Below are 57,671 nucleotides of genomic sequence, written 5' to 3' on the forward strand. Positions count from 1 at the left end.
TTTTTATTGTTATCAACGACATCGTCAAAATCTTCATTACGCACATACACATTTAAGGTGATGCGGTTACCCGAAGTCGGGAAACTAATACTGTCTAAGCTGTCATAACCAACCCTCAAGTAAGCACCGTAGGAGTTAAAATCAAAATCCTTCAGCAACCAGGCATCATTGACGATAACGCCTTTCTCCCCCACTAAACCAAATTCAATAAACCCTTGCAAGACATAGTTATAACCAATTCCTAATTCAATAGTGTGGGTTTTCTTGTCAAAGACAAAAACACGGTTATTGTTATCGTATAAATCCCAGTTGTGGACATCGTATTGATAACGGGCACGACTATAAAAATCCTGATCCCTATCCAAGGGTTGATAAAACTCGGTCGCAAACAGTTTTTCAAAGCCTAATTTGACTTCGTTACGCCACTCGCCGCCGTTAAAGGTTAAGTCGGTCATGGTATAGGCCATATCGAAACTGATGGCCGATTCGGTGCTAAAGTCGTCTTCCCAGTTAAATCCGAGTTGGAAGTAATTCGGTCCCCAAGATTTAGCTCGGGTGGTCACCGTCAGCACTCGGCCTTCTTCAGACTCGACAAACTCGGCATCCACGCGCTCAAACTTATTCAGGGAATAGATGCGTTTTAAGGCATCGTTCAATTCATCCTTAGTCACGGCTTGGCCGGCTTTGAGATCTAAGGTTTCCTTCAATAAGTTAAGGCTCACCTTCGACTGATTATCGAACACAATTTCTTGGATTGGATGCGCCACATCCGCCATCAGCTGCTTACCTTTGGCCTTCTTGGCCTCAACATAGGCCGCATATTCCTCGGCGCTGACGCTCATGCCTTGTAATTTATCCAGCTGACCATTGGCGGCTTCTTTGCCCAAGGTCAACGCCAGAGGCATGATGGTAAAGTCCGTGGTGCTTAAGGCGTCGATGGCAGGACGGATCAATACGTCTTTCTCGCTAAGCAGCTGTTTTTGTTTTTCGGTACTGGCATTGGTCAAGAAGTTAGATAACTGATCGAGCACCGCAATCGTGCTGTCGAGCTTGTCTTTGGTCACCAGTGGCGAACCGATATCCACGGCAATCACTATATCGGCGCCCATAGCCTTAACTACGTCCACGGGCATATTGTTGGCAATCCCGCCGTCGACTAACAACTTGCCATCAATCTGTGTCGGCTGCAGCGCCCCAGGTACAGTTGCAGATGCCTGCATGGCTTTGACTAAGCTGCCGTGGTCGATGACGACGGGTAAACTGGTTTCTAAATCCGTTGCCACCGCTCGATAGGGAATGGCCAACGCATCAAAATCACCAAATTGCTGCACCAGATCCGTGGACTGGCGTAATAGCTGCGACATGGTTTGCCCGCGCAGCAAGCCACTCGGCGCCCGGACTTCGCCCTCGGTATAACCGATATTAAGCGGAATATTGTAACGATCGCGTAACTGTTTATCGCGGTAACTCAAGACGTTACGCGGAATGGTATCCGAATAACCACTATCCCAGTCGACACCCATCATAATGGCTTCGACTTCACTGGCGCTGTAACCCAAAGAATACATGCCGGCGACATAGGCCCCGATACTGGTGCCGGCGATATAGTCCACGGGGATATGATGTTCTTCTAGGATTTTAAGCACGCCAACATGGGCAGCACCTTTAGCGCCACCACCACTGAGCACCAGTCCGACCTTAGGCCGTTCTGCCGCATACAAGGGCGTTAACAGTAAACATAAAAAGACAGAGGCGAATATTCGACGCATCATAGTGGGCTACTTTTTATTGGATAAAAAATTCAACTTATCTTAACAAATTTATTGATTTAACCGTCAGCGATATTTTATCTGAACCGATGAGTGATTAAGGGATACAAAATAAACCGCATCATCTAATCCTTGAGTGAAACCACAGGCTAAATACGGCAAACGCAGCTCAAAATAACAACAAAGGGCCCGCAAGTAAAAATACCCACGGGCCCGATGAAATACACAATCTCTTAAGAGCCAAGCACACTCTTTTTCAGTAAATAGCGCTCGAACTCGACCACAGACATAGGTTTGGCAAAGTAATAGCCCTGCACAATGTAACAACCGCGGCTAAAGACCTGCTCCAATTGCTCAACGGTTTCGACCCCTTCGGCCACCACGGTTAATTTCAAGTTGCGGGCCAACTCAATAATACTGCTGACAATGGCCTGATCCGCTGAGTTGGTGGCGATATCAATTAAGAAAGAGCGATCAATCTTCAAGGTATTCACATCAAAATGACGTAAGTAAGCCAACGAAGAATACCCAGTACCGAAGTCATCGATGGCCACTTCAATTCCCAACTCTTTAAGCTGAGTCAGATGGGTTTTCGCCGCTTGCACTTCCTTCATCAACACTCCTTCAGTGATTTCTAACCCGAGGGATGAGGTCGGCATTTGTGTATCGGCCAAAATTTTCTTTAACCCATCAATAAAGTCGGGTTGACGGAAATGCACCGCCGAAATATTCACCGACAATTTGAACGGAGTGTTGCAATGTTTCACCCATTTAGCACCATCCGAACAGGCTCGGCGGAATACCCAGCGGTCGATTTCAACCACTAAACCACAGGCTTCGGCTACCTTAATAAAAATATCGGGACGGATATAACCTTCCTTCGGATGACGCCAACGAATTAAGGCTTCCATCCCAATAAATTTATCGCCCCGCAAAATATCAATCTGCGGCTGATAATAGAGTTCAAACTCTTCCCGCTCGATGGCCTTACGTAAATCTGCTTCCAAGCGTAAATGGTATAAGGCTTGGGCATTACGCTCCGATGAATAATATTTAAAGTTGCCACGCCCCTCTTCCTTGGCGTGGTACATGGCAAGGTCAGCATTTTTAATAAAGGCTTCGGGCTGCACCGCATCATCGGGCCAAATACTGATACCGATACTGGTGGAGATATAAAACTCGCGACCAAACAATTTAAATGGCGCCACAATTTGCGCGAGTAACCGCTCGGCAATGTGGTTTATCTCGTTTAAGTTATTGGCATTTCTCAGCAGGATCACAAACTCATCGCCGCCAAAACGACACAGCAAATGCTCACTGCCGATGCAAGACTGCAAGCGGTTGGAGGCTTCGACTAGCAAGGCATCGCCCATGCTATGGCCGTAGGAGTCGTTTACATGTTTAAAGCGATCGAGATCGAGGAATAAAAGCGCCAGCTTTTCACCAGTCTGCTGCGCGGTCTGAATCGATTGCAATAACCTGCTCGAAAACAGTGAGCGGTTTGGCAGCCCAGTTAACACATCATAATTCGCCAATCGCCTCAGATCAGCCTCGGTACGTTTTCGTTCGGTAATATCTGAAAAGACAATCACATAGTGTACTGAGCTATCACTCGTCGACTGCATCACCGAGACGTTAAGCCATACGGGGCAAATCAGCCCATTCTGCCCCACTAACTCACGCTCACCCGTCCACGAACTGTCTTGGCCGAGTAACTGATGCACTTCGGTCGAGAGACCATCCTTCATTTGCACGAATTGAGAAAAAGATTGTCCAACGAGATCATGCTGCTCAGAACCAATGATTTGTTGCGCCGCATGGTTTGCCACTCGAATATTTTCATCCACGTCTAAGATCAACACCCCTTCTGAAGTGTTTTCAAAGGCTTGGGCGAGGAGATTGATTTCATCCTCTAGCTGACGCTGCAGGGTAATGTCGCTATAAATCCCCGCTACCCGTTCAATCTCATGGGTCGTGCGATTGCGCGACACAGGGCGGCCCCTCACTCTTAACCAGCCCCAATTACCACTGCGGCGTTGATAACGATATTCCGCCTCAAAGCGGTCAACTTCACCCGCTAACATACTGTTCCATTGACCTAAGGCTTTATCCCTATCCTCTGGGTGGACGGGGAGAGTCTCGAGGGTAACCACAATCTCATTGGCATGGTTACCTAGCACGGCGCCACGGTTATCGAGGTAAAAGCTCTGGGTATCTCTATGCCATTCCCAGAGATCGGAATCGCTCCCGCGCAGGGACTGACGCAAACGGTCGTCACTCTCGGTCAACGCTTGGTTCATCGTCATAAAGGTCCGAACTTGGCGCTGACGATACCAGGCTAAACTCAATGCGATGATCGAAAAGATCAGTAGCAAGATGCCCTTAAAGCCTTGAGTCAACCACCAATGCTGCTCAACATAGAAGGGATAAGCGAAGGGTTTATCCGACCAGATCCCATTCACCTGACTTAAAATCTCCAGCCCATACTCACCCGCCGCCAGTCCAGCGAGGTTTATCTGCGACTCGCCTTGCAGCAGTACATAGTTATCTTCTTCCCCTTGGTAGCGCAGTCGATATTTAAATTGAATTGGCGAATCATCGAGATAATCGAGGTTAGTGATCTGTAAACTCACCATGTTGGCATCGGGTTTAATTACCATCATGGGCTGGGGTAATAGGGAAACTTCGGTGCTGTTATCGTAATAGACAGACACAGACTCGAGCATCACATGGTCATCGGTGATCCGGTTGACCAGCTTATCTACATCCAAGTGCATAACCCCTTCCGGGGTGCCAAGATATAGACCAAACTCGGGCGAATAGAAGTAAGCTCCTTCATTCATTTCATCGGAAATCAGCCCATCGAGTTGGTTAAACATGGCGATATGGCCGGTTGCTACATCTTGGCGGATCAGTGAATCAGCGCAGGCCACCAGATTAGCTTTAGGCGTCTTTTGGATAAAAAACACTGAGCTGCAGTTCACTTGCCACAGCGCAGTCAGCGAAACCAGTTCACTGCTGTTGAGGTGATACTCGAATAAGCCCTTTTCGTAGGAACCAAACCACATCACCCCAGGTGACATTTCCTCGATATGACTAACGGTGGGCATGGCGCTCAAGCCATTGAATAGGCTTCGCTGATCGTGGAACTCATTCGCCTCATCCAAATAGCCAAAAACTCGCTTACCGCCGATCCACAGCTTTCCGTCGGAGGCGCGATACAAGGTTCTAATCGCCGGACGCTTGGGTTCCACCGCATCTTTAGCAGGCTTGTCGATATTGAAGGCCTGCGGAGCTTTTAAATCGGCCTCCCAAAAATACAGGCCGGTGGAACTGGCGATCCACACCCGCCCTTTTAGCTGCGGGTCGACATAAGTGCGATAAACCAGCTTGTTTTTAAATTCATCTTGCCCATTGATCCACTTTGCAAAGCTCTCGCCCTTAAAGCTTGTTCTATCAACCACAAACAGGCCACCCGTGCTTGAGACCAACAAGTAATGCTCGGCAAATGCCCTGATATCGTAAATGCTCTCGTGGGGCAGTAAACCTTCAATCGGGATATCTATGGTTTGCTGTGTATCCTTGGCAATAAACATCACATTAGATGAGCCAAGCCAGAGCCCTTCAGGTGCCGCAAACACCGACCAAATCATGGCATCGCCCAGTGCGTAGGGTTTATCGGCGGTATAGGTCTCTAAGATAAAATCGGGCCGCGATGCCAGCAGCGCCAAGCCATCGCCAGAACCACCCACCCACATCAAACCCGAATCATCGAACAGCATGGCCTTGAGGATTTCCATATTGGCCTGCTTTTTCAGCTCCTCCTGATAATTCTCAATCTGGTGAGTCTCTGGCGACCATTTCAATAGGCCAAAACGACTGGTAAACCATAGCGAGCCTTTAGGGTCTTCAACAATCACAGTGCTCCAATCGGGTAATTCAGGCACGGGCTCAAGTTGTTGTGTGCTTGGCTCGAAACGATACACGCCACGGCTCGTCGCCAACCATACGCGGTGTTTCGTATCCTCAAGCATATCGAGAATGCTTCCCATAGACTCAGTCCATGGGTATTTGCTGAGGGTTTTACCTGACTTATCCAGCAGCAATAAATCAAATTGCCCAGCCAGCAGGATTTGCTCATTGGGGAGCACCAATAACTTGCGCCAAGGCAGATCGCGATTAACCGCCAGTTGAGTCACCAGAGTGAGTTCAGAAGTCGCAGGGGAATATTGATAAATCTGACCATTATCAATCAGCAATAGCCAACGCTGGGCATCCATCCGCGCCGCTGACAGCATGGCGCCACCGGGAAAGTGCGGGAACAAATCGGGTGAGCCAAACAGCGTAAATTGATTGCCACGGATATCGTAGAGATACAGCGCTGCGTTGGTGCTGACCAGCAGCTTGTCTTGCCCGACGTTAACCACTGAGTTGAGGAAATCATCCGCAAGGCGGGACTCGCTGCCCGTTTTGTCTATGCGTCTGACCTTAGAATTACTAACGCGATATAAGCCTTGCTCGGTCGCCGCCCAGACAAAACCATGGTCATCTAAGGTCAAGCCACGGATACTGGTGGCGGCTAATCCATCTCGGTCGGTGAAAATACGTTGCACAAATCCACCAGCCCAAACCATGTTCAGACCAGAGACAAAAAGGATGAAACATGCCAGAAGTGTTTTAGTTATTCTTGTTTGCATTTGATGGCTTACTTCATACATATACCCAAACCACCTCAAAATGCAGAATTCAGCGGGAATTTAACGCACTTTAAGCAAGGCGGCTATTTGTAGGCCTAGTGGGCTAAGTCAAAAATAGCCAACACGGCATAAAGTGCGTTAAACCCCGCCGGGACGGAGCGCCTAGGGCACTCCACTTCCGTGTTGCATCAATTCAAAAGGTGGCCGACATTTTTTCCTTGATGCGCCTTGAATCGAAGCCCCCTAGGCGCTCTGAAACTCGTATTTTGAGGTCGCTTGGGTATAAATGTACTGTAGCAGTTCAAAAGCCTCAATTCACCCGCTTATTCACATTAGCGTTACAATTTTCGCAAGACAATAAAAAAGCGCCCTTAAGGCGCTTTTTGTAGCTAGGCTAAATTACTTTTTCTTTGCCTTTGGATTTGGCAAGTCAGTAATAGAACCTTCGTAGATTTCAGCCGCTAGACCCACTGACTCGTGCAGCGTTGGGTGAGCGTGGATGGTTAATGCTAAATCTTCAGCATCACAACCCATTTCGATTGCCAGACCGATTTCACCTAACAGTTCGCCACCGTTCACACCCACGATAGCACCACCGATAACGCGGTGAGTGTCTTTATCGAAAATCAGCTTAGTCATACCTTCGCTGCAATCTGAAGCGATTGCACGGCCAGAGGCTGCCCATGGGAAAGTCGCTGTTTCGTAAGCAATACCTTGCTCTTTAGCTTCTTTCTCAGTCAGACCAACCCAGGCCACTTCAGGGTCTGTGTAAGCGATTGATGGGATGACTTTTGGATCGAAGTAGTGCTTCATACCCGCGATCACTTCAGCCGCTACGTGGCCTTCGTGCACGCCTTTGTGGGCCAACATTGGTTGACCAACGATGTCACCGATTGCGTAGATGTGCGGTACGTTTGTACGTAATTGCTTGTCTACGTTGATGAAACCACGCTCATCAATCTTAACGCCCGCTTTTTCAGCGTCGATCAACTTGCCATTTGGCGTACGACCGATAGCAACTAACACTGCATCGTAACGTACTGGCTCAGTTGGCGCGCTCTTACCTTCCATCGAAACATAGATACCGTCTTCACGGGCTTCAACTGCAGTCACTTTAGTTTCGAGGATCAGGTTGAATTTCTTCTTGATTTGCTTAGTGAATACGCGAACGACGTCTTTGTCAGCCGCAGGGATCACTTGGTCGAACATTTCAACCACATCGATTTCACTGCCCAGAGAAGAGTAAACAGTACCCATTTCTAAACCAATGATACCGCCGCCCATTACCAGCAGTTTGCCAGGCACTTCTTTCAGTTCTAATGCGTCGGTCGAATCCCAAATACGTGGGTCTTCATGGGGAATGAATGGCAGTTTGATTGGGCGAGAACCCGCAGCGATGATCGCTTGGTCAAACTTAACGACAGTCACAGTACCGTCCTGCGCGGTCACTTCTAAGCTGTTAGGGCCAGTAAATTTACCGAAGCCATTAACAACGTTTACTTTACGCATTTTAGACATGCCGCCTAAGCCACCAGTCAACTGGCTGATCACTTTTTGCTTGAAGCTGCGTAACTTGTCTAAGTCGATTGTTGGCTCGCCGAACACAACACCGTGTGCAGCAACGGCTTTGGCTTCTTCGATAACTTTAGCAACGTGTAACAGGGCTTTAGATGGGATACAACCCACGTTCAGACACACGCCACCTAAAGTGCTAAAACGTTCAACGATAACGGTTTCCAGACCTAAGTCAGCCGCACGGAAGGCAGCAGAATATCCCGCAGGACCTGCACCTAATACCACTACCTGAGTTTTGATTTCGTTACTCATGTTTTCCTCTAATTCTCATTCAATCCGTTGGAGGAGAGTAATCCTGCCAACCGAAAATGCGCCAGCGCGTAAGGTGGGCGCATTTTAACCTGTGTTTGATACTGATCACAATAAACAAAAGGCCACTCAAGATGAGCAGCCTTATTTGTTTACAGAATCAAAGTACGAATATCGGACAGAATTCCTGACAGGGTCACGCTAAAGCGTGCAGCCATAGCACCATCGATCACACGGTGATCGTATGATAGCGACAGTGGCAACATCAATTTAGGCTCGAACTCTTTACCATTCCACTTAGGCTTAATTTCAGATTTAGACACACCTAAAATCGCCACGTCTGGGTAGTTAACGATTGGGGTAAACGCAGTACCACCAATGCCACCTAGGCTTGAAATAGTGAAGCAGCTGCCCTGCATATCGGCAGATTTGAGCTTACCGTCACGGGCACGGACAGAAATATCGGCCAGCTCACGAGATAACTCGATGATGCCTTTCTTATCCACGTCACGTACCACAGGTACCACTAGACCGTTTGGCGTATCAACCGCCACACCGATGTGGTAGTACTTCTTCTGGATCAGTGATTCACCGTCGCTGCTTAAGCTTGAGTTGAACACTGGGAACTGTTGCAGCGTTTTCGCCACGGCTTTCATCATAAAGACCAGCGGAGTGATCTTATAATCGGCTTTTTTCTTCGCCGCCGCGTCGTTCTGCTGCTTACGGAACTCTTCCATTTCGGTGATATCAGCTTCATCGAACTGAGTCACGTGAGGAATGGTTACCCAGTTGCGGTGCAGGTTTGGACCAGAGATCTTCTGGATACGGCTTAATGGAATCTCTTCCACTTCACCAAACTTGCTGAAATCCACTTTCGGTGCAGCAATCACTTGCAGACCACCACCGTTACCCGCTGCAACTGAAGTTGCTGCTGTCGCCTTAGGACGAGACAGTTCGTACTTCACATACGCCTGTACGTCTTCCTTCATGATGCGACCTTTACGGCCAGAACCCGTCACTTGAGTGAGGTCCACACCGAATTCTCGGGCCAAACGACGAACCGCTGGAGACGCATGAACCACACCGGTTGCCACTGGCGCACCCGCACTTGGGTGATGTGGAACTGGTGGACGGCTAGGAGCGGCTGCAACAGGCGCCGGTGCAGCTTCTTGGGCAACTGGTGCAGGTGCTGCGGCTTGAGCTACTGGCGCTGGCGCACTGCCTGCACTTGCTGTTGCAACAGAAGTAGTTTCAATCGTCGCAATCACGCTACCTTGAGAAACCTTGTCACCCACTTTAACGGTTAACGACAACAGCTTACCGGCGAATGGCGCAGGAACTTCCATGGTCGCTTTGTCGGTTTCAAGGGTAATTAAACCTTGGTCAACTGTGATGTCATCGCCAACAGACACGAGCACTTCGATCACATCGACATTGCTTGCATCGCCAATATCAGGCACTTGGATTTCTTTAACCGCAACCACTGGTGCTGCAGCGGCTACTGGAGCAACAGGCGCAGCAGGAGCCGCTTGAGCGACAGGTGCAGAGGCTGCTGGCGCGCTCGCTTGTGGCGCTGCAGCAGGTGCCGCGCCGCCCACTTCGAGCATGATCACTAATGAGCCTTGAGAAACCTTGTCACCCACTGCCACTTTCACTTCTTTTACCACACCCGCGAATGGCGATGGTACGTCCATGGTCGCTTTGTCGGTTTCAAGCGTGATAAGGCCAGCGTCAACCTCAATCTTATCGCCAGCGGCAACTAAGACTTCGATAACTGACACATCGGTGTCACCACCAATATCCGGCACAGTGACTTCAACCACTTGGGTTGCGCCCGTCGCTGGCGCGGCAGCCACAGGGGCTGGAGCCGCTTGTACTGGAGCAGGTGCTGCTGGGGCTGGCGCAGGAGCGGCAGCTTGAGCAACAGGCGCAGCTTGAACATTAGCCGTGCCCGCTGCTTGCATCATCGCAATTAAGGTACCTTCGCTGACTTTGTCACCGACGGCCACTTTCAATTCGGCTAACACACCCGCGAAAGGCGCAGGAATGTCCATGGTCGCCTTGTCGCTTTCAACGGTCAGAATCGACTCTTCCGCTGCTAAGGTATCGCCCACAGAAGCACAGATTTCGATAACCTGTACTTCATCGCCGCCGATATCAGGAACAAAAACTTCTTTTAATTCAGCCATTTTTATTGCCTCTTACGCGTACTGTGGATTGATCTTGTCAGCGTCGATGCCGTATTCCTTGATGGCATTCGCTAACACATCAACAGGCAGCTCTTTACGATCAACCAGTGACTTCAGTGCCGCGATAACGATGAACTTAGCGTCCACTTCGAAGTGGTGACGCAGGTTGTCACGGCTGTCTGAACGACCGAAACCGTCAGTACCTAACACTTTGTAATCGGTTGGCATGTATGCACGTAACTGCTCGCCATAGATCTTCATGTAGTCAGTCGCTGCGATTGCAGGCGCATCACTGGAGATCACTTGGCTGATATACGCTTGTTTTGGCGTTTCAGTTGGGTGCAGCATGTTCCAACGCTCAACCGCTTGACCATCGCGAGTCAGTTCGTTGAAGCTGGTTACGCTGAATACGTCGGCAGTGATACCGAAGTCTTTTGCCAGTGCTTGAGCCGCTTTGCGGGTTTGCTCAAGAATGGTGCCACAGCTCATTAACTGAACCTTGCCTTTACCCGAGCCGGCAACGGTTTCTAACTTGTAGATACCTTTAACGATGCCAACTTCTGCGCCTTCTGGCATGGCTGGTTGCTCGTAGTTTTCGTTCATTGTGGTCAGGTAGTAGAAGATATCTTCTTGATTCTCGCCGTACATACGACGAATACCATCTTGTACCACAACAGCAATTTCATAACCGTAAGTTGGATCGTAGGTAATACAGTTAGGAATGGTGTTAGCCAGTACGTGGCTGTGACCGTCCTGATGCTGCAGACCTTCACCGTTTAAGGTTGTACGGCCAGACGTACCACCGACTAAGAAGCCGCGTGCACGCATATCACCCGCTGCCCAAGCCATGTCTCCAATACGTTGGAAACCGAACATTGAGTAGTAGATGTAGAATGGGATCATTGGCACATCGTTCACTGAGTAGCTGGTCGCTGCCGATACCCAAGATGACATAGCACCTAATTCGTTAATACCTTCCTGCAGTACTTGGCCTGACTTATCTTCACGGTAGTAAGCCACTTGGTCAGAGTCTTGCGGAACGTATTTTTGGCCTTCGTGAGCATAAATACCCACTTGACGGAACAGACCTTCCATACCGAAGGTACGCGCTTCGTCAGGAATAATTGGCACGATGTTTTTGCCAATTTTCTTGTCTTTTAACAGTGCGGTCAGTACGCGAACAAACGCCATCGTTGACGAAATTTCACGGCCGTTAGAACCCTGCAGAATCGAGTCGAAAATCTTCAGTGATGGAATTTCCAGCTCTTCGCTGAACTTCTCACGACGTTGTGGCACGCTGCCATGCAGCTCGGCACGACGGCTCATCATGTACTTCACTTCTTCCGAATCTGGACCAGGGTGGTAGAACGGCAGATCTTCTAATTGATCGTCTGGAATGGGGATATTGAAACGATCGCGGAAGTAACGGATAGACTCGATACCCATTTTCTTCACGTTGTGCGCGATGTTCTTACCTTCACCCGCATCACCTAGGCCGTAACCTTTAACGGTTTTCGCTAGGATCACAGTTGGACGACCTTTAGTCTTACGCGCATGGTCTAATGCCGCGTACACTTTAACTGGGTCATGACCACCACGGTTTAAGCGCCAAATGTCATCATCTGACATGTTCGCGACCATTTCGGCGGTTTCTGGGTATTTGCCGAAGAAGTGTTCGCGAGTATAAGCGCCACCTTTGGCTTTACAGTTTTGGTATTCACCGTCAACGGTTTCTTCCATTAACTGCAGCAACTTACCGCTGGTATCGCGGGCCAATAATGGATCCCAGTAACGACCCCAAATCACTTTCACCACTTCCCAGCCAGCGCCGCGGAATTCGCCTTCCAGTTCTTGGATGATCTTACCGTTACCACGTACTGGGCCGTCCAGACGTTGCAGGTTACAGTTGATGATGAAGACTAAGTTGTCTAATTCTTCACGAGCAGCTAAACCGATAGCACCTAAGGCTTCTGGCTCGTCACACTCACCGTCACCTAAGAAACAGTAAACGGTTTGATCAGAACAATCTTTCAGACCACGGTCAGTCAGGTATTTTAAGAAGCGAGCTTGGTAAATCGCTTGGATTGGACCTAAGCCCATAGAAACCGTTGGGAATTGCCAGTAGTCAGGCATCAACTTAGGGTGCGGATAAGAAGATAAACCTTTGCCATCCACTTCTTGACGGAAGTTAGCCAGTTGATCTTCCGTTAAACGACCTTCCAAGAATGAACGCGCGTAGATACCTGGGGCGATATGGCCTTGGAAATACACTAAGTCGCCGCCGTCTTTCTCGTTTGGCGCGCGGAAGAAGTGGTTGAAGCACACGTCATAAATGGTTGCGCTCGACGCGAAACTCGAAATATGGCCGCCTAACTCTAAATCTTTCTTAGAACCACGCAGAACCATAGCTAAGGCGTTCCAACGGATGATGGCGCGAATGCGACGTTCCATCTCTTGGTTGCCTGGCATGTGCGGCTCTTGACCCGCTGGAATGGTGTTCAAATAGGCCGTGGTCGCAGTGTAAGGCAAGTGCGTGCCATTGCGACGGGCTTTATCGATCAGTTTCTCTAATAAGAAATGGGCGCGTTCAGGGCCTTCCTGTTCTAATACAGCTTGCAGGGCGTCAACCCATTCCTGAGTCTCTAACGGATCTAAGTCTTGTAGCATATCTTCAGACATGACACTGTCCTTCTCTATATACATGATGATGAATGGTGTTTGCGGCATATTCCGCTTTAGCGAGTGCTAAAGTCGAGAACTTAAGCGCCACTCTTTAAACGGCGCAAACTTCGCTGCAACCGGCTATCTTCTTCCCGCACAGATAACATCACCTCTTCGATGTAACTTAAGTGTTCATTCGAGGCTTCTCTGGCGGCTTCAGGATCACGACGAACGATAGCAGCGAGCAGAGCACGTCTGTGATCGTTGGCCATAGTGGAGGCTTCTTCGCGGCGGCTTAAAAGCTCCAAGTTTTGCGCCACATTCTTATGCAGCACAGGGGTTAAACTGAGTACGAGATGCAACATAGCCACATTGTGTGACGCTTCGGCGACGGCGCGATAGAAACGCACAATCGCGGCGGCTTGTTGTTCGATATTGGTGGCGGCTTCCACCTCAAGGATCATACGCTTGATATTTTGCATATCGGCGTCAGTGCCACGCAATGCGGCAAAATAGGCCATCATGCCTTCGGTCGCATGACGGAATTCCAGCAAGTCGTATTGGCTTTCTGGATCGGCAGTCATTAATTCAACGATAGGATCGGCAAGGCTCTGCCAGAGTTGTTCTTTGACATAAGTACCGCCGCCTTGACGGCGCATTAATAGCCCTTTCGCCTCAAGCTTTTGAATGGCTTCACGCAGTGAAGGGCGAGACACTTCAAACTGGATGGCCAGTTCGCGCTCCGGCGGTAATTTCTGACCCGGCTGTAAACTGCCTTCGAGGATCATCTGCTCGAGTTGCGCCATGATCACATCAGAAATTTTTGGCTGATTAATTTTACTATAGGCCATTAGGCGCTCAGCTCCGTTGTAAATTGGTCTTACCAATTTTTATGAGTGAGCGCACTTTATCAAATCACACTTTTGATGTCTAGATTGAAAATCGACCTTAAAAGGTGATCCCATTCAAAACCGCTCACGATGTGAGAGCATAGCCTAAAAATGTCACTATGGGGTCAGACCATTTGACATAAGTAAATGAATGCCAAATAAGCCTCTGAGTAAAAGGCATTTTCACCGAAAATCATTCCAAAAGACAGTGGCGAAATAGCATTCTGTGACGTAGCAGATATGTCGGTTTAAACGCCCTAAAAACAAAAAGGAATTGGCGAATCACCTTCACCCATTCCTTCTATAAAATGTCACGTGGCGACGACGGCTTAAGTCACTAGGCCAAAAATGGTCAATAGCGACAGCACAGCAACCATCAGCGTAAAGTTGCGTTTACTTAAGACTAATAATGCTAAGGTCGATTGTACACAAACTGGTGCACTCGACTCCTCTGGCAGCGGCTGAGAGGCTAACGCCGTTTCTGTCACCACTTGTCTCGCACTCGCATGAATATTTAAAGCATGATCACGCCACGCCGATAGCCCTTCACTAAACTGACCGCTGAGCGCATAGCCAAAGGAAAATACCCGGCTTGGGATCCAATCCAGCACAAACATAATATCTTCGATAAGCGGTAGGTTAAGGGATTTACGTACATTCTCTTCGGCATAAAAACGCGCGGTGCAATATAAAACTGCGCCAACCGGGCCTAGGAAGATAAAGCACAATGCCACTGCCCCATAATAACGATAGTTAATCCAAGCAACACTCTGCCCAACCTTGGCGCCTAAGTCTTTTTCAGACACCGCATCTAAACACTCGCTGCAATCTAATTCGGCGGCATAATGGTAACAGGCTTGCACGTCGGAGCGACACGCCGCCTGCATATACTTTTTAAAGCTATCGCGCTGTTTTTGATGATTAAAGCAAATAATTGCCACCACCACCCACAGGGCAAGGGTTAATAACCCCCAAAACATGCCAGACGCAACCCAACCCAAAACATGCACGACCAAGGCTGGCAACACTAAGGCGAGCAACATACTGGTATTGGTTAACGAGGCTTTGTCACCAAAGAAAGTGGATTGATAGGATTGCAGTACGCGATCGCTCTGCCACGAAGCGGGAAGGAACTTCAATCGTTCCACAAGAATGGCGACCAGTAATGAAAATAATGCCATCGGTAATACTCCTTGTAAAAAAGCCGGAAACGCTCAGGGTTATCAGAAATCCTCCCCTTCGCTTGCTCCTCTTTGCTTCTAGCCTAACGCGGTTAAATACCTTTCCCAGTCGAAGCTTGGGCCTGGATCCGTCTTGCGCATCGGTGCAATGTCACAATGCCCCACAATCCGCTGTGCTGTTAATGCGGAATACTGCGCTAATAAGGCCCGAGTCAACTCTGTGAGCTGCTGATATTGGGCCGCAGTATAGGGCTCAGTATCTGTGCCTTCAAGCTCGATACCGATAGAGAAATCATTACAATTTTCCCTTTCGCCATAACGAGATACGCCTGCGTGCCAGGCTCTATCTTCGCAACTGACATACTGCACACATTCACCATCGCGGCGAATTAAAAAATGTGCTGACACTTGTAGCCCCGCTAAATCGGCGAAACTTTCATCTGCTTTGGTATCTAAACACCCTTGAAATAATTGATCAATATAGGGAAGTCCAAAGCATCCCGCTGGCAGGCTGATATTGTGGATCACCAGCAAGCTAATTTCCCCAAATGGGCGACGGTTAAAATGCGGTGACTCACAGCGTCGAGCCAAGGAAAACCATCCGGCATCAAAGCGCATAAGCTCTTCCTATATTACAGGCATAATGCCACTACTCTAACAGCATTAAGTGACTGAATATATGCAATTCAATGACAAAGGTGAAATAACCAGCCACGCCCCAAACCATCATCAGTTAGCAGGATAATCTCAATCGGCACACTTCCTGTGACTTTTTATCACTCGCACTAGGTGGTAATCTTAGCCCTAAATGCAAGCAAGCAATTTCAAGCACGCCATCTGTGGCATGCAAGAATGCAAGGACCCAATCATGCTAGAGAACGATATTCGCCACGCCGTAAAAACCGCCCTCAATGAAGACCTTGGTGGCACCGAGATCAACGAGCACAGCAAAACCATTGCCTACGGCGATATTACCGCCCAACTTATTCCTGCTGATAAATATGCCGAAGCGACCTTAATCACCCGCGAAGAAGGTGTTTTTTGCGGAAAAGCTTGGGCCGAACAAGTCTTCAATCAATTAGGTGGCGAAGTCGCACTGCACTGGCATGTTGATGATGGCGATCTGGTGCTACCAAACCAAGTGTTATGTGAACTATCAGGCCCAGCCCGCACTATCCTTACGGGCGAGCGCACTGCAATGAACTTTATTCAGACCTTGTCAGGAGTAGCGACACTGACAAAACATTATGTGGATAAGTTAGCGGGCACTCACACACGCTTACTCGATACTCGCAAAACCATCCCAGGGCTACGCACGGCTCAAAAATACGCGGTGACCTGTGGCGGTGGTAAAAACCATCGAATCGGTTTGTTTGACGCCTTCTTAATTAAAGAAAACCACATTATGGCCTGCGGTGGCATACGCCAAGCGGTGGATGCTGCACGCAGCTTGCACCCGAATAAACCCGTAGAAGTTGAAGTCGAATCCTTAGAAGAGCTCGCATTAGCGCTAGATTCAGGCACAGATATCATCATGTTAGATAACTTTGACATCACCATGATGGTTGAGGCTGTTGAGTTGAATAATCAATACAAAGCGAAAGGTAGCGGCGCCAAGCTGGAAGTCTCAGGCAATGTCACCTTAGATACCTTGGCAGAATTTGCCAAAACTGGGGTTGACTATATCTCCGTCGGCGCACTAACAAAGCACGTTCGCGCCCTCGACCTCTCACTCAGACTCAAGTCATAGTCTTATTAGATCCAAGCTTGGGCTATCAATAGCACTCTGATCCACTAGATGCCCACCTTCAAGCAACCTAACCCAAAGCGGCTTAACACTAAGCCGCTTTTATCTATCAGTTTTGCCTGCGTTTTTTATCTGTTCTTTCCTAATTTTGTTCAAAGCCCTCTCGCCATTTGTTGTGTTATTTTCTCAATATGTAAAATGGCATATTGCTATAACATTTTCGTTTTACGCATTTTTTAAATCACAAAAACGCCTGCCTTGGTAGTTATGAATCGCTCACTGAGGACAGCTTTCGCTATTAATTCATAAATACTGGCTAAAATAGCTTCGATATTACGCTAAATTATAAACAATAAAGACAAAGCGTTAGTCTTAGACTGTCCACAATCAGACATTGGATACAATGCAAAAAACAATAACTAGCTGATTTAAAATACTTTAAAGCATTTTCATTCCTTTTTATTAATCAAAGACTACTAAAACTAATGCGTCTATCGCCAAACTTTACCTAACTCAATTATCATCAAAATTACGTCGCAGTTTTGACACAAAGTTAAATAACGCCAACATTTGTATCACTGTCATTTTTTTGTTAGAACGCAATACGTTTTAATGTCAACTTTTTAGACAAAATAATCATTTTATTAGTGTTTTTCACCCAAAAGCAGTTCCCTTTTTTTTAACTTTGTACTAACTTTTACTGGAGTGGAAATAGCGGCATGCTAGACACACTAAAGACATGGAGTTTTTGTATCTCACTCACTGTATGAAGGGATACAGAAAGGCAGCAAAGGATTGGCGCAAGGGATATGTGAAGTGCTTATTCATGACACATAGCTTCTTGCCAAAAGAGTTAAGTATAGCGAGTTAGGTTTAGCGTCTGTTACGGGTGAGATGATTTTAGGATAATTTACCCCTAACTATGCGAAACCAGTGCAATTTGGTATGGCTTGCGACCTCAATAGCATGTTAGCCACATTTAAAGAGCACATTGATAGATGCAAAATGTTTGACGATACATCAAACGATGACCTATACAAGATGATATGTTGGTAAATTGTTACAGTTTAAATCGATTTATCAGCCAACATAGTATAGGCTTAACGGTTGTAAGCACTGTACACAGTGACTAAAGCTAAAAAGTAAAACAGATAAGCGAAAGTGATTGTAAAATAAACATTTTTACTTATCATTGGGTGACTACAAGTTAACTTGTTAATTAATACTGCGTAAGCTGGAGAAAGAAATGAAAGCAATGAATAAAGGTTTAAACAAGCAAGCTCAAGGTTTCACCTTGATCGAGTTAATGATTGTAGTTGCCATTATCGGTATTTTGGCTGCAATCGCACTACCTGCATACCAAGATTACACTAAGAAATCTCGATTCTCTGAAGTGGTAAATGCTGTTGGCGCAGCTCGAACACAAGTAACTATTTGTTTTCAAGAAACCAACGATCTAACTCTATGTGACTCAGGTACTAATGGGCTTTCCGCTGCAATAACTACAGGTACTTTTGATAACTTGGATACTTTAAGTGTTGCTGATGGCGTTGTGACCGCAGCAGGAACAGGTGCTGTTGATAGCGCTAATTTAATTGCAACTCCAAATGCAACAGTGACGTCTTGGACTATTACATCAACCACCACTCCCAGTTGTCTAACTAAAGGCTGGTGTAAAGATCAGTAAAAACTGTAAAAACAATGCCAACAACGGCCCTCCACTTGGGCTTATCAACTCTATTTATCCGAAAAGGTCTGCTTGATGAAAGCAGGATGACGGAGGCCGTTGTTTTAGCTAGAAAAAATAGAACTTCATTGGTAGCCACCTTGGTTACCAATAAGTTTTTATCTGCACGTGCTATTGCCGAGCTTTGCTATGAAGAGTATGGCACTCCACTACTCGATTTAGCTGAATTTGATATTAGTGCCATTCCCGAAGAATTTATTAATAAAAAGCTGATTGAAAAACATCGCTGTCTACCGCTGTTTAAACGCGGTAATCGTCTCTATATAGCCACCTCAGATCCAACTAATATTGCCGCCCTCGAAGAGTTTCAATTCAGTGCAGGGCTGCATGCCGAAGCCATTCTAGTTGAAGAAGATAAGCTGGCTAAAGCCCTTGAAAAGGTATTAGAAGAAGATATCACCGGCCTAGATCTAGACGGTATGGACGAGGCCGCTTTAGCGGGTATTGAGATTACCGATACTGATAAGCGCCAAGAGGAAAACGCTGGTGATGGCAGCGACGATGCACCAATTGTTATTTATATCAATAAAATCCTCACCGACGCCATTCGCAGGGGAGCATCCGACCTTCACTTTGAGCCCTATGAAAAACGTTATCGCATTCGTTTTCGTATCGACGGTATTTTGCATGAAGTCTCCGAACCGCCAATTAGCCTAGCGGGACGCCTATCTGCTCGATTAAAGGTAATGTCAAAACTCGATATTGCCGAGCGCCGCGTCCCTCAGGATGGGCGGATTAAGATGAAGCTTTCCCGCACTAAGTCAATTGACTTTCGGGTGAGCACGCTGCCGACGCTCTGGGGTGAAAAAATTGTAATGCGGATATTAGACTCCTCCTCCGCACAGCTCGGCATTGAAAAACTAGGATATGAGCCTGACCAAGAAAAGCTCTACCTTGAGATGCTTGCCAAACCCCAAGGAATGATTCTAGTCACAGGCCCAACAGGTTCGGGTAAAACGGTTTCACTCTATACAGGCTTAAATATCCTCAATACCGCCGAGCGCAATATCTCTACCGCCGAAGATCCGGTAGAAATTAACCTTGAAGGTGTAAACCAAGTTCATATTAATTTAAAAGCAGGTTTAACCTTTGCCTCGGCGCTACGCTCCTTTTTGCGTCAAGACCCCGATGTGGTCATGGTGGGGGAAATCCGTGACCTTGAGACCGCCGAAATCGCCATTAAAGCCGCGCAAACTGGCCACTTAGTATTATCAACGCTGCATACCAACTCGGCAGCGGAAACCTTAACCCGTTTAATCAATATGGGTGTACCCGGCTATAATATCGCCAGCTCTGTTAATCTTATTATTGCTCAACGACTGGCACGACGACTTTGCACTGAATGCAAGCAACCCGAACAGATCCCTGAACATGAATTACAACGTTTAGGCTTTACCGATGAGCAAATCGCTCAAGGATTTACCACCTATAAACCTGTAGGTTGTGAGCATTGTTCTGGCGGATATAAAGGACGGGTCGGTATTTACGAAGTGATGAAAATGTCCGATGAAATCGCCCGCACTATTATGGAAGGCGGCAATTCATTACAAATTGCCGAGCAAGCCAAAGCACAGGGGATGCGTGACCTTCGTCAATCAGGCCTACTTAAAGTTATTCAAGGGGTTACCAGTATTGCCGAAGTAAACCGAGTCACAAGTTTTTAAAACACATAGTTTTAGGCTACGCGACATAGCTCGCTTAACGGTTTTATATAACCACTTTTTGTTTCGCTATATATACTAATCTAGTGATAATAAACTTATAGCTAATTAATGCCTAATAGGGACTATCTATGGCGACGGCAACGACAGTAAAAAAGCCTCGTGCCAAAAAGAACGAGCAAAAAAGCCAACCTAAGATCTATACCTTTGAATGGAAAGGCTTAAACCGCGACGGCAAAAAAACCGGTGGCGAATTAAAAGGCGCCAGTGTCGCCGAGGTTAAAAGCCAACTAAAACTCCAAGGGGTTAATCCTAAAGTTGTCCGCAAAAAGGCATCTCCTCTTTTCGCTCGAAATCCCGATATCAAACCTATGGATATCGCCATGGTGACCCGCCAAATTGCAACTATGCTGGCAGCAGGTGTCCCCTTAGTGACCACTATAGAAATGCTCGGTCGTGGCCATGAAAAGCAAAAAATGCGCGAACTGCTAGGTACTATATTGGCAGAAGTACAATCGGGCATACCATTATCAGACTCACTACGCCCCCATAGACGCTATTTCGATGATCTCTATGTCGATTTAGTCGCTGCTGGTGAGCATTCAGGTTCCCTCGATGCAGTGTTCGATCGAATCGCAACCTATAGAGAGAAAGCCGAAGCCTTAAAATCCAAAATTAAAAAGGCAATGTTTTATCCTGCTGCCGTTGTAGTGGTGGCAATATTAGTGACAACACTATTACTACTATTCGTTGTCCCTCAATTCGAAGATATTTTTAAAAGCTTTGGTGCCGAACTCCCCGCTTTTACCCAATTCATTATTGGTATTTCACGCTTTTTACAGAGCTCTTGGTATATTTTCTTCGCAGCAATAGTTATAGGTATTTGGTTGTTTGTCCGCGCCCACCGCAATTCGCAAATGTTTAGGGACCGAATAGACGAGCTTGTGCTTAAAATTCCCGTTATCGGCGAGATATTGCATAAAGCAGCGATGGCACGATTTTCCCGTACTTTAGCCACTACCTTTGCCGCAGGGGTGCCTTTAATTGACGGTATGGAGTCAGCTGCTGGAGCCTCTGGTAATGCGGTTTATCGGGCGGCATTGCTAAAAGTGCGTCAAGAAGTGATGGCGGGGATGCAGATGAACGTCGCCATGCGCACCACAGGGCTTTTCCCCGATATGCTGATCCAAATGGTGATGATCGGTGAAGAATCTGGCTCACTCGATAATATGCTCAATAAAGTAGCCAATATTTATGAGATGCAGGTCGATGATGCGGTTGATGGCTTATCAAGCCTTATCGAGCCCATTATGATGGTAGTCATTGGCACCTTGGTCGGCGGTTTAATTGTCGGTATGTATCTGCCGATTTTCCAAATGGGTAATGTCGTGGGTTAAGCTTCACATAGTGAACCCAACTAACTGATTGAATAATTAAGAATAAGAACTACCAATGTCAGACTTTATATCTCTTTTAAGCCACTCTCTAGCTCAGAGTCCTTGGCTATTTATTGCATTAAGTTTTGTGTTTGCCGCCACTATTGGCAGCTTCTTAAATGTCGTCATTCACCGCTTTCCGGTAATGATGAAGCGCGAGTGGCAACAGGAGTGCAATCAATATCTACAGGAATATCATGCAGATGTAGTAGAGCAGGTTGGGATTGAAAAGCTCAATAAGCCGATAGATACTTACCCTGAAAAATACAATCTCGTGGTGCCAGGTTCCGCCTGTCCTAAATGTAAGACCGCAATCAAGCCTTGGCATAATTTGCCGATTGTGGGCTGGTTAATGCTCAGGGGAAAATGCGCCGCCTGCAATACATCGATCTCCTCTCGCTATCCGATTATTGAGTTTGTAACAGGATTACTCGTAGCAACGCTCGCCTGGCATTTTGGTCCTAGCTGGCAATTTGTGTTTGCTGCAGTATTAACCTTTGTATTGATTGCATTAACGGGTATCGATCTGGATGAGATGCTACTGCCAGACCAAATGACCCTTCCACTCCTATGGCTAGGATTACTCATTAACCTCAACCAGACCTTTACCACTCCAACCGATGCCGTTATAGGTGCTGCAGCGGGCTATTTGAGCCTCTGGTCGGTGTTTTGGCTGTTTAAACTGCTCACAGGTAAAGAAGGCATGGGCTATGGCGACTTTAAACTGCTCGCCGTATTTGGTGCATGGCTAGGTTGGCAAATGCTCCCCCTAGTCATTTTACTGTCCTCTTTAGTTGGCGCCCTTGTTGGCATCACGCTCATCGTACTCAAACGCAATCAGTTAGCCAATCCAATCCCCTTTGGGCCTTATATTGCCGCAGCTGGTTGGATAGCTCTGATCTGGGGACAACCTATAGTCGATTGGTATCTAAGTACGCTATAAAAACACTGTCAGTATCTTTCTTCAGTGTTTAGCATTCAATATCGTGCAGAATAGTCCAAATCGATTAAGTGCCTTATCTAGATGGGAATCTTATGTCCAAGTTTGTCGTAGGTCTAACGGGTGGCATTGGTAGCGGTAAAACTACCGTTGCCAACTTATTTGCCGAAGAAGGTGTCGATTTAGTCGATGCCGATATAGTGGCTCGCGAAGTGGTAGCAAAAGGCTCAAAAGGGCTCGAAGCCATTATCACTCACTTCGGCACTGAAATAGTAACCGAGGCTGGTGAGCTTGACCGAGCAAAGCTACGACAACGAGTATTTAGCGATGAACAAGCGCGCCAATGGTTGAATCAGTTACTCCACCCTATGATCCGCCAAGAAATGTTGTCACAAGTCGAAAATGCAACCTCTGACTATGTAATTATGGTCGTACCCTTGCTATTTGAGAACGGGTTAGATAGGTTAGTCAATCGGACTTTAGTGGTGGATATTTCGCCGGAGTTGCAAATCAGCCGTACCGTAAAACGGGACAATGTGGACGCCACTCAGGTAAATAACATCATTAATAGCCAATGTAGTCGCAGTGACAAGCTCGCCAGAGCCGACGACATTATTGATAATCAGGGAGAGATATCAACACTAAAACAAGAGGTGCAAGCATTGCACCAGCGCTATTTACAATTATCCGGTAATCACGACGCCCATGACTGACTTAGTTTATGAACAGCCTTTAAATGAGAAAATCCGTAGCTACTTGCGGCTCGAATATCTCAATAAACAGCTCAGTAATAACCTAAATCACGACCACCAGCATAGATGTTTCTACCCTCTTTTCTCCCTGTGCGAATTATCGGAGCGTTGCGACTATCGCAACGAAGTCCTTAAAGATATCGAACGTAATCTGCTACAACTGAGTAAATGGCAAGAGCTCGACCATGTCGATAGCGAACAGATTGAGTTTTACATTCAAGCATTAATGCAAGCCAGAGAGCCACTACAGCGTCCCGAGCGCTGCGGCAGCCAACTCAAACAAGACCGATTTTTATCGGCTCTGCGACAGCGTTTTGGTATGCCAGGTGCCTGCTGCAACTTCGACCTTCCCCAGCTGCATTTTTGGCTCGCCAAACCTTGGGAAGAAAGACAGCAAGATTACCAAGCTTGGATCAGCCATTTTGATCCCCTTCTCACTCCCATCACGCTTTTGCTTCAGTTAACTCGTAGTACCGCCCATTTCGATAACGCCACCGCCCATGCCGGTTTTTACCAAGGTGATAGTGCTCAAGCGCTCTCATTAGTGCGAGTCAAAGTCGATGCCGCCCACGGCTGCTACCCCACCATCAGTGGTCATCGCAATCGCTACGCCATCCACTTTGTGCAATTCGACCAACAGCGCCACTCAGACCGCAGCATCGAATTCCTACTAGCGACCTGTGCCTGAAGCCTTTACACTAACGACCTCTAAGCTGCTGCCGAGTTAAAGCCAATTTTGCCTACAGGGCATATTTGCGATTCTCAGCGATTCCCTTGTTATTTCAGTCGACTGCTAAGGAGAAGTCTATTATGCCGTTAACCGTCAACTGTCCAATTTGCAAAACCCCAGTAGAATGGGTTCCACAATCGGAATTCAAACCTTTTTGTAGCGAGCGCTGCAAGATGATTGACCTCGGCGATTGGGCCTCCGAAAAACATGCTATTCCGGTCAAATCTGAGTTTGACCTCGACGCATTAGATGAACTCGGTTACGACGAAGAAAGCTTTTTCAAAGAGTAATACTCAATAATCAGCCCTTTATAAGCAGAATTTTATGACAAAACGCATTCATGTTGCCGTCGGCATTATCCTCAACCCTAACGGGCAAATCTTACTCGCTAAGCGCCCTGAGCATTTACATCAAGGCGGTAAGTGGGAATTCCCAGGAGGCAAAGTCGAACAGGGCGAAACTGTCACCCAAGCCTTAATTCGTGAGCTAAAAGAGGAAGTCGCGCTAATCGTCAGTGCAAGCGAGCCTTTTATGTCGCTAAGCTACGATTATCCCGATAAACAAGTGCTACTCGATATTCACACTGTGTGTGAATTTACGGGAGAACCGCAAGGGCTTGAAGGGCAACAGATTGCTTGGGTCAATAAACATGAGCTAAGTCGTTACGACTTCCCAGAAGCCAATAAACCCATTCTCAGTAAATTGTTGGCACAAACCGAGTAACAAAACCGCTATTTTGCAGGCAAGATTTAGGTTTTACATTAGCGTTACGTGATCTGGGTTGCAGCAAATTCATCCGCAACTTTTAGAAAGCGCAAATTAGTGTTTGAATGCAATCTCATTATTCTTCTTCGATTTCGAGGGCATATCATGCACAATAACGTCAAAGCATTACTCGCCACGACCGCGTTATTTTTTAGTTGCCAAGTACTAGCAAATGGCGGCTGTGGCTTTGAAGAGCAACAACAGGGCTTGATTGCCACCTGCAGCGAGGAGAAACAAGAAGTGATTTTAACTGGTGTAGTTGAAGCGCAACATTTAGTAAAAGATCTCAATGAGTTTGCTGAGGGCTACAAGAGCTATCAGGTGGATACCGCATCCTTAGCCCCTCTTAAAAATATCGCTGAGCCAACCGAAATCGTGGTCATCATCGGCACTTGGTGCCCAGACTGCCATCGCGAAACCCCACGCTTTATTCGCATTATGGAAGAAGTGGCTAACCCCAATATCAAAGTGACATATATTGGCGTTGATCGCAGCAAGCAAGATCCCGAAGGACTGGCGGCAAAATACGAATTCAAACGTATTCCCACTTTTATCGTGCTACAACAGGGTAAAGAAATTGGCCGCATCGTTGAACGTCCAACCGTTTCACTCGAAAAAGATTTAGTCGAGATTTTAAAGTAATCTCGAGTCGCTAAATAATAAAGGCCGCTAAGTGTACACTTGGCGGCCTTTATCTTTTTAAAATGGAGCTGAGGTTAAATCGCTTCTTCTAAAATTCGCTGTGCCAGCATCACTAACACGCCCTCACGCAGTGCGCCGCCCGATAGTGACAAATGTTCAATGCCCAAGAATTCAAAGAGCGCGAGTAAAATCGCCACTCCAGCGGCAAATGTCGGTGCGCGTTCGGCACTTAGGCCGATAATCCCCATAAGGCTGGCATGTTCTTCAGCAAGGATTTCCGCTTTAAGCTGATTCAGCACAGCTAAGGTAATGATTTCAGACTGCTTACGGTGCATTAAGACTTCGACCACAGATTGCACCGCGCCAGAAGCCCCCACCACACAGTGCCATCCTAAGTCTTTTAACCTTTGCCTATGTTCACCTAATACTTCCAACACTTCCTGCTTGGCATCGTCAAAATCGAGCTCTTGCAACGGGGCATTGTTAAAGAAGCGACGGTTAAAGGTCACGCTACCCATGGGTAAGCTGGTCTTAAACTGAACTTGGTGGCCATCACCAATAATAAACTCGGTACTGGCGCCACCAATATCGATCACTAAACGTCGACCTTGGCCGCAAGTAGTCGCCACCATACCTTGATAAATCAGCTCAGCTTCACGCATACCTGAGATAATCTCAATCGGATGACCCAAAAGCGGAATCGCCTTCTGATTAAACTCATCGGCATTATGGATACAGCGCAGTGTCGCGGTGGCAATCACAGCGACATGATTAGGATGGATTTTATGCAGCGCTAACATCTGGGCAAACATCGCTAGACAATCTAGGCCACGCTGCATCACTTCTGCGGTTAAATGACCATCTTCGCCAATGCCTTCGGCTAACCTTACTTTACGTTTGTATTTAGCAATAATCTGTGGCTGACCGCCTTTTGTCTTAGCGATCAGCATATTAAAGCTATTAGAGCCTAAAGTAATGGCGGCATAAGCGGGTGTTGGCATTTAAGGCTGTCTACGCGTCCTGTCATGGCGAGGTGGACGTCCACCACTACGATGGGCACCTTGTGGTCGCCCTGCACCTGAGCGTTCGCGTAAATTACGTGCTCCCGCAGGGTGCTTGCGATGAATTTTGACTGGCGGCGGAATATCTTCCAGCAAGGCATCACGGTCATAATTACTCACAGGAATAGAGTGATTGATGTAGGTTTCAATCGCAGGCAAATTCAGAGCGTATTCTTCACAGGCAAAACTGACCGATACACCTTTGTTACCCGCACGCCCAGTACGACCAATACGATGAACGTAATCTTCACAATCATCAGGTAAATCATAATTGTAGACGTGGGAAACATCGGAGATATGCAGTCCGCGCGCCGCAACGTCGGTCGCGACCAGAATATCCAATTGGCCTTGAGTGAATTGCTCGAGAATGCGAATACGCTTCTTCTGCGGCACATCACCTGTCAGCAAACCTACACGGTGGCCATCCCCTTCAAGCCAAGACCATAGGTTTTCACAGCTGTGTTTAGTGTTTGAAAAAACAATGGCTTTCTCTGGCCAATCCTCTTCAATCAGCGTCAGCAGCAAACGCATTTTATCTTCTTGGGAAGGATAGAAAATTTCTTCTTTGATGTTCTTGGAGGTTTTTTCTTCGGGGGCGATTTCGACTTTCACAGGATCATTCATATGATCGTAGGCGAGTTCTTGCACTTTCATCGAAAGTGTCGCCGAAAACAGCATATTCAGACGCTGATCGGCACTGGGCATACGTCGGAATAGGAAACGAATATCCTTGATAAAACCGAGATCGAACATGCGATCGGCTTCATCTAACACGACAGCTTGAATACCGCCGAGATTGATAATGCCTTGACGAACATAATCAATGATGCGCCCGGTCGTACCAATCAGAATATCTACACCTTGGTCGAGCGTCTTGCGCTGTACATCATAGCTTTCACCGCCATAGACAATGCCGACTTTTAAGTGGCTGTGTTTGGCTAGGAGAATTGCGTCTTTGGCGATTTGAATCGCCAGCTCACGGGTAGGAGCCATAATGATGGCGCGCGGCTGATTTAGCTGACGGTTCTCAGGGACTGGTGTCGATAATAAATGGTTAAATGTGGCAACCAAAAACGCCATTGTCTTACCCGTACCCGTTTGGGCTTGGCCGGCGATATCTTTTGATTGAAGTAATACGGGTAATGATAACGCCTGGATCGGCGTACAAAATTCAAAGCCGTTTTCGGCAAGTGCCTGTTTAACCTCTGGATGTAGAGGAAGGTCGGCAAATTTTTGATTAGATAAATGTGTTTGGCTCATAGCGCAAGCATACCATTTGGGGTTGCAATAAGATACTCGATCGTTTGAAATAGCCACATTGTAAAAAGGTAACTTGAAAAGCTATTTTTCAGCCCCAATATACATGGTAAGCCATTAACAAACCAGCAATGGCAACCAAACTGGAGAACATCATGAGCGATAAAATTATATACCTGAGCGACGACAGCTTCGAAAACGACGTATTAAAGGCCGATTTACCAGTATTGGTAGACTTCTGGGCTGAATGGTGTGGTCCATGTAAAATGATCGCTCCAATTCTTGACGACGTTGCCGAAGAGTACGCAGGTCGTGTGACTATCGCTAAATTAAACGTTGACCAAAACAACGTTTCTCCAGCGAAATATGGCGTTCGTGGTATCCCAACTTTACTGTTATTCAAGAACGGTGAATTAGCGGCGACTAAAGTTGGCGCACTGTCTAAAACTCAATTAAAAGAGTTCATCGACGCACAAATCTAATTTGTTGTCGCTATGAGTGACCTCCGGCACAAGCTTTAATTAATTGTGCCGGAATCCCCCTAAATTTCTGGACGCCCCGCTTTGTTAGTGCTACTTTAATAACCAGATTCTTTCTAACTAAACCACTTCTCGCTCGTCAATCACTATCCTGAATCACAAACTTTACTGATTGATTGCGGTAAGCTTTGTCGCGTAACACAAGATCCCCAACATGAACTTAACTGAATTAAAAGACACGCCGATATCCGACCTAGTCTCGCTAGCCGAAAACATGAAACTCGAAAATATGGCCCGCGCTCGCAAGCAGGACATTATTTTCTCTATTCTTAAAGCCCACGCCAAAAGCGGCGAAGACATTTTCGGTGGCGGTGTATTAGAAATCCTCCAAGACGGATTCGGTTTCTTACGTAGTGCAGATGGATCTTACTTAGCTGGCCCGGATGATATTTATGTATCACCAAGCCAAATTCGCCGCTTTAACATGCGAACGGGCGACACCATTTTTGGCAAAATTCGCCCACCAAAAGAAGGTGAACGTTATTTTGCCCTGCTAAAAGTTAACGAAGTTAACTTCGATAAACCTGAAAACTCTCGCAACAAAATCCTCTTTGAAAACTTAACCCCACTCCACGCAGAAGAACGTATGCGTATGGAGCGTGGTAATGGCTCTACTGAAGACATCACAGCCCGTATTCTGGATTTATGCTCTCCTATCGGTAAGGGTCAACGCGGTCTGATCGTCGCGCCACCAAAAGCGGGTAAAACCTTATTACTGCAAAATATTGCTCAGTCAATCACCTACAACAACCCTGAAGTGGTGTTGATGGTACTGCTGATCGATGAACGTCCTGAAGAAGTGACCGAGATGCAACGCCTAGTTCAAGGCGAAGTGATTGCATCAACCTTCGACGAACCAGCCAGCCGTCACGTGCAAGTGGCTGAAATGGTCATTGAAAAAGCCAAGCGTTTAGTTGAGCACAAGAAAGACGTTGTGATCCTACTCGACTCTATTACCCGCTTGGCTCGCGCCTATAACACCGTTATCCCATCATCGGGCAAAGTGTTAACCGGTGGTGTGGACGCAAACGCCCTACACCGTCCTAAGCGCTTCTTCGGTGCGGCTCGTAACATCGAAAACGGCGGCAGCTTAACCATTATTGCTACCGCTCTGGTTGATACCGGCTCGAAAATGGACGAAGTGATTTACGAAGAGTTCAAAGGTACAGGTAACCAAGAATTGCATCTGTCACGCAAGGCCGCTGAAAAACGCGTCTTCCCTGCGATTGACTTCAACCGCAGTGGTACTCGTCGCGAAGAAAAACTGACTACGCCTGATGAGCTGCAAAAGATGTGGATCCTGCGTAAGATCTTAAATCCAATGGATGAAGTCAGCGCAATGGAATTCCTGATCGACAAACTGGCGATGACTAAGACCAACGAAGAATTCTTCACCGCGATGAAACGCGCTAAGTCTTAATCCTAGATTAGGGTCAATCTTCCAAAAAAGCCGCTTAATGCGGCTTTTTATTGCGCCTAAGTTAGGCATTTCACCCTATTGAATCGCAGAACGATGGATCATCTTCCGCGAGGAGCGAGGAATAGCACACACAGTCGACTCACCAAGACTAAGCGAGTTATCCTAGATTACCGCATTCAATGGTTATTAAAACTGCGTTTCAGTTTTGAGGTACGTCGCCAAGGCGCGGCTTAAGGTTTGAGTCTGTTGCCTAAGCATTTCACGAAGCAGCAGCACCACGGGAGTGACATGCTCGCGCCCAGGACAGACTAAGTATAAATTAACCGGCTCGCCCCGATATTCGGGCAGCAAGGGCACAAGAAGCCCTGCCATAATATCCTCCGCCAGATCTAAGCTCGACTTAAACACTAAGCCCTTACCAGCCACCGCCCAGCGGCGCGCAATTTCCGCATCGTTAGCGCTGCGATTGCCCGTCACGCGGATTTTATATTCCTGACCATCACGCTCAAATTGCCATTGGTCGTGCGTTCTCTCATCTAATTTATAAAACAAGCAATTATGTTGCGTGAGTTGCTCTAAGGTTTCAGGCTTGCCAAATTTGGCAAGATATTCAGGCGAGGCACATAACACTCTGTCCGCAGTACAAATCGGGAAGGCGACCTGATTAGAATCCTGCGGCTTGCCGTAACGCACCGCCACATCAATTTTGTCGTGGTAAAAGCTGCTGATATTGTCGCCCAAATGCAGCCGTACCTGCAGCTGTGGAAAATCAAGGAGGAAGTCATCGAGCCAAGGGACGAATAAGTTGCGCCCAAAATCGGATGAAACCGACAGGCTTAAGGTGCCAGAGACCTTGCCTTTATCGCTGGCGATCGCCTGCTCTCCGAGGGCGAGATCACTTAAGGCACGCCGGCAATGGATAAGATAGCGCTCACCTTGAGCGGTTAATCTCAGACTTCGAGTCGTACGCACAAACAAACTAGTATCAAGTTGTTTTTCAAGGCGTTTAATCGCAGCACTCGCCGATGCTGCTGAGAGTTCCATCTCGGCTGCCGCCGCAGAAATACTGCCGCAATCGGCAACGCGAACAAATAATGCGAGATCATTCAGCAGCATGATTATCAAATTTCCTTTGAAAAAATTACAAACTTTACCCCGTTTATCTAGGAATTAATATTTCACACAATGGCATTCAATGACAAGTGACAGACACGAGTCGCCAGTGAGGAATAAATATGAGAGCCATAGGTTATCAAGCCGCAGGGGCAATCGACGCTCCAAATGCATTAAAAAACATTACACTAGCCGAACCCACACCACAGGGTTTTGACCTGTTGGTCGAGGTGAAAGCCATATCCGTTAATCCTGTTGATACCAAAATCCGCGCATCCAGCTCTGCAACCGCAGGGGAATATAAAATCCTCGGCTGGGACGCGGTCGGAGTCGTTAAAGCCGTGGGGGACAAGGTGAGCCTGTTTAAAGTAGGTGATGAGGTCTGGTACGCCGGCGATATTAGCCGCAGCGGCAGCTATGCCGAATATCAGTTAGTCGATGAGCGTATCGTGGGCCGTAAACCTCAAACCCTAAGCAATGCACAAGCAGCAGCGCTCCCCTTAACCAGTATCACGGCTTGGGAATTGCTGTTTGACCGTTTAGGTCTACCGCAGGACGGCTCAGCCACGGATGCACGTATTCTGATTATCGGTGCCGCTGGCGGCGTAGGTTCTATCATCACTCAACTTGCGGTCAAGCTAACTGGCGCCGAGGTGATTGGCACTGCATCACGTCCTGAATCCGCAACTTGGGTTAAAAACTTGGGTGCCGATGCGGTCATAAATCACAACAAGCCGCTCTCGGAGGAGCTAACGCAGTTGGGTATTGCCGACGTTACCCATGTGATTAGCCTAACCCAAACCGATAAGCACTTTGACGAAATCGTAAAAGTGCTTAGACCCCAAGGAAAACTGGCGCTAATTGATGATCCAGTCGGTCCACTGGATGTGATGAAGCTTAAACGTAAAAGCCTGTCGCTACATTGGGAACTTATGTTTACCCGCAGCCTGTATCAAACTGAAGATATGATTGCCCAGCACCATTTGCTCAACCGTATCGCCGAGCTGATTGATGCAGGCACAGTGCAAAGTACTTTTGGTGAGCATTACGGCACTATCAATGCACAAAACTTGCTTAAAGCGCATGCACAAATTGAGTCGGGTAAGGCCATAGGTAAAATTGTGTTGGAAGGATTTAGCCAATGAAAGTGACGGTTTTTGCGCAAATCCAAGCACATCCTGGCCAAACAGATTCGCTGTTTAACTTGCTCAAACAGTTAGTGAGGGACACCCACACAGAGGCTGGCTGCATTGAATATACGCTTCACAATGCCTTAGATGATGCTAATCAGTTTTGGATGTATGAAGTGTGGCAATCTCAAGCAGCCCTGGAGGCACATATGGCAAGTCCACACTTTAGTGCTTTTGTAACAGCATCAGAAGAACTCGTTAAGCAGGTTGATATTCATAAGACCTATGCCTGTTAACGACCAAAAGTAAAGCGCCTAAAAAGGCGCTTTACTTTTTTAATCAAACAGCTCACAGAATTACACTAAGGTCATCGCCATTTTGCGGCGCAGATAGGCAATCTGCTGCATATGGGGCAAATCCTTCGGACAATTGTCTTGGCAGCCGAGCAAGGTCATACAACCAAATACGCCGTCCTGATTACCAATCACATGGTAAAAATCTTCAGCCGTGCGCGCATCGCGACTATCGAGTTCAAAGCGGGCGATTTTCATCATCCCCACAGCGCCGACAAAGGTTTCACGCATTTGTTTAGTGGCACAGGCAGACACACAAACCCCACACTCGACGCAGCGCTCTAACTCATAGAGCCGCGCTGCTTCCTCCGGCGCCATCGGCTCCTCAAGGCGATGGATACTAATATCATTCGCTTTAGGGTGTAACCACAGCTTTAAACGCTCGGCGAGTTCGCGCATAAACTTACCCGTGTTAACCGATAAATCACCAATCAATTCAAAGCCCGGTAATGGCATCAGAGTGATTTCACCTTTGGGATATTTGGCGGTGAGCGTTCGGCATGCCAAAGTCGGGAAGCCGTTGATCACCATGGCGCAACTGCCGCAAATCCCCGCCCGACAGACAAAGTCAAACTGCAACGACGTATCTTGCTCTTCCCTTAGCTTATTGAGGGCGATGAATACCGTCATGCCCGGCGTTTCGGTGAGATGATAACGCACCATCTTCGGCTTATCGTTTGGCTCCTGCGGATCATAACGAAAAATATTAAAGGTTAGCTGGCGACCTTGGCTCATTATGATTTTTCTCCTAGCGCATTGGCGGATGGTCTTTGTAAGGTATCGCTTAAACGTTCATTTTTAGCTTGCAGGCTCTGCGGCAGTTCAAAGGGCATCAGCGCCGCCTGGCGTTGATAACGATCGGCATCGTCGCCCAGCCCTGCCAAAATCTCGGCAATTTGCTGCTCGCGTTTGGCGGTATCGGGGTGAGCAATGGCATTGTCGATACCGTAACCCCGATATCCCGGCGGCAGCTCCATCTTCATCACATCCAGCGGCTCGTAGCTTAAAACGGGGGCCAACGCCTCGGCATCGGGCCAACTGGCGAGAGTACGGTTAAGCCAATCTCTGTCATTACGCTGCGGATAATCTTCACGGGCGTGGGCACCACGGCTTTCGGTACGCGCCGCCGCGCCACAGGCCACTGTTAGCGCCACCTTCAGCATGCGCTTCACCCTTAGAGCTTCTACTAGCTCTGGGTTTGCGTGGCGTTTCTTGCACTTAATCCCGAGCTTGCGTGAGCGCTCAAGCAGGGCTTTTAGCTCAGTTACCGCTTTATCAAGCTCTGGGCCATTACGGAAAATCCCCACGTAGTCCATCATAATTCGCTGCATTTCGCGCTTAAGTTCGAAGGGGCTTTCGTGGCCTTCGCCATCGACTAAGGTGTCGATTTCAGTCTGTACCTGTTGCATAAACTTTTCGGCAAGCTGAGTGTCGATTTCAAGGCTATTATTTTCACAAAAATCAGCGACATATTTGCCAATAATCATGCCACCAACTACGGTTTCGGCGAGCGAGTTGCCGCCCAAGCGGTTAAAGCCATGCATATCCCAACAGGCCGCTTCACCCACGCTGAATAAGCCCTTAAGCTGCGGACTCTCGCCCGTTGCCTTAGTGCGGATCCCGCCCATGGAGTAATGCTGAGTCGGGCGCACGGGGATCCAATCCTTCGCTGGGTCGATCCCGAGGAAATTCTCGCAAATCTCCTGCACTTCACGCAGGTTGGTTTCGATATGTTTGCGCCCAAGCAAGGTGATATCGAGCCATAAATGTGGGCCATAGGGGCTATCGACGCCCTTACCTTTACGCATATGCTCGGTCATGCGGCGAGACACCACGTCCCGCGACGCCAACTCTTTCTTCTCAGGCTCATAGTCCGGCATAAAACGATAACCGTCTTTATCCCGCAGCAAGCCACCATCACCGCGGCAACCTTCTGTGGTTAAAATCCCCACGGGCACAATTGCCGTTGGGTGGAACTGTACCGCTTCCATGTTGCCAAGGGTCGCGACCCCCGTTTCGAGCGCCAGCGCCTGACCTATCCCCTCGCAGATAATCGCGTTGGTTGAGACTTCATAAATGCGGCCATAGCCACCGGTGGCGATAGTGGTCGATTTCGCGACATAGGCACGCAACTCGCCCGTGATTAAACAGCGGGCAATTACCCCGTGGCAACGTTGACCGTCGTGGATAATAGAGAGCGCTTCGACGCGTTCGTGGACAGGAATATCCATCGAAATCGCTTTGTTATCCATGGCATAGAGCAAGGAGTGACCGGTACCATCGGCGGTGTAGCAGGTGCGCCACTTTTTGGTACCCCCAAAGTCGCGGGCATTGATCAGACCGTGAGCCTCTTCGGCTTCCTGCAAGGTGACTTTTTGTGCGTTAACAATGACGTCCCTCGGGCCTGCGGTTACACGTGTCCAAGGCACGCCCCAGTTGGCTAATTCACGCACCGCCTTAGGCGCACAATGGGCAAACATTCTGGCGACTTCTTGATCGCAGCCCCAGTCCGATCCTTTCACCGTATCTTGAAAGTGCACGTCTTCATCATCGCCCATGCCTTTGACTGCATTACCAAGGCTTGCCTGCATTCCGCCCTGCGCCGCCGCAGAGTGAGAACGTTTAGCGGGGATAAGTGATAGCACTAAGGTATCTAACCCGCGCTCTTTAGAGGCAATGGCCACCCTCAGGCCAGCCAATCCGGCACCAACCACTAATGAATCGGTATAAATCAGTTTCACGCCTGCTCCTTAACGGGTACTGCTGTTATTGTTTTAGGACAACACTCTTTTGTTATATTCGCTAACTCGCGTGGGGTAAAAATGCCAATAAGGAGGCAATCCCTACAGTGACAAACGCGATACTCACAATGGTTTTAATCTTACGTAAACGGCTGCGACTATTGAGATCCCGCGCAGCGCCCCACTTCAGTGCTACGCGGTAAATTCCGATAGCAGCATGTAACTCAACCGTCAGCAATAGCGGCAGATACACCATCCACACGCCTTGGTTCCAAATCCGCTCTGCACTGCCCTGCGGGCCTATGGTTTCTGGCGCCGAGCCGATAAGCCACAGATGCACCGGCAGCAATAACAGGATCACCACACCCGTAATGGCCTGCCAACGCCAGAGGCGAGTATCACTGTGATTGATCACTTGCATCTGTTGTTTTAGCGCTCTTTGCTGGCGCAAACTCATGGGTAACTTTTGCAGTGCAACAATCACATGCACCAATGCAAGGGCGGCAATACCGACGGCAATACAAGTCACCACCCAGGGATAGCCATGGCCGTCACTGGAGAGAAAACTCAGCTCCATAGTGCGAGCCACCCAGTTCATGGCATCGCCACCCAATAAAATGGATGACACCAGCACTAAGTGGGTCCACAAAAACACCGCCAGAATGACACCCGACAAACTCTGGCTTAAATCCAGCCACGCACTCCATTTTTTTATACTTAGTTTGATTGCCATTGCTTTTGCCTCGCGCCGCAGGCTCCTGAGAGCCCTGCTTAATAAGTTGTCCTCGAAAATTAATATCGCTCACAAATCCATCAAAAAACCTGAGTTAGATCAACTAGGAGGCGAATAATTAATCGAATGCTTAAATATTAGCAGCGAAACAAAATCCTGCTGCGCCCAAATCCATCAGGGATAAACGCAGCAGAATTGGATTTCAATCAATGGGGCACGTAAGGCTGCACCGGCACACTTAGCTCACTACCGATAAACATATAGGAGACCAAGCTCGCACTACCTAGGCACAACAAATAGATAATCAATACTTTAGCAAGCTTACGTAAGCCGGAGCGCTGGGTCGTGATGCCCCATTTAACCGCCACTCGGTATAAACCAATCATGGCGTGGATGACGACTGCGGGCAGCAACAGGGCGTAGAGCAACCAAGCATTATCGTGATAGACGCGCTCGGCCGATAAATGTGGACCAATTTCAGGATTTAAGATCATGGTAAAGAGGTGGACAGGCACTAGGAAAAACAAAATAAAACCCGTGATTAATTGCCAAAACCAAGCATGGGTATCGCGATGTTTAATGCCACCTAAATGTGATCGCAACGCTCGCCACTGCCCAAGCTGCGCCGGAAACCGCCTAAGAGCAACGGCAGCATGTAGAATCACCACCAGCAGCATAAACACTGAGAAGAGTTTAGTGACAATCGGAAAGCCATGGCCCGTACTACTAAACATACCGCCTTCGAGCAACTGCACCACATGGTAAAAGGCCTCTTTACCCAGCAGAATGCTCGACTCGAAATGCATATGTAACAACAGAAAGCAGCCCAGCATAATACCAGTCGCGCTCTGTAATCTATCGGCCTTAGCCGACCAAGGGTGACCTATCCCCTGTGTTTTCACGCTAGTGTGAACGCGCGTTACGCTTGTCATCTTGCTTTTACCCTTTAATGGTTTGTTGACGCCTCTTTGCAAACTACACCATAGCAGCAACAAAAAACGCGGCTGAGTGTCACAGATTTAAAGCGTGAGGCAACTCACGGGATAAGCGTCAACTCTTAGAAGAGGATCACAAAAAAGTCGTAAAAACCAAACAAAGGTAAAACCAATTAACCATTATATTTCATGGCTTTATATTAAAAATCGAAACGAGCGGTTCGATTTTGCGTACAACCAAAAGCTGACAAGCTAACTCCTTGTCCATGCTGAAATAAACCTCGTTTACTACCCAAACCCCCCTAGATTGTTCGCACGAATCCCTCAATCCACCTCCTCACCATCACTCACGTTTAATTGCCATCGAATTCTGCAAATTAGCGCAGTTTGGGTATACAATAGCGCGATATTTTTTAAACCTAGCCACAGGATTTTACCCATGCCTTGGATCCAACTTCGCATTAACACTAACAGTGACGATGCTGAAACCATCAGCGACTTACTTATGGAAGAAGGCGCCGTTTCTATTACCTTTGAAGATGGTAAAGACACCCCGATTTTTGAGCCTAAACTGGGCGAAACCCCTCTGTGGCAAGATACCGTTGTGGTTGCCCTGTTCGAGGCTGACACAGATCTCGCACCGACTATCGAGATGCTAAAAACCCTACCGTTTTTAGACGAGCACTTCAGCCACAAAATCGAGCAAATTGAAGATAAAGACTGGGTTCGCGAGTGGATGGATAACTACCACCCAATCCAATTCGGTAAACGTCTATGGATTTGCCCAAGCTGGCGTGAAGTTCCCGATCCGAGCGCAGTGAACGTGATCTTAGATCCGGGCCTGGCCTTCGGCACAGGCACTCACCCAACGACAGCACTGTGTTTAGAGTGGTTAGATAGTTTAGATCTCAGCAACGAAGAAGTGATCGACTTTGGCTGCGGCTCAGGCATTCTCGCCGTGGCAGCGCTGAAACTGGGCGCAAAAAAGGTCACAGGTATCGATATCGACTATCAAGCCATCGAAGCCTCTAAAGCCAATGCCGAGCGAAATGATGTTGCCGACCAATTGGCACTTTATCTGCCAGAAGATCAACCCGCCGATCTTAAGGCCGATGTGTTAGTCGCCAATATTCTCGCAGGCCCACTGCGTGAACTTGCCCCCCTTATCGCCGAGCGCGTCAAATCTGGCGGTAAACTAGCCCTCTCTGGACTGCTTAAAGAGCAAGCGCAAGAAATCTCTGACTTCTATAGCCAATGGTTCGACATGGACGAAGCGGCTCACAAAGAAGATTGGAGCCGCTTGACAGGTAAGCGCAAATAACGCTAAAGGGTGGCGCAACATGCGCCACCACTGGCTTAGGCTTATTTTGTCGATGACTTCTCAAGGCTAAAAAGTCAAGAAAAAAAATTGCTCCTAGGTCATTTATTGACCTTTTCACGGCCAATAAAAAGGGCTACTATAGCGCCCCTTTGAAGAGCTAAGGTGAAACAGTAAATGCAGATTGGACCCTATCAACTGAAGAATCAGCTGATCGTGGCACCAATGGCAGGTGTCACCGATCAAGCTTTCCGTAATCTCTGTCTTCGTTATGGTGCAGCCTTAGCGGTGTCGGAGATGCTTTCATCGAATCCTGAAGTTTGGGACACAGATAAGAGCCGCCAGCGTATGACGCATTCCGGCGAGGAAGGTATTCGCTCAGTGCAAATTGCAGGTGCAGATCCAGAGTTAATGGCGCAGGCCGCCCAGTTCAACGTCGAACAAGGTGCCCACATCATTGATATCAACATGGGATGCCCGGCAAAAAAAGTGAATAAAAAGCTGGCAGGTTCTGCCCTAATGCAAAATCCACCCTTAGTGAAAGAAATTTTACAAGCCGTGGTCGCTGCAGTAGAGGTGCCTGTCACGTTAAAGATTCGCACAGGTTGGGAGCCTGAACACAGGAACGGTGTTCAAATCGCCCAGATTGCTGAGGATTGTGGTATCGCCTCGCTCGCCGTTCACGGCCGCACGAGACAATGCATGTACAGAGGCGACGCCGAGTACGACACGATCAAAGCAATTAAACAGAATGTCTCGATTCCTGTTGTCGCGAATGGGGATATCGACAGTCCGGAGAAAGCCCGCTTCGTGCTGGACTATACCGGTGTCGATGCTCTGATGATAGGACGGGGTGCTCAAGGACGGCCTTGGATTTTCAGAGAAATCCAGCACTACTTGGATACGGGTAATAAGCTAGCGCCCATTGAGGTGGCTGAACAGCGTCAAGTGATGCTGGAACACCTCACCAAACTTTATGATTTGTATGGTGAATATAAGGGTATCCGCTTCGCCAGAAAGCATATTGGATGGTACCTAGACCAAGAGGATCAGCGCCAGTTCCGGGCTGACTTTAATCAGCTGGAAACCGCTGCAGAACAGTATTCCCTGGTGGAATATTATTTTGATGAATTAGTACAGAATTAATAAAGAGCAGAATAGAATGTTTGATCAGACAACTAACACAGAAGTTCACCAGCTTACCGTTGGCAAAATCGAAACCGCAAACGGCACTATCAAGCCCCAGTTATTACGTGACGCTGTTAAGCGTGCCGTAACTAACTTCTTCGCACAGTTGGACGGTCAGGAAGCACAAGAAGTGTATGAAATGGTGCTAAGTGAAGTTGAAGCACCTCTGCTTGACATCATCATGCAACACACTCGCGGCAACCAAACCCGCGCAGCAAACATGCTAGGTATCAACCGTGGTACTCTGCGTAAAAAATTAAAGAAATACGGCATGAACTGATATTGAATCAGTAACATATTGTATTTAAAGAAAAAGCCAGTCATTGCGACTGGCTTTTTTGCTTCTAGTTACACACCGAGTTACACACACTCAAAAGTCATCGCCTCAAAGTGCATTAGAAAAACTCGCCTTAAAGCTTGGGGATTTGTTGGATAGGAATAGGAAAATTTGCTGCACCCTTTAGTGAGATGCAGCGCAAAATGAGGGGTCAGAACAAAGTTACAAATATGGTTGGACTTCTTGATAGTAGAATTTATTCAGATTCGGAAGAAAGGCTTTAACAATGCTGTTGTTCGGCCTACGGGGAAAATCAATACTTGAATTTAAACCTTTAACCCTAATCTCGACTGACTGCGCATCTGCTAGTTTTTTAAGCTGTTCTGGTGATATGCCAAACACACCATTATCAAATTCTTTGACGTAAACTTGTCTCTGGCCTGATGATACCGAGTAATCAATTACACCATCATCGGCAACCAACACTAATTTGTCATTGCCATTGTTTAACAGAAATGTGGCAGTGCTTCCCTTCCCAATATTCAACCATGACCCCCTAGCAGCTGTTGAAAGCTGTTCCATTGAGAATTTCACACCCAAAGCGATGATCTTATTTGCAGAGTCTTTTATCACGAATGGGTTTAATTCTGCTGGGTTAGACACGATACCTAAGTAATCAGCGTCAATAACTCCACCAGTCATAGATATTGTGGTGCGATTTTCAAACTGATCAACTTTTGTGGAAGTGTTGTATTTACTTGCAACCGAGGCAGCGCATCCACAAACAGTTAAGAACACGAATATCCCTACCAATAAATTTTTCATACTGTTTTCCCTAACATAATGATTATAAGGATTTTCATTATTAACTGATTAACGCGACCAATCAATAAATGTCAGGTTTTATCAGGTTTTTAGCCAAGATAGCCTCAGTTTCCTGTGGCAAATCCTTAGCTCAACCTTAGCTAAAACCTTACCTTAACCTTGCCCTGCTCCTTTTTATAGAAGGGAAATTAAATTTACCTTCACACGCCCTTTAAGGAGTAAAGAAACTCAAATGGGTCTCTTTTAGGGACTAAAGAAACTCGAATGAGGTATCCTTTTAGGGACTCCATAAATTCGAATTTCAGTCTCTGTAGCGCACATGCCTAATCTGACTAATTCATTGTAAAGCTAGGCTCTCTATGGGTTTCAGCAAGGAAGGAATCATGCCTAGTCAATCCTAATCTACCTAAATTGAAAACCTAGGATCATTAGGAAGGTAATAGCTTCCCCCCTACCTAGCTGTAACGCTTACCACACCTGTATTTGCTAGAAATTAGTAAGATTAGGATGGTTTTCCCCTATTGAATGACATAAACGTTATAAGGGCGACTAGTTTGGCCTATCGCTGATGTGACAATCAAAATTTTGTCCTTAGCCATCACCTTAAGAGTCTCAGCAATGGCATTACCAGCACCGCCACGCTTTTCCTTAAATACAGCTAATCCTTTACAGCCCTGTTTAATCTCGGTTTCCCTAAGTGGTCTATTTTTTTTGCTCATGTAATTTAGAATGGCATCATATTCCGCAGGCTTACCAATAAAGCCTTTAGTCGTAGCAATATGATACACCTGCTTATTGCTCCATCGTGCGAGCTTTACCGCCATAACAATGTATTGGTGGCCAATGATGCTGCCTACTGCCTTATCAGCCAAAAGCGCTTCCATCACATGCAACACGCTGGCGACTTTTAACACCCGTTGATCTAACTTACCCGCATAACTTCTCATTAAGTTTGAGTCAAAAGCTGAGCCGCCCCCCATGAGTTTTTCAACTTCATTTTTTTGTTGATTGATGTATTCCCAGCTTGAATGGGAAGCATGGAGGCAATCCAATTCTGTGAAATTTCTAAGCGGAACAACTAGCTCATCAATTTGCTTTTGAACGTCAATATCTTGGGCGGGATCACCCGTTAACACCAAATCAAGCGAATGGGCGATCCTCTCCCTATCGTAGCCATTGTTAACGATAACCTGCTCAATAATTTTCTTAATGGCGTTGGCATAATCATTTTGTAATTCAGGTGATCTTTTATGAGCATGTAAATGATCTCGCATACCCAGCATGTCTGGCTCAGTAAACAGAAAAAAACGCTCAGATATGCCCGTTCCGTTACTGCTCGATAGGATCTTGTCGATAGTGCCGTTTTGGCTAATCAAAGTAATAGCTCCGTGTACGTTTCCTACATATCCCTTCCGAGTAATGCGAGCCGATGAATGCCAGTCCCCAGAGTACCCCTCTAAAATAAGGCTGTTATTGTTATGACTGCTATTTTCCTTATAGCTCAGCCCTAACAATGAGTTGATTAGCGTTTGCTCTGTACTAGCTAACATAAATAACCCACCAGCGTTACTTAACGTGCTCTCCATCGCTTCGGGTGTGGTATCGGTTAGAAAGCCTGTAAATGGAATATGAGCTTCTCTAAAGCTTTTTAAGGCTTCAAATAGTGGCGCTTGCATCATTGAGACTAAGCCACTTTTGCCCGTACTAGGAGGCTGTTCACAGGCAACATAAAGGCCAACGGGTATCTTGCCTCCATGCTGATATTCTGTTCGATACAACATGGACACGGCGGCAGACACCACGCCTAACATGGTCATAATTGCGGTATCTCTTGGCATTTTGACAACCGCGCCAATATCTAGTGCCACATCGACCAATTTGCAGCCTTGCAGTATTTCGGTTAATTCACCCTTATCCAACTGGCTTAACGCTTCTTTTGGTTCGTTCATGTTACGCCCCTCTTTCGTTTGCAAAATCGCCCACATGAACGCTGCTCATAGTCGCGCTAAAACATTTACCGAGTCGATAAAATGTCAACTTTTGTCTACTACTTAAGAAATTGCTTATAAGACTTGTCCATGCCCATTTCCCAAGGTTTTGAACACAAGCACAGGGACTAACACTGTTAATATTTCTCATTTGGAGGTACCCTTAGTTTTGCTGGTGGTCATGCTTTGGCGAGACTGTCCACCAGCAAGTTCCGGAATGCCCTTAGCAATTAGCTAGGGGCGTTTTCTTTTATTGGCCTAATCGCATACAACTTGCGCCTAGAACCATCATTAGCGGGTCTGGATTCAAGTGTTAACCCAATCGCATTCAGCTTAGGCTCAACCTTTTGCCGGAATGACGGCACATAGGGTATGCGCCCAGCGGCCTCAATTACCTTCCTGTAATCCAATTCAGCGGTGGCAATTTCCCATAATCCGGCAAATTCTTTGGCTGTAAAGCGGCGCTTATGCTCAAGCAAACGCTGTTGGACGTAAGTCATGCGGTTATTCATAGATTGCCCTCCTGTTGCCATTCACCATTGACAAATAGCTCATGCAGATCTGCGCGAAATCGCACACAGCGGGGAGTAAGGCGAATGCCTGCGGGATAGCGTCCGTCACGCTCGGCCAGATAGAGCCAAGTGCGACTAACGCCTAATGAAGAACAAATCTCTTTTACTGTTAAAAACTTAACCATAGACGAATCTCCTATTTGTTTGTCTATGGTTCTGATTGTATGTCCAAGAAAAATAAGGCTTGGGAGAGATACGGGTATCTCACCTTACAAAAGGTTTATTCGTTTAGTTTTGATAACCAATTTTTTATTGTCTTAGGATCATGTTTCACATTTAGCTGTTGATTGACTATCTTAACCAACTCGTTATGAGAAGCATTGGGTGTATGAGAACGGCAATTGTCGTACTCGTTGAGATACCTTTTATGAAAATCTGACAATGCTGTTTTTTTTCTCTTTCCCTTCAACTGCTGAGCTTGCACATCTGTCATAGAGATTTGTTGCAGCGCTTTTAGAATTTCTAACTTACTCGCCAGTCCATCAAAACCTAGCTCATAAAAAATCAATTGTGCGCATTTGAGAATCTCTTCTGGGGAGTAATTTCCATTATTCTCGAACTGATTATGTATGGCTGCGGCAACCATTAGCGTTTCATGGTCAGTATTCGCATTAATACCCTCCCTACAAATCTCAGCAAGATTCGGCTCATCTCCATTATGCAAAACCGCATGAATGGAATACATTTTTTCTCGAAACTTTTCTGAATCCCAATAATCATTTGGATGACATACCAGTACTGGCAAACCAAATTCATCCCGCATTTGTTTAGTGCGATACTCCCTTATCTCTTTATTGGCTTCCAAACAATAAAGTCTCCACTCTTCATTTTCATCCATGACCGAAATTCCCAATTAAAACGTTACTATCTTTATTACTTGTTAATAGTTGCAAACGCTGAGTCCATAATTCCAACGCTTGGCGCTTCTCTGGAAGATATTGACTGCGGTTGTAGATGCCTGCCACTCCCTGAATTGAATGCCCTAATAAAGCCTCTACCACATGCGGTGCAACACCTAAATCATTCAGCCCTGTTGCCACTGTACGGCGCAAATCATGCAAGCTCCATTTTTGCTCATGCCCCAACTTTTTCCACACATTGCCACCCCAAGCCGATACTGCGGTTGCCTCTTTGAGTTCCCCCAGTAAATACCCGCCTTGATTAGCCTCACACAAGGCCACCAGCAACGGCTTGATACTGTCGGGTATTGGCCGCTTTATCTCGCCACTGTCGCCCCGCGCTTGGTCTTTATCTTTGGTTTTGTTGTGTTCTGCTGGCACCGTCCAAATAGCCGTGTCAAAGTTGAACTCGCTTGTTTTAGCTAAGCGCAATTCCTGCGTTCGGGCACCAAATACAATAAGCAATTGCAACAAATGCCTGTAATAAGGCTGCATTTTGCCTGCATCGATCCAACGCAATAGATCAATCAGACGTTGCCATGAATCATCTTCAACCAGCCGTTGCGACCGTTTAGCCTGTTGCTTTGCTCCAATATCATCCTGATCAATGTCAAACACCGATCTGTCGAACTCATGGCCTGATTTGGCACACCATTTAAGCGCTTGCTGTAAATTTCTTAGGACATAACCCGCCGCCACAGGGTACTTAGGGGAGCGTTTTTTAAATGCGGCTATCCAATGCGGTTTTTTGATTTCTGCCAATGGTAGGCTGCCAAGCTGTGGCACCAGCCAGCGTTCAAACTGTTGTTTATGCCTGACGGCATTTACGCGCTTGGCTGCGGCGTAATCATTGATCCAATTATCCAGTGCCTCGGCCACGGTTAGCGGTTTTACGGCTTCATTCAGTTCGAGTTCTAATTGAGTTTTAGGATCTTTCGCCTCGGCTATCCAACCTTTGCAGCGTTCTCGCTTTTCCCTAGCGCCTGCCAGTTTTAAATCTGGGTACTTACCAAACACGATGGTCTTTTGAGGTGTGTCTCGACCCCCCATACGGTAGCGGAAGATCCAAAGTACATTATTGCCTTTGCCATTCTTGGCAGGAGTCGCCCTGACAGCCAAACCGCCACTGTCACTCAGGCTGATAGGCTTGCTTAGTGATTTGTTTACAAGGCTATCAAGCACTGTATTGGTAATGTTCTTTTTCGCAGTCATATCGCTAACAGCCATTCCTGAGTTACACACCGAGTTACACACATATCAGAGTCTAACCCAAAACAAACTGAAACGACACATTACAACAAATCAAACTAATTTGTTGATATTAAATAAGTTACATTATCTAATGCGACTAAACTAAAACACCAAAAAACAACGAATGACATCCTACGGCATGAACTAATCCGCAAGGATTAAGCTGTTGTATTGAAAAGGCGAGTCAGCAATGACTCGCCTTTTTGCTTTCTTAGCGACAATTCCCCGCCACAGCAAAGTAATTGAATTGCGCTGACCTTAAGGCCACTTTGCTACTCCCCTAGAGATATTTCACAGCATGAAATGTGATATGCCCGACTAATTTAGTCAGGATTTGTTGCGCGAATATAAAGCTGCAAATATTATGCATGTAAAATTATTCTCGCTTTGGAGTGTTGCTATGTTATCTGCCCATCTCTCATCCGAAAACCCAGTTGAAGCACTGTCAGCCTCAATCACCCCATGGCTTGAACGCAAAGTGGGGGAATTGGTCGCAGAAGATTTTCGCCGCGCCCACGTGTTTAGCCAATTTGGTATCGATTTCTGCTGCGGGGGTGGTCGAGCACTCGCCAATGCCTGCGAGCGAGCAGAGGCCAATCCTGAGCAAGTCGTCGCCGCATTGGAGGCCGTTTCCCACTCGGGAGCCAAAGAAGATGAACTCAATCAATTGCCACTCGACCAGTTGATCGATTATATCGAGCGCACCCACCATCAATACGTTCGCGCTAAGGCGCCATTATTGCTCGAATATTCAGAGAAAATGGTACGCGCCCATGGTGAGCATTATGCGGAAATTATTCCCTTCGCTGGCTGGGTGCGCGCCTTAATTGAAGACTTAATGCCGCATTTGATGAAGGAAGAAAATATCCTCTTCCCCGCGATCCGCGCCATGAGCCAAGGTGAACAAGTGCAAGGTTGTTTTGGGCACATAGGCAACCCCATCAATGCGATGCAATACGAGCACGAAGAAGCTGGGCAAATTTTGCAAAAGCTACACGAGTTAACCAATGATTTTACGCCGCCGGAATACGCCTGCACCACATGGCGCGTTTGTTACGCGACTCTGGTCGAATTTGAGGCAGACTTGCACCGACACATCCATTTAGAGAACAACATTCTCTTCCCTAAGGCGCTACAACTCGCCTAGTACAGACTGCTGATTCACAACAAAGGCCAGCACAACTGCTGGCCTTTGTTATTTTGGCGTGTTACAAAAAGTGGTGTGCTACGCAAGGAGCCGCCGCCATGACATACCCAACATTCGCACTCGATGATATTGGTTCACTGCATGAGTCCGCCCAAGTGGAGTTCAAACTCGCGCGGGGCCGCGATGGTCAAGGTCAGCTCCCCGAAGATATTTGGGCGACCTATAGCTCCTTCGCTAACACCTTAGGTGGCGAGATTATCCTCGGGGTACGTGAAGAACATGGTCATTTCACCATTGAAGGCATTCCGAATCCCCTGCCCGTGTTGCAGGAGTTTTGGGAAATCCTCGATGATCCAAGCCGCACCAGCCATAATATCCTAGCGATTTCTGATGTGCAGCTAATTGAAATTATGAATAAAAAGCTGATAAGGATTCGCGTGCCACTCGCGCCAGAACACCTAAAGCCCGTGTTTATCGGCACAGATCCTTATGCGGGGACTTATTTTCGCGTGGGGGATGCCGACATGCACGCCAGCCGAAGACAAGTCACGCAAATGCTGCGCCGCGCCCATCATTGCACTAAGCAACTCAAGGCGCGTTAAGCCATTAAGCCATTAAAAGCCAGCGAGTAAATATCCACCCATAGCGGCAATCGCTACGCCCGATACCCGCATTAAGCTGCGCTGGCCCGTCACGCGCTGCATGCCTAATCCTAACATGACCCCACCAAGATGAATGACCGCAGTGCCAAACAAGAAACCGAAGGCATAGAGTATGGGACTGGCGAGTTCGGGCATTTCCATCCCATGGGCATGGCCGTGGAAAATCGCAAACACGCCCACAAAGGCCATGGCAAACAACAGCGGAAGTTGGCGGTCAAAAGCTATCGCTAGCCCAAGCAATAAGACAGATAGCGCAATGCCAATTTCGACAAAGGGCACCGGAATCGCATACAGGCCTAAAATGCCACCGACCAACATAAAACACACAAAGGCTAAAGGCACAGTCCAAATGGCGCGGCCGCCCAATTGAGTACTGAGCATGCCCACACTCAACATGGCAAGGAGATGGTCAAAGCCTAAAACGGGATGGTTAAAGCCCGCCATAAAACCACCACCGGAGTGGATTTCGTGCGCCGACGCAGGGGCAATAAACGATAGACTCAAGAGGAGCAACAGACTTAAACGCACCATAGCAGTTCCTTGACAGTGATGGCGTAACAACCGAGTGAAAGATATCGAACACTCTACGGCAAAGCCGTAAAGCAATCTTTGATCCTTATCACCTTAAGCTATCGCTTAATTCAGCGGATAACTTAGCTCAACTTTCCTAGACCAAATTAAGGCAGCAAGATCTCCAGCAGAGCATCGAGGGTCGCAATTTCCATATGGGGTAACAGTGCAGCAATCGGCAGCGACGCCACGCGGCCAAAACTCGGGTTCAGCCAGACCGACTGACACCCCGCTAAGCGCGCACCGCGAACATCGGCATTCATACTATCGCCCACGTGCAGCAGTTCGTCTAAACCGATATCTAACCTTTCGCAGGCCTGTGAAAACATATCTTTAGCTGGTTTCATCCGCACACCACTGCCAGGATGAAGCACAAATTCGAACACCTCACTCAAGCCAATGCGCTGTGCGTCCACATTACCATTGGTGATACCAATCAACCGAAAATGGGCCGATAAGCGCGTGAGCAGCGCCAAGACTTCGTCTGAAACCTGAAAATGGCTGCGATGGAAATAGAAACAATCCAAACCTTCCTGTGCGCCCCGTTTTGCCTCCGACTCGCTATAACCGAGCAGCGAAAGGCCTTTATGCAGAGTCGCAATTCGCGCCGCCGAGGTGTCATGGGCTAGGGCGGGATTTTGCTGTAGCAACTGTAGCTTGAGCAGTCGCCATTGCTGCGGTTGCCAAGCCTGAGTCAGCGGAAAAGCCTGATGCAAAAACTGTGTTAGCTCAGCTTCGGCATTCAGAATATGAGGCTCGTTATCGTATAAGGTATCGTCGAGATCGAAGCTGATCGCACGAATATTCTGGGGTCTAAGATAACAACGCATTATTTATCCTGTTGTTTTTTCGCTCTAGGATGGGCGTTATCATACACCTTAGCTAAGTGTTGGAAATCTAAACTGGTATAAATTTGCGTGGTCGACAGGTTTTCGTGACCCAATAATTCCTGAACCGCCCGCAAATCGGCACTGGATTCCAGCATGTGCGTCGCAAAGGAATGGCGTAACTTATGGGGATGCACCCGCATAGAAAGCGCCTGCTCCTGACCCCATTTACTCATGCGCGCCTGAATACTGCGATGGGACAAACGCTTGCCCTTCTCCGTGACAAACAATGCATTATCTTCACAGGAAATTTGTTTGCGGCACTTGAGCCAAGCATTGATGGCCTCTATGGCGTAACGCCCAACGGGGACGATGCGCTCTTTGTTGCCTTTGCCCAAAACGCGCACTTCATGCTGGTCGTATTGCACGTTGGATAAGTCCAGCGCCGCCAGTTCAGCCAAGCGCAATCCACTGGAATAGAACAGCTCCATAATGGCTTTATCACGCAAGGTCAGCGGATCATTGCCCTCAATCGCAAGCAGATGCGAGATAGAATCGACGTCGATATTCTTCGGTAACGGTTTGGCTTGTTTGGGCGCGCTCAGCCCCTTGGCAGGATTAAGTTCAATCACGCCTGAGCGCAATAAAAACTCTCCCCACTGTTTGATGGCCGACAACCACAATGATAGCGAGCGCGGGCTCAAGCCCTTGCGATGCAGCTTAGCAAGCACCTGTTGCCAATGCTCACGACTCACATTGAGCAGATCGACGCCCTCTGGCAGTAACTCGCTTCCCCGCTGCAACTCGTACATATAATTGCGAACCGTGTGCGCCGATAACTGGCGCTCAGACTGCATATAGGTTTCAAACTGCTGCAAATAGGACTGACACTGCGGGGTCATCTCCATCTCCTCATCATTACGCAATTGAGGCAAGGCGAACCATGTACCTTAAAGCTTGGCCAGCATATGTGCGAGTAATCGGCGCAATTGTTCGAGCAACATATTGTCCATATCGGGATGGAAATGCGCCGCATCTTGGCTAGCAACGGCAAAAATCATCGGGATCTCATCGGCTAACTTCACTAACGCGACAGAGCCCACTTCGCTACCAAACAGGCGTTTCGCTTCCTGCTGGGTTAACCGGCCAAAGTAGTAATCCTTGCGCAGACGCTGAGCCCAAATCGCTTGCATCTCCACATCGGCATCTAACACGCTGATCAGGCGCACATGGGTAAAATTAAACTGCGTCTTTAAACTATCGGCCAGCACTTCTTTGAGGGCTTCTAAATTAACGCAATTGAGTAACTTAAAAGACAGCTCGGTATTAAAGAGGAATATCTTTTCATTGCGCGCTGCCATCGCCAGCAGACTGGTGATTTCTTCTTCGAGTTGCCCAACCCGTTGGCGCAGTAACTCTTGACGACGCTCGACTAAGGAAATCGCGCCGCGCTCCGAATGGGGTAAACGCATCGCAAGTAACAGCTCGGGATAACGATTAAAAAAGTCTGGGTTATCGAGTAGGTACTCGCGAATAATCAACTCATCGAAGGGAAGATCGGTCTGCGGCATCAAAGGCTCGGTCATAACTGAATTTGTCCATCGTAAACGTGCTGCGCCGGCCCCGTCATCCACAGGGGTTTGCCTTCGCCTTCCCAATTGATGGTTAAGGTGCCACCCGGCAAGTCGACACGTACCTGTTGATCGAGTTTGCCTTGGATTTGTCCTACGACCACAGCGGCACAAGCCCCAGTACCACAGGCTAAGGTTTCGGCCGCACCGCGTTCATAAACTCTAAGCTTGATATGGCCCGAGTTCACTACCTGCATAAAGCCGACGTTTACCCGGCGCGGAAAGCGTTCATGTTTAGTGAGCAGTGCACCAATCTCGGCGACATTAGCGTTAGCAACATCTTCCACATCGAGCACGCAATGGGGGTTGCCCATGGACGCCGCGCCACATAAAAACGTTTGCTGCGACGTTTGCAGCAGATAGGTTTTTTCGGCCTTCTTGGCTTTGAAAGGAATTTGGCTAGGGTCGAGCACTGGCACGCCCATATTCACAGTGACAGTGCCGTCACGTTCGAGGCGTAGAGTCATCTTACCCGCAGAGGTACTTACACGAATTTTATTCTTATTCGTCAGCCCTTTATTACGAACAAAGCGCGCAAAACAACGGGCGCCATTGCCACAGTTTTCGACCTCACCACCGTCGGCATTAAAGATACGATAGTGAAAATCCAAATCGGGATCATAGGGCGGCTCAACCAGTAAAAGTTGATCGAAACCGACACCAAAGTTACGGTCGGCTAAACGGCGGATCTGCTCAGGCGAAAAGAACACGTTCTGCGTGACACCATCGACCACCATAAAATCGTTGCCCAGTCCGTGCATCTTAGTGAATTGGATCAAGATACTTATCCTTTAAGCCTAGGCGCCGCCATTAACTAGCCAAGCGCCTGAATCAATATAATTTTCTAGTTTACGGCAGGAGTTGCTCACCTTGCCAGAGTTGCGCTAATTTTTCTCGCTCACGCACCAGATAAGCCTTGTCACCATCGACCATCACCTCGGCCGCACGGGGACGAGTGTTATAGTTGGAAGCCATGGCAAAACCGTAAGCGCCGCTCGAGCGCACAACCAGTAAATCCCCCTCCGCAATCGCGAGTTGTCTGTCTTTACCTAAAAAGTCACCGGTTTCACACACTGGCCCTACGATATCAAATACTTGCGCTTGTTCATCCCTTGGATTTACCGGAATGATATTTTGCCAAGCGCTATAGAGTGCAGGACGAATTAAGTCGTTCATCGCGCCGTCGACAATCGCAAAACGTTTATCGCTGTTTTCTTTAAGGTACAGCACCTGAGTGACGAAAATCCCCGCGTTAGCGGCAATGGCGCGACCCGGCTCGAAAATTAACTTGAGCTTGCGATCGCCTAAACGTGCGAGCAGTGCGGCGGCGTAAACATCAGGATGCGGCGGAGTTTCATCATCATAGGTCACCCCTAAACCACCACCCACATCGAAGTGTTCAATCACAATGCCTTGCTCGGACAAACGGTCAATAAGGGCTAACATTCTGTCCATCGCATCGAGGAAAGGTTGGATCTCAGTCAGTTGTGAACCAATGTGGCAATCGACCCCTTTTACCTGCAAATGTGGCAGCGCATGGGCACGGGCAAATACGACTTCGGCCTCATCCATGGCGATACCAAATTTGTTCTCTTTAAGGCCAGTTGAAATATAAGGATGCGTACCAGCATCGACATCGGGATTCACCCGCAGTGACACGGGGGCAACTTTACCTAAGCGGCCTGCAACCTGATTTAACTGCTCAAGCTCGGCGCTCGATTCGACGTTAAAGCAATAAATACCGAGGTTAAGTGCCTGTTCCATTTCGGCAACGGTTTTACCCACGCCCGAAAATACCACTTTGGCAGGGTCGCCACCGGCTTCAATCACCCGCGCTAACTCACCGCCCGAGACAATATCAAAACCACTGCCTAAACGAGCCAAGACGTTTAGCACGGCTAAGTTCGAGTTGGCTTTCACCGCATAACACACTAAATGTGGATGGTCGGCCACCGCATTGTTAAACGCATGCCAGTGACGTTCGAGCGTCGCACGGGAATAGATATACAGTGGCGTGCCATACTGCTGGGCTAAATCATTGACCCGACAGCCTTCGGCGTACAGGGTATTGTCTTGGTAGAGAAAGTGATCCAATGTCCGATTCCTTACTGCGCTTTGTTGTAATTATGCTGATTATTATTGTGTTTTTTCAGTTTCAGCTTGAGGCTCCGCCGGGTCGGCAGGGGTCGCTTCACTCTTCGGCGCCTTAATTTCTGTAGGCTGACTCACCTCTGCGGGAGAGGATTTATACAGGGGGCCTTTTTGACCGCATGCTGTAATGAATAGGCTACCAAGCAATAACAATAAAAACAGTCTCATTTTTCTCAACATCTGTGCATCTGGTGACTAATAGCCTTATAATCGCACCCATCTTGACGAAAGCAAAGGACAGAAATGCATGGCCATGACAGATACAGAATTTCACCAGCTCGCCGATGACATGTTCCAAGCGATAGAGACCGCTATCGAAACCGCAATTGATGAACAAGACGCCGATGTCGATATTGATGCCAGCGGTAACGTTTTACAGCTGGAATTTGTCGATGGTTCGAAAATTGTCATCAACAAACAAGAGCCTTTGCATGAGATTTGGGTTGCAACCCGTTTTGGTGGCTATCACTTTGGTTTTGTTGATGGTAAATGGATTGATGGCCGTAATGGTGGCGAGTTTATGCCCTTTGTACAGGACTCTATCCTTCGCCAGAGCGGTATCGCACTGAGCTTCTAATATAAGCGCGTGCAGCTTTAACAAGCGGGAGCGATTCCCGCTTAAAACTCCACGTTAGCGTTATTGATATCGACCCCAAAGGGCATGACAGTCAACTCGCCCGCTACCCGCACTAGATGGAAAAACTGCGGAATGTTAAACCTCGCCTTCGAAGCATAATACTCATCAAATACATAGTGATGACTCACTTTGTTCACCAATTCCATCATATTCGAGCCCGGCTGCACATAATGGCTAAGCTGATTATCTTCATCGAGAATAAACACATCCAAACTTTCGGGCCGCTGGCGCAGGAAATATTGAATCGCTCCCTTAGCCGCAAAGTTCTGAATAATTTTTGGCATACTCGAAAAGGGATCGTCGCCCAACTCGGGCCGAGGCAATTGCACCAGATGGCTGCGTGACAGCTGCTGATAGAAGGATTTGGCATCGCTCAAGTCCTGATACGCCATCCCCAATGGGTTAAAGAATATCCCATAACGGGTATGACTGATTTGCAGCGGCTGCACTAAAGTGCTCGATTGTTGCACCTGCTGACATAGGCGCACGGTTTGTTTCAGCAGGTTTTTCACCGCTAACTTAAGCTGAGGCCTGAGTTTTTGTGAGCAGCTAATCACATCCATATCCACCGGATGGGTCGCACGCCTTAATCCCGGCGTGACAAACGATAGCGCCTGCAATACTGCGGTTTCGCCCTCAAAACGGTGGCATTGCCACTCTCCCCAACTATTGAGGCAGATGGCATCCAGGGCGCCGAGCATATTTTCCTTCTTACGGCCTAATGAAAACACGTTGGCATTCATCACATCGACCATCATCTCTTGCCCATGCCAGTGGACGGTAGGGTCGCAGTCGAGATTAAGAACAAAAATCAGCTTTCTAAAATGCCAGGGCTGACATAGGTCGAGTTTCGATACCCGCCAGTCGTGGTCGATAAAGTTCAGTAACCGCCGCGCCGCCTCGGTTAAGCGACGAGACTTAACCTTACTCTGGCCAAACTCATACCATTTGGTTTCTGGCGTCGACACGCCATTTAAGCAGGCCCAGATCATCAATGCCGAGGGAGTTTTCCCCTTACATATCGCCGATTCACCCAACAGATTTTGCGGTTTGGGCCCCTGGCGGTAGAGGTAATATTGGTTTTCCTTAGTACTAGACACCATAGTCACTTCAGATTCGGCGACCGAGCGGCTCCAGAGCAGATTTAACTTAGCGATTTGATCTTCATCTTGGCTGAAGTAAGTGTGCAGCTTGCGAGTGAGCATCCCTAACTCTTCAATCCTGAGCCCCTCATTCAATTCATGGGTCGAGGCGAAGCGCAGCAGCGTTTGGTAACTCGCCAGTAACAACTCGTTGAGCTGTTCATTGAACCAGTTCAATTGTCCGCTGTGCCAATGCTCACAGTCATCTAAGGTCGAAATTAAGCTGTCGGGCCACTGCCATTCTTGCACTAGCTTTTGCATTTTGGCGTAGCGCCAGTCTTTGCCTTGGTCCGCGACGCTCAAATACACGCCACATTTGAGATAAAAACAGCGGCGCACAATCTCGAGTCGACGATTATCATTCTGCTTTAATAGATAAGCTTCGATGACCTCATAAATCGCGTAATAAGCATCATTAGAGGTGGAAAAATCCCCCGCTAAGGTCTTTTGCCACAACCTGTCGCACAACAGTTGCGAATGTGGATATTCACTCGCATAGGCTTCCAGTAGCAGTACTTTTATCAACGCCTTATGGGGTTTATTGAGGCCTTTATAGAGCTGCCACAGCGACGCCCCAAAGTACTCACTCGCCGGCAGCTCGTGCACATTACCTAGGTACAGCAGCTCAGGATTAAGCTTGGCATCGGGCCACCATGCGATGGTTTTACCCGCTAACCGAATTTGGCTGCGATAAAACTCCTCAAGCAATAACCAGTGTTGCGTACTGCCGCTGTGCTCATGGGCCATCGACGATTGGCAACCGGAACGCTGCGATTTATCGCCGGAAAATTGCAGCGGGTGAACTAAGTAAAAATTCACCTCAAACTGATATTCGGCAAACCAAGCAGTTAAACGCTCGGCTTTTAATTTGATTAAGGCTAAATCCTCATCACACAGCTGTGCATGGTGCACTAGCCATACATCCACATCACTTTTGGCATTCTGGCCAAAACTGGCCGTGCTGCCCATAGCGTAAACGCCTTCAAAGGCTGGATTTTCAGCCTCGCTGGCAATAAAGGGGAGCTTAAATACATCGCAGGCCTGCGCCTCAAGTGAATCAGGACGATAACCTTGGATCCCGCACGGAGTGTCGGCATCAACAAAGCCAGGATACTGGACGCTATTCTGCTGAATAAGGAAAGGGATCAAACGGAACAAATGCTTTTGAAGCGGCGACAACAAGGCTAAAGCTCGTGCGATACGAACTTGATTAAGTCTTTCTGCAATATCAGGAAATTGACCTTGCTGATCCATCCAAGACCACGACACTTAAGCACGAGTAAGAAGTGTGCTCATGTTAACACTTTTGCAAAGTTGAGCAACCAAATGAGAAGCTCGTCACACTTTAAGTCAATTTAGAACGCCGCCGACTTCAAAGAATCGATACGCCTTCCTTACATTCACGAATAGCCAATGTTAGCATTGGCGCAACTAAGATCTCGGATGGAAACTAGGCATGTCTGAAAACCGCATACGTATCGCTACCCGCAAGAGTCCGCTGGCCATGTGGCAAGCAGAATTTGTTAAAGCAGAATTAGAACGCGTTCACCCAGGTATCGTGGTGGAGCTATTGCCAATGAGCACTAAGGGCGATGTTATCTTAGACACCCCATTAGCTAAGGTTGGTGGTAAGGGCCTGTTCGTAAAAGAACTCGAAGTCGCCATGCTGGAAAACCAAGCCGATATCGCTGTGCACTCGATGAAAGACGTGCCAGTGGATTTCCCCGAAGGCTTAGGACTGGAAGTGATTTGTGAGCGCGAAGATCCGCGCGACGCCTTTGTGTCTAACCTTTATAAGTCAATCAGTGAGCTACCACTTGGCGCCACAGTCGGCACCTCAAGCCTACGTCGTCAGTGCCAGCTGCGCGCCTCACGCCCAGACCTGATTATCAAAGATCTGCGTGGCAACGTCGGTACTCGCCTCGCGAAACTCGATAACGGCGAATACGATGCGATTATCCTGGCTGCTGCAGGTTTAATCCGCCTGAAATTGTCTGAGCGTATCGCCAGCTTTATCTCTGCGGAAGAATCCTTACCCGCCAACGGTCAAGGTGCTGTCGGTATCGAGTGCCGCACTAACGATGAACGCGTAAAAGCACTCCTAGCACCTTTAGAACACTTAGAGACTCGCTACCGCGTGATCGCCGAGCGCGCCATGAATACTCGCCTCGAAGGCGGCTGCCAAGTACCTATTGGTGCTTTTGCCGAAATCCACGGTGATGAGATGACACTGCGCGGCCTCGTAGGTAACCCAGATGGTAGCGAAATCATCGAAGGCGTGATTACAGGTCCAAAGACCGAAGCAACGAAACTCGGTGTGGCCCTGGCTGAAGAACTACTCAGCAAAGGCGCCAAAAGCATCCTCGACGCTGTTTACGCAAAAGCCTAAGACGATGAAAGTCTTACTGACGCGCCCCGAGGGGCGCAATCAGTCCATGGTCGATGCCTTAACTGAAAAGGGTATCGACCACTGCGTTACCCCGCTCCTCTGTGTTGAGGCCACGCCTGTGCTGCCACCTGACACTTCACATCCCCTAGCCGATGTCGATATGGTTATCTGTATCAGCGCCAATGCGGTGAGCTTTGCTGATGCTGCGTTTAACGTCGATACAGCCCAAGTTAAAGACTGGCCAAGCGTGCCTTATTTCGCCGTGGGTCATGCGACTTGGGAAGCGCTGCAAGAAAAGGGAATTGAGGCTCTCGAAGCACCGGATGATTGCCAGCAAACGGAAGGCTTGCTGACCCTGTCTGCGCTACAAGATATCCAAGGCAAACACATCACTATCATTCGTGGCGTCGGTGGTCGTGAAGCCCTCGCCGAGCAACTGAGTGCTAGAGGCGCGAAGGTGCGCTATTGGGAAGTCTATCAACGCGCTTGCCCGCCGCTCGATGGTGCCGCTGTTAGCCAACAGTGGCATGACTTTGGGATAGATACTATCGTCATAACGAGTGGTGAAGTACTGGATAATCTGATTAATCTAGTGCCAAAAGAGTTATTTGCATGGCTGCGCTCATGTCATATCATAGTCCCCAGTAACCGAGTAGAAGCTCAAGCTCATGCCTTTGGTATAACCCAAGTCACCAATGCCAATGCCGCCAACAGCAAAGCCGTGCTAAACGCCCTTAAACTCTAAGCGCTATTTAGCCCGATTTTACTCGAATTTCGGCAGTAGCATGATTTTAAGGACTGTTAAATGGATAACAACAAGCACGACGCCCAAAGCCCAGAGTCACAGGCTACCCCAGTTCTCGCTCCATCGGTCAATACCGATGACGTTGCAGCAAAGACCGAAGCGTCTGAACCGCAGGTCAATCAGCTCGAAGATAAAGCCGTCAAACCTGCCGATACTCAGCCGCAAGCCAGCAAACCCGAATCGACCAAAGCGACTCGCCAAGTGGTGCAAGTGAATCGCAGCTCCAGGGCGATTCGTTTTGGTGTGCTATTGGCCTTAGGCTTAACCGTTTGCACCATATGTGGTGGCTATTTGCTGTATCAACAAATGCAGCAACAGCTTCAAGCACAAATCCAAGTGCAAACCAACAAAAATCTGGCCTTGCAGGATCAATTACAACAAGCCTTACTCGCCCCGAATCAGCGCATTGCGCAGCTTGAGCAACAACAACTGTCAAATACCAAAACCTTCCAAGAGCTCGCCAAACTCGCCTCGGACCA

General features: G+C 47.8%; 52 protein-coding genes (2 of these 52 cut by a window edge). 23 read left to right on the forward strand and 29 right to left on the reverse strand.

Translation table 11 applies throughout. The features are described from left to right. From CF168_RS18670 to ampD, 8 genes are all read right to left on the reverse strand, one after another. On the reverse strand, nt 1-1,772 hold the 5' portion of the coding sequence (locus CF168_RS18670) for a patatin-like phospholipase family protein (protein WP_167373669.1). The gene continues 448 nt to the left of window position 1, outside the view; only the first 1,772 of its 2,220 coding nucleotides appear in the window; the start codon lies at nt 1,770-1,772; its stop codon lies beyond the left edge, outside the window. A gap of 230 nt (nt 1,773-2,002) precedes the next feature. Then, complete coding sequence (locus tag CF168_RS18675) at nt 2,003-6,487, reverse strand: EAL domain-containing protein (protein WP_167373670.1); 4,485 nt, start codon at nt 6,485-6,487, stop codon at nt 2,003-2,005. A gap of 378 nt (nt 6,488-6,865) precedes the next feature. Beyond that, a complete protein-coding gene (gene lpdA / locus CF168_RS18680; protein WP_089068620.1) occupies nt 6,866-8,293 on the reverse strand; it encodes a dihydrolipoyl dehydrogenase in 1,428 nt (475 codons plus the stop codon). A gap of 149 nt (nt 8,294-8,442) precedes the next feature. Then, nucleotides 8,443-10,479 carry a pyruvate dehydrogenase complex dihydrolipoyllysine-residue acetyltransferase gene (gene aceF / locus CF168_RS18685; protein WP_089068621.1) on the reverse strand — a complete coding sequence of 679 codons (2,037 nt, stop codon included), beginning with the start codon at nt 10,477-10,479 and terminating at the stop codon, nt 8,443-8,445. Nucleotides 10,480-10,491: 12 nt separating this feature from the next. Beyond that, nucleotides 10,492-13,158 carry a pyruvate dehydrogenase (acetyl-transferring), homodimeric type gene (aceE, locus tag CF168_RS18690; RefSeq protein ID WP_011621230.1) on the reverse strand — a complete coding sequence of 889 codons (2,667 nt, stop codon included), beginning with the start codon at nt 13,156-13,158 and terminating at the stop codon, nt 10,492-10,494. A gap of 80 nt (nt 13,159-13,238) precedes the next feature. Beyond that, nucleotides 13,239-13,991 (reverse strand): pyruvate dehydrogenase complex transcriptional repressor PdhR, encoded by a 753-nt coding sequence (gene pdhR, locus CF168_RS18695; RefSeq protein ID WP_011070781.1) that lies wholly within the window; start codon nt 13,989-13,991, stop codon nt 13,239-13,241. 368 nt (nt 13,992-14,359) lie between these two features. Then, entirely contained in the window at nt 14,360-15,211 is an 852-nt protein-coding gene (gene ampE, locus CF168_RS18700) for a beta-lactamase regulator AmpE (protein WP_089068622.1), read from the reverse strand. 78 nt (nt 15,212-15,289) lie between these two features. Beyond that, nucleotides 15,290-15,829, reverse strand: coding sequence for a 1,6-anhydro-N-acetylmuramyl-L-alanine amidase AmpD (gene ampD, locus CF168_RS18705; protein ID WP_089068623.1), 540 nt, complete (start codon nt 15,827-15,829; stop codon nt 15,290-15,292). 250 nt (nt 15,830-16,079) lie between these two features. On the opposite strand from ampD, the gene nadC reads away from it, so the two are divergent. The 10 genes from nadC (at nt 16,080) to CF168_RS18755 (ending at nt 25,631) form a co-directional block, all read left to right on the forward strand. Continuing rightward, nucleotides 16,080-16,961 (forward strand): carboxylating nicotinate-nucleotide diphosphorylase, encoded by an 882-nt coding sequence (gene nadC, locus CF168_RS18710; protein ID WP_089068624.1) that lies wholly within the window; start codon nt 16,080-16,082, stop codon nt 16,959-16,961. Between the two features lie 1,252 nt (nt 16,962-18,213). After that, the gene (locus tag CF168_RS22680) at nt 18,214-18,645 is read left to right on the forward strand and encodes a pilin (protein WP_430980748.1); all 432 of its coding nucleotides are present in this window, start codon (nt 18,214-18,216) and stop codon (nt 18,643-18,645) included. Nucleotides 18,646-18,659: 14 nt separating this feature from the next. Further along, entirely contained in the window at nt 18,660-20,369 is a 1,710-nt protein-coding gene (gene pilB / locus CF168_RS18720; protein ID WP_089068626.1) for a type IV-A pilus assembly ATPase PilB, read from the forward strand. 128 nt (nt 20,370-20,497) lie between these two features. After that, nucleotides 20,498-21,763 (forward strand): type II secretion system F family protein, encoded by a 1,266-nt coding sequence (locus CF168_RS18725; RefSeq protein ID WP_089068627.1) that lies wholly within the window; start codon nt 20,498-20,500, stop codon nt 21,761-21,763. A gap of 55 nt (nt 21,764-21,818) precedes the next feature. Beyond that, complete coding sequence (locus CF168_RS18730; RefSeq protein WP_089068628.1) at nt 21,819-22,745, forward strand: prepilin peptidase; 927 nt, start codon at nt 21,819-21,821, stop codon at nt 22,743-22,745. Nucleotides 22,746-22,837: 92 nt separating this feature from the next. Beyond that, the gene (coaE, locus tag CF168_RS18735; RefSeq protein ID WP_089068629.1) at nt 22,838-23,455 is read left to right on the forward strand and encodes a dephospho-CoA kinase; all 618 of its coding nucleotides are present in this window, start codon (nt 22,838-22,840) and stop codon (nt 23,453-23,455) included. Then, entirely contained in the window at nt 23,448-24,182 is a 735-nt protein-coding gene (gene zapD, locus CF168_RS18740; RefSeq protein WP_086903878.1) for a cell division protein ZapD, read from the forward strand. Before coaE ends, zapD begins: the two co-directional genes overlap by 8 nt. A gap of 122 nt (nt 24,183-24,304) precedes the next feature. After that, complete coding sequence (gene yacG / locus CF168_RS18745) at nt 24,305-24,514, forward strand: DNA gyrase inhibitor YacG (protein WP_011621218.1); 210 nt, start codon at nt 24,305-24,307, stop codon at nt 24,512-24,514. A 34-nt stretch (nt 24,515-24,548) separates the two neighbouring features. Beyond that, nucleotides 24,549-24,947: an 8-oxo-dGTP diphosphatase MutT gene (gene mutT, locus CF168_RS18750; protein ID WP_089068630.1), complete on the forward strand. Its 399-nt coding sequence runs from the start codon at nt 24,549-24,551 to the stop codon at nt 24,945-24,947. A 147-nt stretch (nt 24,948-25,094) separates the two neighbouring features. Continuing rightward, entirely contained in the window at nt 25,095-25,631 is a 537-nt protein-coding gene (locus CF168_RS18755; RefSeq protein ID WP_089068631.1) for a thioredoxin family protein, read from the forward strand. 74 nt (nt 25,632-25,705) lie between these two features. Here CF168_RS18755 and CF168_RS18760 read toward each other — a convergent pair whose 3' ends face one another. Continuing rightward, a complete protein-coding gene (locus tag CF168_RS18760) occupies nt 25,706-26,632 on the reverse strand; it encodes an exopolyphosphatase (RefSeq protein ID WP_089068632.1) in 927 nt (308 codons plus the stop codon). Beyond that, on the reverse strand, nt 26,633-27,952 hold the full coding sequence (gene rhlB, locus CF168_RS18765) for an ATP-dependent RNA helicase RhlB (protein WP_086903875.1): 1,320 nt from the start codon (nt 27,950-27,952) through the stop codon (nt 26,633-26,635). 152 nt (nt 27,953-28,104) lie between these two features. Here rhlB and trxA point away from each other — a divergent pair, with 152 nt between their 5' ends. Together trxA and rho are read left to right on the forward strand one after the other, a co-directional pair. After that, nucleotides 28,105-28,431 (forward strand): thioredoxin TrxA, encoded by a 327-nt coding sequence (gene trxA / locus CF168_RS18770; protein WP_011070766.1) that lies wholly within the window; start codon nt 28,105-28,107, stop codon nt 28,429-28,431. 211 nt (nt 28,432-28,642) lie between these two features. Further along, nucleotides 28,643-29,908: a transcription termination factor Rho gene (gene rho, locus CF168_RS18775; protein WP_011621213.1), complete on the forward strand. Its 1,266-nt coding sequence runs from the start codon at nt 28,643-28,645 to the stop codon at nt 29,906-29,908. A 186-nt stretch (nt 29,909-30,094) separates the two neighbouring features. Here the strand turns inward: rho and CF168_RS18780 are convergent, their stop codons facing one another. Continuing rightward, the gene (locus tag CF168_RS18780; protein ID WP_089068633.1) at nt 30,095-31,024 is read right to left on the reverse strand and encodes a LysR family transcriptional regulator; all 930 of its coding nucleotides are present in this window, start codon (nt 31,022-31,024) and stop codon (nt 30,095-30,097) included. 119 nt (nt 31,025-31,143) lie between these two features. On the opposite strand from CF168_RS18780, the gene CF168_RS18785 reads away from it, so the two are divergent. Beyond that, complete coding sequence (locus tag CF168_RS18785; RefSeq protein WP_089068634.1) at nt 31,144-32,166, forward strand: zinc-binding alcohol dehydrogenase family protein; 1,023 nt, start codon at nt 31,144-31,146, stop codon at nt 32,164-32,166. After that, entirely contained in the window at nt 32,163-32,447 is a 285-nt protein-coding gene (locus tag CF168_RS18790) for a putative quinol monooxygenase (RefSeq protein WP_089068635.1), read from the forward strand. Before CF168_RS18785 ends, CF168_RS18790 begins: the two co-directional genes overlap by 4 nt. A 60-nt stretch (nt 32,448-32,507) precedes the next feature. Here CF168_RS18790 and CF168_RS18795 read toward each other — a convergent pair whose 3' ends face one another. The 4 genes from CF168_RS18795 to CF168_RS18810 all read right to left on the reverse strand — a co-directional run bounded on the left by CF168_RS18795 (nt 32,508) and on the right by CF168_RS18810 (nt 36,910). Further along, nucleotides 32,508-33,239, reverse strand: a complete 732-nt coding sequence (locus tag CF168_RS18795) for a fumarate reductase iron-sulfur subunit (protein WP_086903871.1) — start codon at nt 33,237-33,239, stop codon at nt 32,508-32,510. After that, nucleotides 33,239-35,245 (reverse strand): fumarate reductase flavoprotein subunit, encoded by a 2,007-nt coding sequence (locus tag CF168_RS18800; protein WP_089068636.1) that lies wholly within the window; start codon nt 35,243-35,245, stop codon nt 33,239-33,241. The genes CF168_RS18795 and CF168_RS18800 overlap by 1 nt, the downstream gene beginning before the upstream one ends. A 61-nt stretch (nt 35,246-35,306) precedes the next feature. After that, on the reverse strand, nt 35,307-35,978 hold the full coding sequence (locus CF168_RS18805) for a fumarate reductase cytochrome b subunit (RefSeq protein ID WP_011621208.1): 672 nt from the start codon (nt 35,976-35,978) through the stop codon (nt 35,307-35,309). A 206-nt stretch (nt 35,979-36,184) separates the two neighbouring features. After that, on the reverse strand, nt 36,185-36,910 hold the full coding sequence (locus CF168_RS18810) for a fumarate reductase cytochrome b subunit (protein ID WP_089068637.1): 726 nt from the start codon (nt 36,908-36,910) through the stop codon (nt 36,185-36,187). 442 nt (nt 36,911-37,352) lie between these two features. Here CF168_RS18810 and prmA point away from each other — a divergent pair, with 442 nt between their 5' ends. From prmA to fis, 3 genes are all read left to right on the forward strand, one after another. Beyond that, nucleotides 37,353-38,234: a 50S ribosomal protein L11 methyltransferase gene (gene prmA / locus CF168_RS18815; RefSeq protein ID WP_089068638.1), complete on the forward strand. Its 882-nt coding sequence runs from the start codon at nt 37,353-37,355 to the stop codon at nt 38,232-38,234. Nucleotides 38,235-38,408: 174 nt separating this feature from the next. After that, nucleotides 38,409-39,377 carry a tRNA dihydrouridine synthase DusB gene (dusB, locus tag CF168_RS18820; RefSeq protein WP_011621205.1) on the forward strand — a complete coding sequence of 323 codons (969 nt, stop codon included), beginning with the start codon at nt 38,409-38,411 and terminating at the stop codon, nt 39,375-39,377. A gap of 16 nt (nt 39,378-39,393) precedes the next feature. Then, a complete protein-coding gene (gene fis / locus CF168_RS18825; protein WP_006083371.1) occupies nt 39,394-39,699 on the forward strand; it encodes a DNA-binding transcriptional regulator Fis in 306 nt (101 codons plus the stop codon). A 219-nt stretch (nt 39,700-39,918) separates the two neighbouring features. Here fis and CF168_RS18830 read toward each other — a convergent pair whose 3' ends face one another. The 6 genes from CF168_RS18830 to CF168_RS18855 all read right to left on the reverse strand — a co-directional run bounded on the left by CF168_RS18830 (nt 39,919) and on the right by CF168_RS18855 (nt 45,192). Next, nucleotides 39,919-40,521: a hypothetical protein gene (locus tag CF168_RS18830; RefSeq protein WP_089068639.1), complete on the reverse strand. Its 603-nt coding sequence runs from the start codon at nt 40,519-40,521 to the stop codon at nt 39,919-39,921. 518 nt (nt 40,522-41,039) lie between these two features. Then, complete coding sequence (locus tag CF168_RS18835) at nt 41,040-42,470, reverse strand: DUF3987 domain-containing protein (RefSeq protein WP_167373671.1); 1,431 nt, start codon at nt 42,468-42,470, stop codon at nt 41,040-41,042. Nucleotides 42,471-42,739: 269 nt separating this feature from the next. After that, nucleotides 42,740-43,021 carry a hypothetical protein gene (locus CF168_RS18840; RefSeq protein WP_089068641.1) on the reverse strand — a complete coding sequence of 94 codons (282 nt, stop codon included), beginning with the start codon at nt 43,019-43,021 and terminating at the stop codon, nt 42,740-42,742. After that, complete coding sequence (locus tag CF168_RS18845; protein WP_089068642.1) at nt 43,018-43,206, reverse strand: helix-turn-helix transcriptional regulator; 189 nt, start codon at nt 43,204-43,206, stop codon at nt 43,018-43,020. The genes CF168_RS18840 and CF168_RS18845 overlap by 4 nt, the downstream gene beginning before the upstream one ends. Before the next feature lie 95 nt (nt 43,207-43,301). Next, nucleotides 43,302-43,919, reverse strand: coding sequence for a hypothetical protein (locus CF168_RS18850; RefSeq protein ID WP_089068643.1), 618 nt, complete (start codon nt 43,917-43,919; stop codon nt 43,302-43,304). Continuing rightward, complete coding sequence (locus CF168_RS18855; RefSeq protein ID WP_089068644.1) at nt 43,912-45,192, reverse strand: tyrosine-type recombinase/integrase; 1,281 nt, start codon at nt 45,190-45,192, stop codon at nt 43,912-43,914. The genes CF168_RS18850 and CF168_RS18855 overlap by 8 nt, the downstream gene beginning before the upstream one ends. Nucleotides 45,193-45,631: 439 nt before the next feature. Between CF168_RS18855 and ric the strand changes: the two genes are divergently transcribed. Then, a complete protein-coding gene (gene ric, locus CF168_RS18860; RefSeq protein ID WP_089068645.1) occupies nt 45,632-46,378 on the forward strand; it encodes an iron-sulfur cluster repair di-iron protein in 747 nt (248 codons plus the stop codon). A 98-nt stretch (nt 46,379-46,476) separates the two neighbouring features. Beyond that, nucleotides 46,477-46,980, forward strand: coding sequence for an AlbA family DNA-binding domain-containing protein (locus tag CF168_RS18865; RefSeq protein ID WP_011621203.1), 504 nt, complete (start codon nt 46,477-46,479; stop codon nt 46,978-46,980). A 12-nt stretch (nt 46,981-46,992) separates the two neighbouring features. Here the strand turns inward: CF168_RS18865 and CF168_RS18870 are convergent, their stop codons facing one another. The 7 genes from CF168_RS18870 to lptM all read right to left on the reverse strand — a co-directional run bounded on the left by CF168_RS18870 (nt 46,993) and on the right by lptM (nt 52,399). After that, complete coding sequence (locus CF168_RS18870; RefSeq protein ID WP_011621202.1) at nt 46,993-47,571, reverse strand: HupE/UreJ family protein; 579 nt, start codon at nt 47,569-47,571, stop codon at nt 46,993-46,995. Nucleotides 47,572-47,717: 146 nt separating this feature from the next. Continuing rightward, nucleotides 47,718-48,440 carry an HAD-IA family hydrolase gene (locus CF168_RS18875; RefSeq protein ID WP_011621201.1) on the reverse strand — a complete coding sequence of 241 codons (723 nt, stop codon included), beginning with the start codon at nt 48,438-48,440 and terminating at the stop codon, nt 47,718-47,720. Next, nucleotides 48,440-49,339, reverse strand: coding sequence for a tyrosine recombinase XerC (gene xerC / locus CF168_RS18880; RefSeq protein WP_089068646.1), 900 nt, complete (start codon nt 49,337-49,339; stop codon nt 48,440-48,442). The genes CF168_RS18875 and xerC overlap by 1 nt, the downstream gene beginning before the upstream one ends. Before the next feature lie 48 nt (nt 49,340-49,387). Beyond that, on the reverse strand, nt 49,388-50,023 hold the full coding sequence (locus tag CF168_RS18885) for a DUF484 family protein (protein WP_011627404.1): 636 nt from the start codon (nt 50,021-50,023) through the stop codon (nt 49,388-49,390). Next, nucleotides 50,020-50,847: a diaminopimelate epimerase gene (dapF, locus tag CF168_RS18890; protein WP_089068647.1), complete on the reverse strand. Its 828-nt coding sequence runs from the start codon at nt 50,845-50,847 to the stop codon at nt 50,020-50,022. The genes CF168_RS18885 and dapF overlap by 4 nt, the downstream gene beginning before the upstream one ends. 70 nt (nt 50,848-50,917) lie before the next feature. Further along, a complete protein-coding gene (gene lysA / locus CF168_RS18895; protein ID WP_089068648.1) occupies nt 50,918-52,162 on the reverse strand; it encodes a diaminopimelate decarboxylase in 1,245 nt (414 codons plus the stop codon). A 42-nt stretch (nt 52,163-52,204) separates the two neighbouring features. Then, nucleotides 52,205-52,399, reverse strand: a complete 195-nt coding sequence (lptM, locus tag CF168_RS18900; protein ID WP_011627406.1) for an LPS translocon maturation chaperone LptM — start codon at nt 52,397-52,399, stop codon at nt 52,205-52,207. A 67-nt stretch (nt 52,400-52,466) separates the two neighbouring features. On the opposite strand from lptM, the gene cyaY reads away from it, so the two are divergent. Then, nucleotides 52,467-52,796 (forward strand): iron donor protein CyaY, encoded by a 330-nt coding sequence (gene cyaY / locus CF168_RS18905; protein ID WP_011621196.1) that lies wholly within the window; start codon nt 52,467-52,469, stop codon nt 52,794-52,796. A 41-nt stretch (nt 52,797-52,837) separates the two neighbouring features. On the opposite strand, the gene CF168_RS18910 is transcribed toward cyaY, so the two are convergent. Next, the gene (locus tag CF168_RS18910) at nt 52,838-55,252 is read right to left on the reverse strand and encodes a class I adenylate cyclase (protein ID WP_089068649.1); all 2,415 of its coding nucleotides are present in this window, start codon (nt 55,250-55,252) and stop codon (nt 52,838-52,840) included. Nucleotides 55,253-55,454: 202 nt separating this feature from the next. Between CF168_RS18910 and hemC the strand changes: the two genes are divergently transcribed. The 3 genes in view from hemC to CF168_RS18925 are tightly spaced (at most 60 nt apart) and all read left to right on the forward strand, a layout consistent with a single transcriptional unit that may run on beyond the window. Further along, nucleotides 55,455-56,387 (forward strand): hydroxymethylbilane synthase, encoded by a 933-nt coding sequence (hemC, locus tag CF168_RS18915; protein WP_089068650.1) that lies wholly within the window; start codon nt 55,455-55,457, stop codon nt 56,385-56,387. 4 nt (nt 56,388-56,391) lie between these two features. Continuing rightward, a complete protein-coding gene (locus CF168_RS18920; RefSeq protein WP_089068651.1) occupies nt 56,392-57,132 on the forward strand; it encodes a uroporphyrinogen-III synthase in 741 nt (246 codons plus the stop codon). A gap of 60 nt (nt 57,133-57,192) precedes the next feature. Next, nucleotides 57,193-57,671, forward strand: the 5' portion of a protein-coding gene (locus CF168_RS18925) for a uroporphyrinogen-III C-methyltransferase (RefSeq protein WP_089068652.1). The gene runs 763 nt beyond the window's last position; 479 of the gene's 1,242 nt are visible here — the first part of the coding sequence; the start codon lies at nt 57,193-57,195; the stop codon falls past the right edge of the window.

The organism is Shewanella bicestrii, from assembly GCF_002216875.1.
GTDB classification, from domain to species: domain Bacteria; phylum Pseudomonadota; class Gammaproteobacteria; order Enterobacterales; family Shewanellaceae; genus Shewanella; species Shewanella seohaensis.

Coding starts and splice junctions, on each gene's coding strand:
- CF168_RS18675 (WP_167373670.1), bottom strand. CDS start 6,487: ATGTATGAAGTAAGCCATCAAATGCAAACAAGAATAACTAAAACACTT.
- lpdA (WP_089068620.1), bottom strand. CDS start 8,293: ATGAGTAACGAAATCAAAACTCAGGTAGTGGTATTAGGTGCAGGTCCT.
- aceF (WP_089068621.1), bottom strand. CDS start 10,479: ATGGCTGAATTAAAAGAAGTTTTTGTTCCTGATATCGGCGGCGATGAA.
- aceE (WP_011621230.1), bottom strand. CDS start 13,158: ATGTCTGAAGATATGCTACAAGACTTAGATCCGTTAGAGACTCAGGAA.
- pdhR (WP_011070781.1), bottom strand. CDS start 13,991: ATGGCCTATAGTAAAATTAATCAGCCAAAAATTTCTGATGTGATCATG.
- ampE (WP_089068622.1), bottom strand. CDS start 15,211: ATGGCATTATTTTCATTACTGGTCGCCATTCTTGTGGAACGATTGAAG.
- ampD (WP_089068623.1), bottom strand. CDS start 15,829: ATGCGCTTTGATGCCGGATGGTTTTCCTTGGCTCGACGCTGTGAGTCA.
- nadC (WP_089068624.1), top strand. CDS start 16,080: ATGCTAGAGAACGATATTCGCCACGCCGTAAAAACCGCCCTCAATGAA.
- CF168_RS22680 (WP_430980748.1), top strand. CDS start 18,214: ATGAATAAAGGTTTAAACAAGCAAGCTCAAGGTTTCACCTTGATCGAG.
- pilB (WP_089068626.1), top strand. CDS start 18,660: ATGCCAACAACGGCCCTCCACTTGGGCTTATCAACTCTATTTATCCGA.
- CF168_RS18725 (WP_089068627.1), top strand. CDS start 20,498: ATGGCGACGGCAACGACAGTAAAAAAGCCTCGTGCCAAAAAGAACGAG.
- CF168_RS18730 (WP_089068628.1), top strand. CDS start 21,819: ATGTCAGACTTTATATCTCTTTTAAGCCACTCTCTAGCTCAGAGTCCT.
- coaE (WP_089068629.1), top strand. CDS start 22,838: ATGTCCAAGTTTGTCGTAGGTCTAACGGGTGGCATTGGTAGCGGTAAA.
- zapD (WP_086903878.1), top strand. CDS start 23,448: ATGACTGACTTAGTTTATGAACAGCCTTTAAATGAGAAAATCCGTAGC.
- yacG (WP_011621218.1), top strand. CDS start 24,305: ATGCCGTTAACCGTCAACTGTCCAATTTGCAAAACCCCAGTAGAATGG.
- mutT (WP_089068630.1), top strand. CDS start 24,549: ATGACAAAACGCATTCATGTTGCCGTCGGCATTATCCTCAACCCTAAC.
- CF168_RS18755 (WP_089068631.1), top strand. CDS start 25,095: ATGCACAATAACGTCAAAGCATTACTCGCCACGACCGCGTTATTTTTT.
- CF168_RS18760 (WP_089068632.1), bottom strand. CDS start 26,632: ATGCCAACACCCGCTTATGCCGCCATTACTTTAGGCTCTAATAGCTTT.
- rhlB (WP_086903875.1), bottom strand. CDS start 27,952: ATGAGCCAAACACATTTATCTAATCAAAAATTTGCCGACCTTCCTCTA.
- trxA (WP_011070766.1), top strand. CDS start 28,105: ATGAGCGATAAAATTATATACCTGAGCGACGACAGCTTCGAAAACGAC.
- rho (WP_011621213.1), top strand. CDS start 28,643: ATGAACTTAACTGAATTAAAAGACACGCCGATATCCGACCTAGTCTCG.
- CF168_RS18780 (WP_089068633.1), bottom strand. CDS start 31,024: ATGCTGCTGAATGATCTCGCATTATTTGTTCGCGTTGCCGATTGCGGC.
- CF168_RS18785 (WP_089068634.1), top strand. CDS start 31,144: ATGAGAGCCATAGGTTATCAAGCCGCAGGGGCAATCGACGCTCCAAAT.
- CF168_RS18790 (WP_089068635.1), top strand. CDS start 32,163: ATGAAAGTGACGGTTTTTGCGCAAATCCAAGCACATCCTGGCCAAACA.
- CF168_RS18795 (WP_086903871.1), bottom strand. CDS start 33,239: ATGAGCCAAGGTCGCCAGCTAACCTTTAATATTTTTCGTTATGATCCG.
- CF168_RS18805 (WP_011621208.1), bottom strand. CDS start 35,978: ATGGCAATCAAACTAAGTATAAAAAAATGGAGTGCGTGGCTGGATTTA.
- CF168_RS18810 (WP_089068637.1), bottom strand. CDS start 36,910: ATGACAAGCGTAACGCGCGTTCACACTAGCGTGAAAACACAGGGGATA.
- prmA (WP_089068638.1), top strand. CDS start 37,353: ATGCCTTGGATCCAACTTCGCATTAACACTAACAGTGACGATGCTGAA.
- dusB (WP_011621205.1), top strand. CDS start 38,409: ATGCAGATTGGACCCTATCAACTGAAGAATCAGCTGATCGTGGCACCA.
- fis (WP_006083371.1), top strand. CDS start 39,394: ATGTTTGATCAGACAACTAACACAGAAGTTCACCAGCTTACCGTTGGC.
- CF168_RS18830 (WP_089068639.1), bottom strand. CDS start 40,521: ATGAAAAATTTATTGGTAGGGATATTCGTGTTCTTAACTGTTTGTGGA.
- CF168_RS18835 (WP_167373671.1), bottom strand. CDS start 42,470: ATGAACGAACCAAAAGAAGCGTTAAGCCAGTTGGATAAGGGTGAATTA.
- CF168_RS18840 (WP_089068641.1), bottom strand. CDS start 43,021: ATGAATAACCGCATGACTTACGTCCAACAGCGTTTGCTTGAGCATAAG.
- CF168_RS18845 (WP_089068642.1), bottom strand. CDS start 43,206: ATGGTTAAGTTTTTAACAGTAAAAGAGATTTGTTCTTCATTAGGCGTT.
- CF168_RS18850 (WP_089068643.1), bottom strand. CDS start 43,919: ATGGATGAAAATGAAGAGTGGAGACTTTATTGTTTGGAAGCCAATAAA.
- CF168_RS18855 (WP_089068644.1), bottom strand. CDS start 45,192: ATGACTGCGAAAAAGAACATTACCAATACAGTGCTTGATAGCCTTGTA.
- ric (WP_089068645.1), top strand. CDS start 45,632: ATGTTATCTGCCCATCTCTCATCCGAAAACCCAGTTGAAGCACTGTCA.
- CF168_RS18865 (WP_011621203.1), top strand. CDS start 46,477: ATGACATACCCAACATTCGCACTCGATGATATTGGTTCACTGCATGAG.
- CF168_RS18870 (WP_011621202.1), bottom strand. CDS start 47,571: ATGGTGCGTTTAAGTCTGTTGCTCCTCTTGAGTCTATCGTTTATTGCC.
- CF168_RS18875 (WP_011621201.1), bottom strand. CDS start 48,440: ATGCGTTGTTATCTTAGACCCCAGAATATTCGTGCGATCAGCTTCGAT.
- xerC (WP_089068646.1), bottom strand. CDS start 49,339: ATGACCCCGCAGTGTCAGTCCTATTTGCAGCAGTTTGAAACCTATATG.
- CF168_RS18885 (WP_011627404.1), bottom strand. CDS start 50,023: ATGACCGAGCCTTTGATGCCGCAGACCGATCTTCCCTTCGATGAGTTG.
- lptM (WP_011627406.1), bottom strand. CDS start 52,399: ATGTTGAGAAAAATGAGACTGTTTTTATTGTTATTGCTTGGTAGCCTA.
- cyaY (WP_011621196.1), top strand. CDS start 52,467: ATGGCCATGACAGATACAGAATTTCACCAGCTCGCCGATGACATGTTC.
- CF168_RS18910 (WP_089068649.1), bottom strand. CDS start 55,252: ATGGATCAGCAAGGTCAATTTCCTGATATTGCAGAAAGACTTAATCAA.
- hemC (WP_089068650.1), top strand. CDS start 55,455: ATGTCTGAAAACCGCATACGTATCGCTACCCGCAAGAGTCCGCTGGCC.
- CF168_RS18920 (WP_089068651.1), top strand. CDS start 56,392: ATGAAAGTCTTACTGACGCGCCCCGAGGGGCGCAATCAGTCCATGGTC.